This window comes from Flavobacterium sp. (assembly GCF_035299005.1).
Classification (GTDB): domain Bacteria; phylum Bacteroidota; class Bacteroidia; order Flavobacteriales; family Flavobacteriaceae; genus Flavobacterium.
Genome location: NZ_DATGXL010000014.1, coordinates 288358 through 346028 on the forward strand (window position 1 = coordinate 288358; position 57671 = coordinate 346028).

Below are 57671 nucleotides of genomic sequence, written 5' to 3' on the forward strand. Positions count from 1 at the left end.
CATAAAAATTATAAAATTAAAGATCAAGCCTACATCATCTCAACCGAAGATTATAAAATTGTTCAAATGAAGAAAAAATTTGAAGAATGGCTTCAGTTGAATAAATAATAACCTCAAAAAACGCCTCAAAAATGTTTGATAAAGTTAAAAACCAAGATCATTTATTGGGAAAAACCAATAGAATTGTTGAAGGAACTGCTATAACTGGAGATATTACTACAAAAGCTGATTTTAGACTTGACGGAAAATTGATAGGCAACTTTACTTCTGAAGGAAAAATTGTAATTGGTCCTACGGGTGAAGTTCAAGGAGATATTATTTGTAAAAGTATCGACATAGAAGGGAAATTTTCAGGTAAATTACAAGCGGAAGGTATGCTAAATATCAAATCTAAAGCTCACATAACTGGAGAGGTTATTGTTGGAAAATTAGCCGTTGAACCTGGCGCAAAATTTGAAGCTAGTTGCGAGATGCGTAACCTATGAAGCATCTAAGAAATTTTTAAAAATAATGCCAGAAAACAAAAATCAATTTAACAAGTGGCTAGCCTTAATTAATATTCCCATCCAAATGGGAATTGTGATTTTTGTTTTTTCTTATTTGGGTAAATGGCTGGATGAACAATATGGAAATTCTAGCAACACCTACACAAAAATAGTAACATTAACAGGAGTGTTTTTAGCTATTTACAACGTTATTAGACAGGTAAATCAATTAAATAAAAATGACAAATAATATTGAAATCTTAAAAGAGCTAATTATTATAGCTTTACCTGTATCTATTATACATTTATTGCTTTTTCATTTACCTGTAATGAATGGAAAAGATGCTGGATTTTATTATTCTATACTCTTACTCTATTTTATCTTTTTTATTCTTTCATTAGTAGTACTAATTACAGTCTCTAAGATTTCCGAGAAAAACTTTGACAACACAGGAATGGTATTTATGATTGCAACTAGTGTAAAAATGGTTATCGCTTTTTTTTTAGCGCGTCCTATTCTCCATCTTCAAGACAATAAGATAGAGAAAATCAACTTTTTTGCAGTTTTTATTATATTTCTACTTATCGAAACAATAATAGTTGCAAAAATATTGAATAAAAAATAGTCAAAAAAAAACATCAATATAATTGGAATATAAAGAAAAAATGTACCTTTGCACCAAATTTTATAAACCTCATAGTTTAAGTTTACAAAAGATATGGTGATTTCAAAAAAACCACTCCAGTTTATACTTGCAATGACAATGGCTTTAATGCCTATTGTAAATTTTGCAAATTCTACAAATGATTCTACTGTTGTTGTAGCACATGTGGCTCCAAAAACAGAGGAAGTTGCTCACGAAGAAGGACATGGACATGCTGAACCAACAGATATTAAATCTCAAGTAAAAGCATTTACTAAACACCACGTTTTAGATTCACACGATTTTACATTATACTCAGATTTTAAAGAAGGTAAACATGTTGGTTTTTCTCTTCCAATAATTTTATGGGATAATGGATTACACGTTTTTTCTTCATCAAAATTTCACCATGGAGAAAGTGTAGCAGAATCAAATGGAAATTATTATGTAATAAACCATCACGATGGTAAAATATACAAAACAGATGAAAAGGGTACTATTCATGAAGATGAAAAAACAGGTCACCCTTCAAATGCAAGACCAATAGATTTTTCGATAACAAAAAGCGTTCTGTTTATTTTAATTACTGCGTTTTTAATGTTCTTCATTTTTGTAAGGCTTGCAAAATCTTATGCTAAAAACGGAGGGATTGCAACAGGAATTGGAAGAATATTCGAGCCGTTAGTAGTTTATATTCGTGATGAAATTGCCATTCCAAATATCGGCGAAAAAAATTATAAGAAATATATGAGTTATTTGTTAACTATCTTTTTCTTTATTTTGTTTCTAAACATCTTTGGATTAACACCACTAGGCGTTAACGTAACTGGAAATTTAACCATTACTTTTTCATTAGCTATTTTAACGTTTTTAATCACAAACTTTACAGCTAATAAAAATTATTGGGGTCACATTTTTTGGATGCCAGGGGTGCCAAAATTAATGCGAATTGTTTTAGCTCCTATTGAATTATTAGGAGTTATAATTAAGCCGTTTTCATTAATGATACGTTTATATGCAAATATTTTTGCAGGACATATTGTATTAATGAGTATTATTGGTTTAATGTTTATTTTTAAAAGCTGGATAGGAAGTACATTATCATTTGGATTGTCATTTGTTCTTTCTATTCTTGAAATATTAGTTGCTTTTTTACAAGCGTATATCTTCACAATGCTATCTGCATTATATTTTGGATCGGCAAACGAAGAGCATCACCATGAAGAAGCACATCATTAATAAGAATGTTTAATTTTTAATATATATATTATGCAAATTCCAACTATTGTAGGAGCAGGATTAATTGTAATCGGAGCAGGTTTAGGTATTGGTAAAATTGGTGGTTCAGCAATGGACGCTATCGCTCGCCAACCAGAAGCTTCAGGAAAAATCCAAACAGCTATGCTTATTGCTGCTGCGTTAATTGAAGGTATTGGTTTCGCTGCATTATTTGCTGCTTAATTAAAAACTAAAAACAATAGTTGCAACGGTTGGTTGTAACTATTGTTTTATCATTACAAAAAAAGTTTAAAATCATATATAATGGATAAATTAATAAATCAGTTTGAATTTGGATTATTCTTTTGGCAAGTACTTATATTTGTTGGATTGATTCTATTATTAAGAAAGTTTGCTTGGAAACCTATTCTTGATGCAGTTAATGATAGAGAAGAAGGAATTAAAAACGCTTTATTAGCAGCAGAAAATGCTAAAAAAGACATGCAAAACCTAAAAGCTGACAATGAAAAATTATTAGCAGAAGCAAGAGCGGAAAGAGATTTAATGATTAAAGAAGCAAGAGAAATCAAAGAAAAAATGATTGCTGATGCTAAATCTGAAGCTCAAGCGCAAGGCGAAAAAATGATTGACCAAGCGAAAGCTTCAATCGAAAGTGAAAAAAATGCAGCTATGGCAGAATTGAAAAATCAAGTTTCTTCTTTGTCATTAGAAATTGCTGAGAAATTGTTAAAAGACGAATTATCTAACAAAGAAGCTCAAACTAAATTAGTTGAGAAAATGTTAGGTGATGCAAAATTAAACTAATATCATGGCAGGAACTAGAGCAGCAATACGATACGCTAAAGCCATTTTGGATATTGCAAAAGAAAACAATAATGCACCTGCTGTAAATGCAGATATGACTTCAATTGTAAACGCAATTAAAGACAGTGCTGAATTGAAAGAATTTTTGCAAAGCCCAGTTGTTAATGGAGAAATTAAATTTTCTTCAGTAACTGAAATTTTTGCTTCTGCTCAAAAAGAAACAAAAAGCTTGTTTCAATTGCTTTTAGTAAATAAAAGATTTGAGTTATTGCAAGATGTTGCATTACAATACAATGCTTTACATGATGAACTTAATGGAATAGAAACTGCATTAGTAACAACAGCATTTCCGATATCTCCTGAGTTAGAAGCGAAAGTATTAGCAAAAATTGCAACGTTTTCAAATAAAAATATTACCATCCAAAATATTGTAGATCCAACTATCATTGGTGGGTTTATCTTAAGAATGGGTGACAAACAATACAATGCATCTGTAGCAAACAGATTGCAAAATTTAAAAAGAGAGTTTAGTAATTAATATACCATTAAAGATATATCACAATGGCTGAAATTAAACCTGCTGAAATATCAGCAATATTAAAACAACAATTATCAGGTTTTGAATCTGGTGCATCGTTAGAAGAAGTTGGAACAGTACTTCAAGTAGGAGACGGTATCGCTCGTGTTTACGGATTATCAAACGCTCAATATGGAGAGTTAGTACAATTCGAAAATGGATTAGAAGCTATCGTATTGAACTTAGAAGAAGACAATGTTGGGGTGGTACTTTTAGGTCCATCAACAGGAATCAAAGAAGGTTCAACAGTAAAAAGAACACAACGTATTGCGTCTCTTAAAGTAGGAGAACAAATGGTAGGTCGTGTTGTAGATACTTTAGGAAACCCAATTGATGGAAAAGGACCAATCGGTGGTGATTTATACGAAATGCCATTAGAAAGAAAAGCTCCAGGAGTTATCTTTCGTCAACCAGTAACTGAACCATTACAAACAGGGGTAAAAGCAGTTGATGCAATGATTCCAGTTGGTCGTGGACAACGTGAGTTGGTTATTGGTGACCGTCAAACTGGTAAATCAACAGTTTGTATTGATACCATCTTAAATCAAAAAGAATTTTATGATGCAGGTCAGCCTGTATTCTGTATATATGTTGCAATTGGACAAAAAGCTTCAACTGTAGCAGGAATTGCAAAAATGTTAGAAGAAAAAGGCGCAATGGCATATACTGTTATTGTTGCTGCAAACGCTTCTGACCCAGCTCCTATGCAAGTATATGCTCCTATGGCAGGTGCTGCAATCGGAGAATATTTTAGAGATTCTGGACGTCCAGCTTTAATTGTTTATGATGATTTATCTAAACAAGCCGTAGCTTACCGTGAAGTATCTTTATTATTAAGAAGACCACCGGGACGTGAGGCATATCCTGGAGACGTTTTCTACTTACACTCTCGTTTATTAGAAAGAGCTTGTAAAGTTATCGCTAACGACGAAATCGCTAAAAACATGAATGACTTACCAGATTCTATCAAAGGAATTGTTAAAGGTGGTGGTTCATTAACAGCATTGCCAATTATCGAAACTCAAGCTGGTGACGTTTCTGCATATATCCCAACAAACGTAATTTCGATTACTGACGGACAAATCTTCTTAGATGGTGATTTATTCAACTCTGGAGTTCGTCCAGCAATTAACGTAGGTATTTCGGTATCTCGTGTTGGAGGTAATGCGCAAATCAAATCAATGAAAAAAGTTGCAGGTACTTTAAAATTAGACCAAGCGCAATTCCGTGAATTAGAAGCATTCGCGAAATTTGGTTCTGACTTAGATGCGGTAACTTTAAACGTTATTGAAAAAGGAAAAAGAAACGTTGAAATCTTAAAACAAGGTTTAAATTCTCCTTTTACAGTAGAAGATCAGGTAGCAATCATTTATGCAGGTTCTAAAAACTTGTTAAGAAATGTGCCTGTAGAAAAAGTAAAAGAATTTGAAAAAGATTTCTTAGAATACTTAAACGCTAAACACAGAGATACATTAAATGGACTTAAAGCAGGTAAATTTGATGATAACATCACTGACGTTTTAGAAAAAGTAGCAAAAGAAATTTCAGCAAAATATAATTAATTTTCAGTGAAAAGTGAATAGTGATTAGTGAAGAGCTAATTACTATTCACTAATTACTAATTACTATAAAAACATGGCAAACTTAAAGGAAATACGTAATAGGATTACTTCTGTTTCATCCACGATGCAAATTACATCGGCGATGAAAATGGTTTCTGCTGCAAAATTAAAAAAAGCGCAAGATGCTATTACAGCAATGCGTCCGTATGCAGAAAAACTTACTGAACTATTACAAAACTTAAGTGCAACTCTTGAAGGAGAAGTTGGTGGTGCTTTTACAGCTCAAAGAGAAGTTAAAAAAGTACTAATAGTAGCTGTAACTTCAAACAGAGGTTTGTGTGGTGCTTTTAATACAAACGTAATCAAACAAGTAAAAGTTGTTGCTGAAGCATATGAAGGTAAACAAGTAGATATTTTTGCAATCGGTAAAAAAGGAAACGACGTTTTACGCAAAACATACAATGTAATTGATGTACAAAACACCATTTTTGATCAATTAACATTCGAAAATGCTTCTGACATTGCACAAGAATTAATGAATAAATTTGTTGCTGGAGATTACGATAAAATCGAAATTGTTTACAACGAATTTAAAAATGCTGCTACTCAAATTGTAAGAACACAACAGTTTTTACCTCTAGCTCCTATTGTTGGTGGCGAAGTTGTAGCATCAGATTATATTTTTGAACCTTCTAAAGAAGAAATTGTGTTAACCTTGATTCCAAAATCATTAAAAACACAATTATACAAATCAATTAGAGATTCATTTGCAGCAGAACACGGAGCACGTATGACAGCAATGCATAAAGCAACCGATAATGCTACAGAATTAAGAGATCAATTAAAATTAACTTATAACAAAGCGCGTCAAGCAGCAATTACAAACGAGATTTTAGAAATCGTTGGTGGTGCAGAAGCTTTGAATAATTAATTTTAATAAAATTTATACCAATAAAAAGTCCTGATAAATCAGGACTTTTTTATTTTAAAACACTACTTATTCAAATATTCCCAAATAAAACTATAAAATTCGCTTTGTTGTTTTACTCTTTTCTCGTAGCTCGAAATGTTTCCAGAGTGACCCGCTACTTTATTTACTTTCAAATAAATTGGATTTTTCTGTGCGGTTCTATTTTGTAATTTAGCTACAAACTTGTACGATTGAAAAGGCGGAACTCTATCGTCGTTTTCAGAAGTAATAATTAAGCAAGTTGGGTAATTAACATCTTCTTTAATCGTGTGATAAGGCGAATAAGAAATTAAAGATTGAAATTCTTCTTTATTACTTGGATTTCCATATTCATCAAAATGATGTATTCCAGAAGTGTATTTATCAAGCGTAGCCATATCTAATCTTCCCATTTCTGAAACTACTACTTTGAATAAATCAGGACGTTGTGTCATGGCAGCACCAACGACCAATCCACCATGCGAACCACCATTAATGGCTAATTTGTTTGGATTGGTGTATTTTTCTCGAATTAAAAACTCAGCAGCATCCACAAAATCGTTAATCGAATTGATTTTTTTCAATCCTTTTCCTTCTTTGTGCCAGTTTTTCCCTTTTTCACCACCACCTCTAACTTTCGCAAATGCATAAACACCACCTTTTTCTAAAAAATGCAATAATCCAGTGTCATAATTTGGACTGCTAACACTTCCAAAACCGCCATAAGCTCTTAATAAAGTGGGATTATTTCCATTAAGCTCGATTCCTTTTTTGTGAATAATAACGATTGGAATATCTTTATTGTCTCTACTTTTATAAGTAATCGTTTTTGTTTCAAAATAGTTGAATGGGAATAAGGTTGGTTTTGGTTGAATAAAATCATTAAAATAAATATCGTTAGATCCAGTAGTAATATTTAACTTGTAATTTAATGAAGAAATTGTGTAAGAATAAAATGTAACGAAAAGTTCATTTGTTTTTTCGTCATAAAATCTAATTTGAAAGTCCATATTATGTGGTGCTTCAAATTTTCGAATAAATTTTCCGGTATAATCATATATAGACATGTAATATTTGCCCATATTGTCATACTTACAAATAATATAATTTTCTAAAAATGTGGCTCCAATAAGTAAATGAGAATAAACTTGAGGAATTAAAACAATATTTTCTGTTCTATTATTTATATCAAAATAACTGATATTTCCCCAAGAATATTTTTCATCCGAAAAGTAAAACTTATCGTTAATAATATTTAAAAGTTCAAGGTTACTTTTGTCGTCTTTTATGAAGTTTTTAAACTGAAATTGTTCGTTTTCAATTGTTGTGTAATAATAGTTTTTCGTGGTTTCATCTTCACTTGTTTCAATAACAAATAATTTATTTTGTTTAGTAAAAAAATTGAAATTAGCTTTTGAGTTTGAAGTATCAAAAACCAATTGGTCTTTACTTTGAATATCTCCAATTTTATGATAATACAGTTGATAAGTAGAATCTTTTTCAAAGAATTCCTTATTCGAATTTTTCTTATAGAAAATTCCTTTATCATTATTCCAAGCAACATTTGAAAATTTAATATCCGTTAGAACATCGTCAAGATATTTTTTGTTTGCAAAGTCTTTGAATTTAATTTCTTGTCTATCACTTCCGTTCGGACTAATTTTAAAAGCCAAATATTTAGCGCTTTTGGAAGGAAAATAACCAGATAAAACTACATTCGCATCTTTGTAAACATCAAACGGATCAACCAACGGTTTTCCTAAATCATTTAAACTTTCTCTATAATATAAAACGCTTGGTTTGTTTTTATCGATTCTATAAGTGTTGTAAAAATATTTTCCTTTTTTATTTGGCAATCCATTGGTAGATAAATAATCATAATCTTTTATTTTGAATAAAAAATTATAATTTTTCACCAATTCTTTTAGTTTTTCTTCACTAACATTATTTTGTAATGTTACCCAATCTGCAACTTCTTTGTCAGCCGTATTTTCTAACCAAGCATAATCGTCTTGTATCGTAATTCCGTGTTTTGAAAGGGTTGAGGAAACTTTTTTGGTTTCAATTTTTTGTTGTGAAAAGATGTTGGCAGTAACAAAAAGGAGTATAAATAAATATCGTGTCATAATCTTACAAATAGTCTTGCGAAAGTATTAAAATATTATACTAAACAATAGTTTTGGACTGTTTTTTGCAATAATAATTTCAGTAACTTTATCAAAACGAAATTTATCATGATTCAGTATATTTTATATCTATTCTTTGCTACAACATTAATCTCTTGCAGTTCAACAGAGACAATAGTACAAGAAAATAATTTATCGGTATCCTATGAAACTTGGGTTGCAGGTGTTCGTGGTGGTGGAAGCGGTATCAACTTTTATGTTGATTTAAAAACCGAATTAAGCGAAGAAATTGAGTTAAAAAAAGTAATTTTCAGAGGTTACGAAGTGCCCTTTGAAAAGCAAGATAATTTGCATTTCATCGCAAGAATAAAAACCGAGGGCAATCAACAAAAATTTGATGGTGACGATTCCCAAATTTACACCAGTCCAAAAAACGCTTTAACCTTAGCAGAAAACGAAGCCATTTTAATCTTCTTAAAAAAAGGAAAAGAAATTCGTCAAACCATTAAAGAAGTTAAAGAAAAACCAATGTTGCTTTATCCTTCGGCAAAACCAAAGAATTAATTACATTTGTTATTCTAAAACCAAAGGAAATTGAGTCTTTACAAAAGTCTTTTTAAACAAACGGCGATTTATGGCATAGCAACCGTTTTGCCAAGAATTATCAGCTTCATTCTGAATCCAATTTTTGTTTATTATCTTACCGATAAAGAAAAAATGGGAGAAGTTTCCGTTATTTTTTCCTATTTGGTTTTCTTCAACGTAATCTTATCTTACGGAATGGAAACGGCTTTTTTCCGATTTTATAATTCTGAAAACGATAAAAGTAAAGTAATTTCTACATCAACAATTTCGCTTTTTTGGTCAACGATAGGATTTTTAGCATTATTCCTTTTGTTTCGAAAAGATTTAGCGCTTTGGTCAGAAATCAATGTGGAATACATTGTTTTTACCATTTGGATTTTAGCTTTAGATGCTTTGGCTATTATTCCGTTTTCCAAAATTAGAGCTGAAGGTCGTCCTATAAAATATGCTGTGATTAAGATTTCAAACGTATTAATCAATTTGTTGTTAAACGTTTTCTTTTTAATTCTTTTACCCGATTTAGCAAATGAATCATCAAATCCGTTATTACAAACCATCTATCATGATGATTTTCAAATTGGATACATTTTTGTTGCAAATTTAATTGCAAGTTTGATTACATTACTTTTCGTTTTACCTGATTATTTCAAAATCAAATGGCAATTTGATGCTGATTTGTGGAAGAAAATGATGCAATACGGCTTACCTATTTTAGTGGCCGGAATTGCATTTGCCATCAATGAACATTTCGACAAAATTTTATTGGATTGGATGCAAGTCGACATGGCAGATATTGGAGCCTATTCTGCGTGTTATAAAATAGGAATGTTTATGGTGTTGTTCCGAACTGCTTATTCTTTAGGAATTGAACCGTTTTTCTTCAGTCATGCTAAGAATGAAAATGCGCCTCAAACCTACGCTACGATTACCAAATATTTTGTCATTTTTGGTTCGTTTATTTGCTTAGGTGTTATCGTTTTTGCGGATATTTTAAAATTAGTTTTAGTTCCAAAAGACATTTATTGGGATGCGATGGATGTTGTGCCATTAATAGTTTTAGCCAATTTCTTTTTAGGCATTTACACAAATTTATCTGTTTGGTACAAGTTAATTGATAAGACTAGAATTGGTGCTTATATTTCAATTGTTGGAGCAATAGTAACTTTAGTTTTAAACTTGCTTTTAATTCCAATCATAAGTTACATGGGTTCTGCAATTGCTACTATTTTGGCTTACGGAACCATGATGTTCATTTCGTACTACATGGGACAAAAAAAATATCCAATTCCATACGATAAGAAATCGATTTTTACTTATTTGGGATTAGCAATAGTGCTTTCGGGAATTTCATTTTATGTGCCAATTTTACGTGAAACTTACGTGTTCGGAATTGCATCTATCTTGTTTTTTGCTTACTTTGTATACCGAAACGAAAAAGAAACCATTTTAACGATTATCAGAAGAAAATAATATGCAAATCAAAATCATCAATAAATCCAATCACGATTTACCAAACTACGAAACTATAGCTTCGGCTGGAATGGATTTACGTGCAAATATTTCAGAACCTATTACTTTAAAATCCTTGGAAAGAACCATCGTAAAAACTGGACTCTTTATTGAATTGCCAATTGGTTATGAAGCGCAAGTACGCCCAAGAAGTGGTTTGGCTGCAAAAAAAGGAATCACTGTGTTAAATTCACCTGGAACAGTTGATGCAGATTATAGAGGAGAAATTGGTGTGATTTTAGTAAATTTATCCAATGAAGATTTTACAATCGAAAATGGAGAACGTATCGCCCAATTAATCATCGCCAAACACGAAAGAGCTGAATGGATTGAAGTAGAAGAATTATCAGAAACTTCAAGAGGAGAAGGCGGTTTTGGAAGCACAGGTGTGAAATAAATAAATTGAAATATGAAACGAATTTACCCGCTCTTTTTAATCATTTTCTTTTCAAATAATCTTTTTGCTCAAGAAAAAAACATCAATTCTGAAATATTGGAAGAATCTTGTAATTGTATTCGGAAAATTGATATTAACTTAGATAAATTGGCAAAAAATGATTCTATAAAATCATGTATAACAAGTTTTATTATAAAAGAACAAACAAAAGAACTTTTAATGGAAATGTCAAAAACAGTAGATACATTGTTAACTACTAATAAAGATACTACAATAACAGGAGGGAAAAACTATACTATCATAGTGGATAAAGATTATGATGAAATTCAAAAACAACTAATGCAAGACTGTCCATATTTAAAAGCCGTTTTGGATGTTAACAATGAAAAACATGAAAACTCTTTATCAGCAAAGAAAAAAGCAAATGAATTTTATGAAGTAGGTGAAAAATATTTTAATAAACAACAGTATGATTTAGCTTTAGTCGAATTTAATAAAGCTGTGAAAAATGACCCAAAGTTTGCTTTTGCTTGGGACAATTTAGGAATCTGTTATAGAAAATTAAATCGCTTCAAAGAAGCAATTAATTGTTACGAAAAATCTTTAGCATTAGATCCAAAAGGAAAAGTGCCTTTAATGAATATGGCTGTAGCATATAATCTTTTAAAAGATGATGAAAAAGCAATAGAAACATATAATAAATTTATACAAATTCATCCAGAAGATCCAGAAGGGTATTATGGGATTGCTAGACTCCAAAATTTTACTAAAGATTATAAAAATGGTCTAGAAAATGCTTTAAAAGCATATACAATTTATGACAACTCATCATCTCCATATAGTCAAGATGCTATTAGTGTGATTATAGAAATTGTAAATAATCTTAAAAAAGAAAACAAAGTAAATATATATAACGAATTTGCTGAAAAGCATGGTTTAGAAAAAATAAAATAATGAAAATAATAGTACCTATGGCAGGTCGTGGTTCACGACTTCGCCCACATACCTTAACTGTTCCAAAACCATTAATCCCTGTGGCAGGAAAACCAATTGTTCATCGACTAGTAGAAGATATTGCCACAGTTTTAAATCAGAAAATAGACGAAGTTGCATTTATTATTCATGAAAGTTTTGGCAAAAAAGTAGAAGAAGATTTAATTGCGATTGCTCAAAAATTAGGTGCTAAAGGAACCATTTATTATCAAAATGAAGCCTTAGGAACAGGTCACGCAATTATGTGTGCCAAAGATTCTTTGAGTGGGCCTGCGGTTATTGCTTATGCAGATACTCTAATTCGTGCCGATTTTGATTTAGACACTACTGCCGATAGCGTAATTTGGGTAAAACAAGTAGACCAACCAGAAGCTTTTGGAGTGGTAAACTTAAATGCTAATGGTGAAATCATCGAATTAGTAGAAAAACCAAAAGAGTTCGTCTCTGATTTAGCGGTTATTGGAATATACTATTTTAAAGACATTGCGGTGTTAAAAAACGAATTGCAATCAGTTTTAGACAACAACATTATTCATGGTGGCGAATACCAAATTAACGATGGTATCAAACAAATGATGGCAAAAGGCATGAAATTTGTACCAGGAAAAGTAGACGAATGGATGGATTGTGGGAACAAAGATGTAACCGTTGAAACCAATACCAGAATGTTAGGTTTTTTACATAATGATGGTGAACATTTAATCGATTATGATATAAAACAAGAAAACTCAACCATTATTCCCCCGTGTTATATTGGAGAAGATGTGGTGTTAATTAATACCACTGTAGGTCCGAATGTTTCTTTAGGTAAGGGATGTCATGTGATTGATTCAACCATAAAAAACAGCTTAATTCAAACTCACGCTCATATTAAAAATGCTAATCTAGACAACGCAATGGTTGGAAATCACGTGAACTTTGATGGTAATTTTAAAAGTATAAGTATTGGAGATTATTCAGTTTTAGAATAGATGATAAAAAGAAAACACATAATTTTATTTGCATTCCTGCTTTTCAGTTTGGGTAACTTTACTCATGCGCAAGAAAATCCGGATGACATTGCTCTAATTGATAACAAAGTTGAAGATGACTTCTACGAAGCTTTAAAACAGCGCAACATTGAAAATTATGATAAAGCCATTGTGGCCATTCAAAAGTGTTTAGAAAAAGAGCCAAACAACGCTGCCTTTTTATATGAATTAGGCAAAAATCAATTGGATTTAAAAAACTATGTTGATGCCGAAATTTCGTTCAAAAAAGCTATAGAAATAGACCCTAAACAGCGTTGGTATTGGAATGGCTTATATGATATCTATTATCAAACTAAAGATTATCAAAAATCTATTCCAATAGTTCAAAAGCTAGTCGAGTTTGACCCCAATATGAAAGAAGATTTAGTGTCGCTTTATATGAACACTAATCAGCATGACAAAGCGTTGGAATTGCTTAAAAACATGGAAGCATCTTCTCGCTTAACAAGCACAATGGAATATTATAAACTAAAAATTCAAGAAGCGAATGGTTTTGCAAAACCACAAAAAGAAACCTTAGAAGAATCCATCAAAAAAAACCCAAAAGTTGAACAAAATTATATTGACTTAATTGTTTTATATTCGACCTTAAACCAAGAAGATAAAGCGTTTGAAGTAGCTAAACAATTAGAAAAAGAAATTCCAAATTCGGATTGGGCACACGTGAGTTTAGTAAAATTTCATTTAAATAATAATGATGGAGCCAATGGTTCAAAATCGATGTTCAAAGTATTAGGAAACGACAAAATCGATTTAAAAATCAAACATCGAATTTTTAATGAATTTTTAATTTTTGCCGTAAGAAATCCTGAATATTTTACAGCTATTGATAATGCTATTCCCTATTTTGATAATGATAAACAAATCAATGTTGCTAAAGAAGTAGCAAAATTCTTTTGGAAAAAAAACAACCTAGACAAAACGGCATATTATTTTGAAAAAGCAATTAAAAAAGATGCTGAAGATATTGAAAGCATCGACTATTATTTAGAAGTACTCTCACAAAAACAAGATTTTCAATTATTAGTTAAAAAGGCTGAAGGGTTTTCCGAATTATATCCTACACAGGCAAGCTATTATTTTTATGCTGGTTCGGGTTATAATCAATTGAAAAATTTTAAAAAAGCAAAGGAAATTTTAGAAAACGGCTTAGATTTTGTGGTAGAAAACAAAACCTTAGAAACTAATTATTATAAACAATTGATTATTAGTTGCGAAAATTTGAACGACACTGCCAAAAAGCAATTGTATTCAAATAAATTAAAACAAATCAAATAATGAGATCAATCATAACGGCCTTTTTAGTCTTCTTTTTAATAGGATGTAAATCCAAGCAATCTGTAGCAACTGCTGCTGCTGATGACAATACCGAGGTTGCAAAAATTATCACTGGTCACTATGCCAATGAATTTAATTTCAAAACCTTAAATATTCGTGCCAATGCTAAATATGAAGATGATAAGCAATCACAGTCTATGAATGCCGACATCCGAATTAAAAAAGACGAAATCATTTGGATTAACATTAAAATTTTGGGGTTTCCAATGGCAAAAGCATTGATTACACCTACAAAAGTGAGCTATTACGAAAAAGTAAACAATACATACTTTGAAGGTGATTTCACCATGTTGAGCAATTGGCTTGGAACAGATTTAGACTTTCAAAAAGTGCAAAATTTATTTTTAGGAAGGGCAATTGATGACTTAACAAAAGATAAATGGGCAACTGAAATAAATGAAAAGTTATTCAAATTATCAAAACCTGCTAATTCTGATATTACTAAAGATTTTTACTTTGAAGCGGCCAATTATCTATTAAAAAAAGAAACTATTTCTCAAGCAAGTCAAAACAGAATGTTAGAAATAAAATATCCTTCACATAATGAAGTAGATAAAATGTTTTTGCCAAATGAAATCAATATCAAAGCAACTCAAAAAGATAACATTTCGATAGATATTGAATATAAGAGCACAACATTTAATGAAAATTTGAGTTATTCTTATTCAGTTCCTAGTGATTATAAGGCTATTGAAATAGATTAATTTTTTTTATTTTCGTAAAACAAAAACTACCTTTGTAAAAAACCAAAGTGCATGAATCAATTTTTAAAAACACTTCTTTTCTTTTTCATTACTTCACTAGCTTTTGCGCAACCTTCTGAACAGCAAAAATTAGAAGAGAAAAAAGCACAAATTTTAAAAGAAATTTCCGAAAATAAATCTCGTTTAGAATCTGAAAAGAAAAAAGAAAAGTCAGTTTTAAAACAAATTGATCAACAAAAAAACCTGATTGGTTTAAGACAAAAATTACTAAATACTACCGCTAAACAAACACGTTTATTAAGCGATGATATTTATTTAACACAACTCGAAATGAATAAATTAAACAGAGAGTTAAAAGTGTTAAAAGAAGATTACGAAAAAATGATTGTAAAGTCGTATAAAAGTCGTAACGAGCAAAGTAGAATTATGTTTATTCTTTCGTCTGAAAATTTTCTTCAAGCCTATAAACGCATACAATACATGAAACAATATGCTGGTTTTAGAAAAATGCAAGGTGAAGAAATTAGAATCAAACAACAAAAACTAAAACAAGCAGAAATCAATTTACAAAACAGTAAAAAAGAAAAAGTTAAGGTTTTAGAACAAACAGAAAAAGAAAAACAAGAATTAGAAAAAGAAAAAAAAGAACAAGAGCGCTTAGTTAAACTAATTCAAAAAGATAAAAAGAAAATTGCAGCTGAAATTGATAAAAAACAAAAAGAAGCAAAACAAATTGACAAACAAATTAAAAAAATAATTGCTGATGAAATTGCTGCAGCTAACAAAAGAAATGCTGCAAAATCTGGGACTACCGCTCCAAAAGCAGGAACAAAAGAAGCGTCAAAATTTGTTTTATCTGCGGAAGGAAAAGTAAATTCTGACAATTTTAAAGCAAACAAAGGAAAGCTTCCTTGGCCAGTTGTAAATGGAAATATTTCACAAAAATATGGCGATCAACCACACCCTGTTCACAAAAATCTAACCATTCATAATAGTGGCGTAGAAATTTCAACCACTGCGGGTTCATCTGCTAGAGCTGTTTTTGGTGGAGAAGTATTACAAGTTCAAGTAATTTCTGCAAATAATAAAGCTGTTTATATCCAACATGGAGATTTTATCACAGTATATTTGAATTTGTCTTCAGTAAGTGTAAGTAAAGGACAAAAAGTAACCATCAAACAAAATATTGGTAAAATTCATACCGATGCTTCAGGTAAAGCAGTTATCAAATTTTTAGTATTACAAAACACAACTACATTAAATCCAGAATCTTGGTTAAATATGTAAAATGGAATGAGGTCAAATGGCCTCATTTTTTTTGAAACTATTTTCTTGTATTTTTATTAAATAATTGAACAATATGAATTTGTCAAACATTAAAATACTTCATATAGACAGTAATCATCCCTTGCTATGGGAACAACTAGAACAAGCTGGTTTTTCTAATGAAGCTGATTTTACTTCGAGCAAACAAGAAGTAGAAACTAAAATTGAGAACTATCATGGTATTGTCATCAGAAGCCGATTTAAAATTGATAAAACATTTTTAGATAAAGCTTACAATTTACAATTTATAGCTCGTGTTGGAGCAGGTTTAGAAAGTATTGATTGCGATTATGCTACTGCAAAAGGAATCCACTTAATAGCTGCCCCTGAAGGAAATGCAAATGCGGTTGGCGAACACGCGCTTGGAATGTTATTATCGTTATTTAACAATCTAAACAAGGCAAATAATGAAGTTAAATCTGGACAATGGAAACGCGAGGCCAATCGCGGACACGAATTAGAAGGCAAAACTATCGGAATTATCGGTTATGGGAACATGGGAAAATCATTCGCAAAAAAATTACGCGGATTTGATGTAACCGTTTTATGTCATGATATTTTACCAAATATGGGTGATGCAAATGCAACTCAAGTCTCACTATCCGAGCTTCAAGAAAGAACCGATGTTTTGAGTTTACACACACCTTGGACACCGGAAACCGATAAAATGATAAATTCAGATTTTATCAAAAATTTCAAAAATTCATTTTGGTTCATTAATACTGCTCGAGGGAATTCGGTTGTAACTAATGATTTGGTGACTGCTTTACAATCGGGTAAAATTCTTGGTGCTGGATTAGATGTTTTAGAATATGAAAAATTATCATTTGAAACTTTGTTTGAAGGAGAAAAACCTGCCGCTTTTGAATATCTATTACATGCAGAAAATGTTATATTAACACCTCATATTGCTGGTTGGACTTTTGAAAGTCATCAAAAACTAGCACAAACCATTGTAAATAAAATAATAACATTATATTCAAAATAAAATGTAACAAAAACACACATGTTAGACTTATACAAAATAATTTCTTACATTCGTAAAAACTAACTAAAATTCAAAATCAAATGGAAGTAACTAACCAACAAGAAACTTGGAATCAACCAAACAACAATATTCCTGTGTTTAAAGTTGACCCAATTATGGTATTATTATTAAGCTTTATTACTTGTGGATTGTATTTAATTTATTGGAACATTAAAATCGCCGAAGTTGTAAATGCAGTTTCAAATAGAGAAGTAATTTCAACTCCAATTGCAGTATTCTCTGGCTGTTGTTTACCTGTAAATCTTTATTTTTACTATGTTTTAGGAAAAGAAGGGTTGCCAAATGTTTATAGAATAACAGGTGAATTAAGCAAAGATCAATCTACTTTATTAATTATTTTAGGTTTATTTTTCCCTTTTGCAGCAGCAATGATTGTTCAAGGCGATATTAACAGATTATACAAATAAAAAACTTTATACTAAATAGAATTCTAGGTATTGCAGGTGCTTTAACAACACTTGTAATACCTTTTATTTTATGGTTAAACAACACCAATCATAAATTAGACAAAGAACAATCTTTTTGTCCGTTAAAAGCAACTACGGGTTTTCCTTGCCCTTCTTGTGGTATTACAAAATCAATAGTTTATTTTTATGATGGGAATATACTCAAAAGCTTAAGCTATCATCTTTTTGGTCCTTTAGTAGTTGGGTTTTGCTTATTTATTATAGTCCTTTTCGCTGTAGAACTAAAAACCAAGCAAGTTTATTTTAGAAAATGGTTCTTCAATAGAAAATTAGCATATTATTTAGCTCTTTTTTTAATTGTATACCATATTATTAGATTGATTCTTTTTGTACAAGAAAACACGTGGAATGAAATAATTCAGCAAAGTATTTGGAAATGATAAATTGTTAAATTATTATTGTATAATTAACCAATTAAAATTATTACTTATGTTTCAATGGTACAAAAAAGTAGTTTTTGAGAATTATGCCAATTTCAGTGGAAGAGCAAGACGTTCGGAATATTGGTACTTTGTATTATTTAATATGATTTTTGCAATCTGTGCTTACTTATTAGACACATTATTAAATCTTAATTTTGAGCCTGGCGCAGGAGGTCCTTTTTATCTTATTTATATGTTAGGTGTTTTTATTCCAGGATTAGCAGTCGCTGTTAGAAGACTACATGATGTTAATAAAAGTGGATGGTTTTTCTTTATAGTATTAATACCATTAATTGGTTCTATATGGTTATTAGTATTATTCTTCTCAGAAGGAACAAAAGGAACAAACGATTATGGAGATGACCCAAAAGGAAATGGAAATGAAATTAACGAAATAGGAAATGAATAAAATAAAAAAGGCTAATCAAATTGATTAGCCTTTTTCTTTTCTTTCCAATTCCGCTTGAAATTCTTCCATTACGGGTTTGACAGTGCTTTCTGGTAAATCGGCAATTTTAATATACATTAATCCGTCTACCGAATTATTAAACAAAGGGTCAACGTTAAAAGCAACAACTCTTGCATTTTGTTTGATATATTTCTTAATCAGAACAGGTAATCGTAAATTTCCAGGTTCTACTTCATCAATAATTTTATCAAACTTATTTAAGTCAGCCTCAGTTTCATTGAATACAAAATCTTTATCAGCGTCTTTTAATTTTACTTTGTATTCTTTTTTCGGGTGAACATATTGTGCAATATATGGGTCATAATAGTGCGATTTCATAAATTCAATCATTAACGATTTAGAAAAATCGGAAAATTGATTACTGATACTCACTCCGCCTATCAAATATTTATGTTCAGGAAAACGCAATGTGGTATGAACAATTCCTTTCCAAAGTAAAAACAATGGCATAGGTTTCATTTGATATTCTTTAATAATAAAAGCTCTACCCATCTCGATAGATTTGCTCATCATATCATATAATTCGGGCTCAAAACGGAATAATTCATGCAAATAAAATCCATCGATTCCGTGTTTCGGATAGATTTGAGCGCCTAAGCCCATTCTATATGCCCCTGCAATTGATTGTGTTTCATCATCCCATAAAAACATATGATGATAATATTTATCGTATGCGTCTAAATCCAATGATTCATTAGTTCCTTCACCAACTGCTCTAAAAGTAATTTCTCTTAAACGACCAATTTCATGTAAAATATTCGGAATTTTATCTGCCGTAACAAAAAAAACTTCATAATTTTTACTTTGCAACAATCTATAATCCCCTTCTTTAAGAAAAGCAATTTCTTCCAAAATTTGACCGTGATTTGCTGGTTTTGCAATTTGTTTTGGAGGTTTCGTACCTGATAACTTCGGTAAATTTAATTTGTTGTCATCATTTTCAAAAGCATTAGAAAGCATATATGTTTTTTTTCGCAAAAATTCACCATATGCTTCAATGTCTTGGTGTTCATTTTGTTCAGCTACCGAAATTGGTTTACCAATTCTAACTTTAATTACTCTGTCTTTTTGAGTGTGCAATTCGCTTGGTAATTTAGCCGTTCTTAATGTGTCATTTATTTTTGACAAAAAGTAAAACAGCTTACTGTTTTTTGCATGAAAATATATTGGAACAACAGGAACTTGAGCTTTTCTAATTACTTTAATTGCTCCTTCCTCCCAAGGTTTATCTACCACTAATTTTCCGTCTTTGTAAGTGGAAACTTCTCCTGCAGGAAACATCCCTAATGGTTTTCCATCGCTCAAATGACGAAGTGTTTCCTTAATTCCAACCACACTCGACTTAGCATCTTTATGGTTTTCAAAAGGATTAACTGGCATGATGTAAGGTTTCATAGGTGCAATTCTATGCAATAAAAAATTGGCAATAATTTTGAAATTAGGCTCTCTTTCAAGCATTAATTTCAAAAGTAAAATACCATCTATTCCTCCCAATGGATGATTTGAAATAGTTATATAAGCACCATCTTTGGGTAAACGTTTTAAATCTTCTTCCGGAATTTCAAATTTAATTTGAAACTCGTCTAAAATAGCATTCAAAAATTCTAACTCGCTCAAATGCTTATTTCGATCATAAATCTTATTCAAACTCGAAATTCGTAGCACTTTCATCAATAGCCAGCCAGAAAAAGTTCCGAAAACTCCGTATTTATCAGCATTAATCGCTTTTGCAACTTCTTTAGCAGTAACTAAACCCATTTATTAATTGTTTTTTGAGCAAGAAACAAAGATAACAATTCTGTTGAATTGAGTGCTATTTGATTTTATAATAAAAACATCAATTTTGTTATATTTTTTATTCAACTGAAAATTAACAACTTATAAAATCTGGGTTTTTTAGCTTCATTTTTAAATTCATTTTTAGTACATTTGGTCAAAAGCTAAGAAATTCATGAAAATTATTTCCTACAATGTTAATGGTATAAGGGCAGCCATTACTAAAGGTTTTTTAGAATGGTTACAACAAGCCAATCCAGATGTTATTTGTTTGCAAGAAATAAAGGCAACTGAAGACCAAATTCCAAAAATTGAAATTGAAGCCGCTGGTTATCCATATCAATATTATTTTCCTGCAGAAAAAAAAGGCTATAGTGGCGTTGCTGTTTTGTCAAAAATAGAACCTAAAAAAGTAGTTTTCGGAACAGGAATTCCACACATGGATTTTGAAGGACGTAATTTACGTTTAGATTTTGATGAACTTTCTGTTATGAGTTTGTATTTGCCTTCTGGTACGAATATTGATAGACTAGAACATAAGTTTATGTACATGGACGACTTTCAAAATTATATAAATGATTTAAAGAAAGAAATTCCGAATTTAGTAATTTGTGGCGATTATAATATTTGTCATGAAGCTATAGACATTCATGACCCAATTCGAAATGCAAAAATTTCTGGTTTTTTGCCAGAAGAACGTGCGTGGTTAGATAATTTTATGAAAAGTGGATTTATAGACACATTTCGACATTTAAACAAAGAGCCACATAATTACAGTTGGTGGAGTTATAGAGCTAATGCTCGAAATAATAACAAAGGTTGGAGAATCGATTATTGTTTAGCCACAGAGCCTTTGAAAGAAAAAATTCAAAGAGCTTTAATATTGCCTGAAGCGAAACATTCAGACCATTGCCCTGTTTTAGTAGAAATAATATAAGAATCAATTAATCAAAAAATAAAAAGTAATGATTAGAAAAATTGCCCTTGCCTGCGTAGTATTAAGTTTAACTACTTCATGCGTTTCAAAAAAAATCTACCAAGATTTAGAAAATAAATATGCTGATTTAAAAAAAGAACACAACGCTCTATCTGACGAAAACGGATTATTGAAAACCGACAAAAACCAGTTAGAATTAGATAAAAATAAACTGCAAGCAGAACTTGATAAAATAAAAGCAGAACGCGACAAGCTTGCTTCTGATTATGCTTCAACAAAAAAGAGTTTAGACAATTTAAAAGCTTCTTATGCTGCGCTTGAAAAAGACAGCAATGATGCTTTAGAAGCAAATATTAATAAAAACAGACAATTGCTAGCCGAATTAGAAGCAAAACAAAAAGCATTAACTGCAGAACAAGATCGCTTAAATAAATTAAAAAAAGATTTAGAAGCATCATCTACTCGTTTAGCTGAATTAGAAAAAATGATGGCTGATAAAGATGCTGCAATGAAAAAATTAAAAGAAACTTTATCAAAATCATTAAAAGCATTTGAAGGAAAAGGATTAACCGTTACAGAAAAAGATGGGAAAGTATATGTTTCAATGGAAAATAAATTACTTTTCGAATCTGGAAGTTGGACTGTTGGTGCTGAAGGTAAAAAAGCAGTAGATTTAGTGGGTAAAGTTTTAGGTGATAACCCAGAAATTTCTGTTTTAATTGAAGGTCACACAGATAACGATAAAATCACAGGAACAATTGGTGGTGGCGTTGAAAACAACTGGGATTTATCTACAAAACGTGCAACAGCTATCGTAAATATTTTAACTGCTAATGCTAAAGTGAAAAAAGAAAATTTAACTGCAGCAGGTCGTGGTGAATATGCGCCTTTAATGAGCAATGATACAGCTGAAGGAAAAGCAAAAAACAGAAGAATTGAAATCATCTTAACACCTAAATTAGATGAAATTTCTAAAATGTTGAATGAACTATAACATTTTATAAAAGATTGCTAAAAAGGCTTGAGTTCTAAATTCAAGCCTTTTTCTTTGGACTAAACTTTGTAACTTTGAACTTTAATTTTTCAAACACTGAAATGAACTATACAACACTACCAAATACCCAACTAAAAGTCAGTAAAATCTGCTTAGGAACAATGACTTTTGGGAATCAAAATACCGAAAGTGAATCACACAACCAACTTGATTACGCTGTTGAAAAAGGAATTAATTTTATTGATACTGCCGAGATGTATCCTATTGGCGGAAATGCTCAAATCTTTGGAAGTACTGAGCGTTACATCGGAACTTGGATTAAGAAAATTGGTGCTTCAGAAAGAGAAAAATTGGTTTTAGCTACCAAAATTGCTGGGCCAAATCGTGGAATGGAATACATTCGTCAGCCGTTAGATTTTTCAAAGAAAAGCATTCATGAAGCGGTAGAATTGAGTTTAAAATACCTTCAAACCGATTATATCGATTTATATCAAATGCATTGGCCAGAGCGCGTGATGAACATGTTTCAAAAACGAGGCGTTCAAGAATTAGACCCAAAATGGCAAGATAATATTTTTGATGTTTTAACGGTTTATGATGGATTGATTAAAGAAGGAAAAATCAAACATATTGGTCTTTCAAATGAGAATCCGTGGGGCGTAATGCGTTTTTTAATGGAAAGCGAAAAACACGGCTTGCCAAGAATTGCAACGATACAAAATCCATTTTCTCTATTAAATCGCTTATATGAAGTTGGTTTATCAGAAATTGGAATGCGAGAAAATGTTGGATTATTAGCCTATTCTCCGTTAGGTTTCGGGTTTTTATCTGGGAAATATTTGAACGGTTATCCCGAAAATTCGCGCATGAAATTGTTTCCTAATTTTGTTCGTTATACCAATGAAAATTGCTTCAAAGCAACCCTATTATACAAAGAATTAGCTGAAGCCAACGGTTTAACGTTAACGCAGATGGCAATTGCATTTGTACATCGTCAACAATTTGTGACTTCAACGATAATTGGAGCTACAACTATGGAACAATTGCAAGAAAACATTCAAGCTTTCGATACTGTTTTATCAGACGAAATCATTGCTGAAATTGAAAAAATTCAGGAATTAATTCCAAATCCAGCACCATAAATGGTTTTAAATTAGTTATTCAATAATTAATTTTGTTGTATAATTGGTTCCATTAGTGGTTTCAACAGAAACCAAGTAGATTCCTTTTGACAAGGATGCTGTGGTAATGGTGTTTTCAGGATTTGTACTTACTTGTTTGGTAAAAAGTAATTTTCCGGTTAAATCAATTATATCAATTTTTGTTGCCAAATTAACGGTCGAACCTTTTATGGTAAACGATTCTTTGGCTGGATTTGGGAATAACGAAAACCCATTAGTTTCAAAATCAGAACTACTTAAAGACGAATCGATTATTTTATAAATTGTTCCCGATGAAATTCCTGCGATATATAATTCTCCATTCACATCTTCTCCAAAAGTTACAAAGTTATTTCCCGAAAATGAAGTAGTAGTTGTTATGACTCCAGCACTGTTAACCATTCTAATTTTGTCATCGCAATAATCTGTAAAAAAATATTTGTTTTGAAAATTTGGATAGGTTGAACCTGTATAAAAATAGCCACCAGTTACTGAACAAGCTCCGCCAGAGCGTGCATATTGAGCAAATGGAAATGTCATAGTGCTTGAAGGCGCACAACCTGAAGTATTGTAAGTTGAATTTCCTTCGTAACATCTCCAACCAAAATTAATTCCAGTATTTGGTAAAGGGTTTGCAACTTTATTAATTTCTTCAACAGAGCTTTGCCCCACATCAGCAATCCATAAATCACCATTTAATCTGTTGAATGAAAATTTCCAGGGGTTTCTTAATCCTGTAGCCAAAATTTCTCCTAAACCAGATTGTCCAAAATAAGGATTTGTTGCTGGAATTGTATAAAAAGGTGCAATTGTTGAGTTTACATCAATACGCAACATTTTACCAAGAAATACTCTTGTAGGAAATGATGCATTTATAGTTAAGTTTTGAGCGTATCCTTCTGGATCGCCACCGCTACCACCATCACCCATAGCAATGTATAAATAGCCATCGGAGCCAAATTTTATGCTACCACCATTGTGATTGGAATAAGGTTGAGATATTGTCATTAAAATTGTTGCTGTGGTGTTGGCAATATCTGGGTTTCCAGAATTTACAGAATATCTTGCAATAACTGTATTCCCAGAAATGTTTGTATAGTTGACAAAGAAATAGCCATTTGTAGTATAGTTAGGATGAAAAGCTAAACCTAATAATCCACGTTCTCCATCTGAAGAAATTAGGGTAGAAATGTTTAAAAATGGAGTTGTATTTACCGTTCCGTTTGTATTTAATATTCTAATTAATCCACCTTTTTGAACAACAAATAAGCGTGAATCTCCAGCGTTTGTAATTTCAACTGGGCTATCAAAACCAGTTGCAAATGACTGTAAAGTGATGGTTTGAGACTGTCCAAAAAATGACATCATCATTAAACTGAAAAGTAGAATTATTTTCATAATGGGTAGTTTTGAATTCATAAATTTAAGAAATATTATTCAAACTAATTCATTTTCAGCAATTTACATTCATAAAATAAAAAGCGTAAAGAATTTTCACACTCTTTACGCTTTTATTCACTAGGGTTAGTGATTATAAATTATCTATAAATTTATCCTTTGGATATTTGACTTTATAACTGATTCTGAATTTCTTAGTTTCTCCAGCACTCAGTTTTACATCCCACGTTAGAATTCCTGTTTCTGCATTTACTTTTGCTTTTCCGCTTTCTAACAATTCTATTGTAATTTCTTTATCAGTGCTAATTGGATATTGGTCTTTTAACAACATTTCGATCGCTTCTTTTTTGTTGTTTTTTACCGTAATATCATAAGTAAACGTTTGTTCTTTATAACCTGATAAGAATTTTGTTCCTGATTTATCAGCTATTTTTTCACGTTTGATAGCGATTTTTTTATCTCTTCCCATACTCAAATTCAATGTGTCTGAAGTTTGATTTGGATTGATTATGGTTTTACCCACATACATTCCTTCGAAGATTATATTCGCTTCTCCAAGCAATAAATTGAATTTAGAATAGTCACTAATTTCTGCTAATAAGAAGGCTTCTTTTTCTGCTTTTGGAACCGCATAATATTTGTAAGTTGCTGGTAACTTCAAATCTTTCAAGGCTACACTATGTGCTTTTCCATTTGATAAAATGTCATATGGAATATCAATGTCAAAAGATACATTTAATTGGTTTTCATTAATTGTGGTGTAGTTTGATATTGAAGCTTGTGGTGCAGCATCTTTTCTTTTAATTCCATAAGCTGTAACTACAACTTCATTCATTTTAGCATCATCATTCTCATATCCATAATTTGGATATCCATATCGTAAAAACCAAGCTTGTAAAATAGGAGCCGTGTTATTTTGATTTGGATTACCGCTTGAAAGTGTTAGTTTCACTTTTTTCCAATCAATTCCAGTGTTTTGCACTACTTTTGCTTTATACATTAAGTTGATTGGTGCATTTACGTTATCGGCGCGTAGATCATAAAAAGGTGACCAAGAAGCATTTGCTGTAATGTAGTTAATGTCCAAATTTATTGAGCTCGCCACATCGGTCATTACTTGTAAAACCAATTTACCTTGTGAAGTTTTTTCTTCTTTCTGTGTATTCAATTCTAGTTTAGCATTTAGCTTGGCTAGCTTTTCATTGAGTTGTGTTTCTTTTTCATACAGAGCGTTTACTAAATTGCTCAATTGATTTCTTTTTGAACTATAATAATCTACAAGTTTCATCAATTCTGCAACACTTAAACCCGTGTCTTGACCGGCAACATTTTGGTTCTTATCTAATAAATCAATAGTTTTAGAATACGATACTTTTTCATTTGCTATTTTTCCCATTTCTTTTTGTAGCAGTAGTATACTATCGCGAACTTTTTTTATCATCGGATTACTTTCGTCGATTTCATATTCTGAAATAAAATTTCTGGTAAATTGAACCGAAAGTACGGTAACATTTGCTGGCGCACCAATTTGTATGGTGTTTTCGTTTACATAATCTGCCACATTTTTAATTACAATTTCGCTAGTCCCAGAAGGAATTGTAGCTGAGGCTGTGTGGTTTAATTCAGCCGAATTACTATAAATTGTGGCGCTTTTAATTTTAGCGGAAGTAAAAATAGGTTTTTGGGCAAATGTTATTGCAGAAACCAGAACGATTAATACTGAAAATATTTTTTTCATTTGATATAGTTTTTAATTAATTCTTTTTAAATAATAATTGGTTTTTCTGAACCAACTCGATTGATTTCCGTTAGGATAACTGTGAATGTATTGTAAAGTAATATGATTGTTTTTTAGAAATATAATTGTGAATTTTCCGTTTAAAGGAGCGCCTCTATTCATATAAGACAATTCGGACGGAATTTGATTAAATAGAATTTCTTTTTGACCAATTGTTTGAAAAAAGTCTTTTAAATCTTTACCAGTAACTATATTGTTCCGTTTTCCAATGTACAAGTTATTTATGTTATGAGGATTATTTGGCATTGATTCTTGCCATCCTGTTTGGTGCAAATATAAAAGTTCCCATTTTGAATCAGTAGATATGGAATCAATATCTGCAGGAATCGAAATTTCTTCAATAATTTTTATGTGTTTGGAAATAGAATCATTTTTTGTAGCCAGATTTAGTTTTTTTTCAAATAAGAAACGCTCTTCTGTCACTTCTTGTGAAAATGATGTTATTGAGGTTAACAAAAAGAAAGTTAAAATTGTTTTTTTCATCTCTATAAACTTTATTGTTTCTTATATAGAGTGAAATAAAATTAAAAAGGTTGGAATGAAAAGAAAATTATTTTTTACAATTCAAAAAAGTTTCTATTTCTCTTAATGATGTTTTAGAGACCGGAATCATCTCATCAATAAATTTAACCTTTATAGTTGCTTTTCTGTTTCGCATTTCAAGGTTTATTACTTTATCAATATTAACGATATAAGAGCGATGAATTCTTTTCATTTTTTCAATCGTCTCCAATTGTTCTCCGATTATTGAAAAACTATTTCTAATAATATTCTTCTCAATATGGTTTTCATGATTTAAATAATAAACAAGAACATAATTACCAAAAGCTTCTATTAACACTAAATCATCAATATCTAAAATAATTTTTTCGTACTTATTTTTTCCTTCTAAAATAATTTTTTGGGTTTTTTCAACACTGCCTTTTATTGCTTTTTGCTTATGATATTGATAAAAATCTAAAAAAATGATGATTAAAAAATTTACAATTCCCACAAAACACATATAATAGTACAATCTTCCGTCATGAACAAAATTATCGTTATAATTACTATCAATTGTTTCTATGTAGAATATATTAAAAAGAAGTATGAATACTGTTACTAACACTAAGATTAGTAAAAAAGCTGAAATATCTTTCCATAAATTCCAATTTTTACTATTAATAATTGTAGAAAATAGCGCATAATAAATAAAAAAAGAAATGCCAGCAATTAATGAATAGGCTAAAATAAAATGATGTTTCCAAGCTATGGTTCTAACTGGATTTCCAAAAGCTTCAAAATGTAATAAAACAAAAGTAATTGTAAATATAATTAACGAAGTTAAAACAGGCTTTCGATAAGAAAATTCAACAGAAGTTTTCATCAATTAATTTTTATAAATACAAAAATAGCAGAAAGATAGAAATGACTTCAAACTTTCTGCTATTTTAACTATATAAAAGTTATCTTATTCGTTTTATTACTATGCTAGATGTGCCTAATGCATCAAAAGTTATAGTGGCACTACTTCCATCTCTATATGAGCGTAATCGTAAAACATCATTGGAATTTATTATCATATACTGAGTAAAATGAACTGAAAAAGTGCCATTACTTCCTGAATCTTCTGGCGCTAATCCTCGGATATTTTCTCCCGTATCGACTCCATTAATATTTAATCGCAAATTCAAATAACGTTCAATTGAAGAACAATCCAAAGACAAATTACATGTTACTTCATACAAACCTGTTTCAGTGATTCTTAAATCGGTATTGTTGATTTTTTGAAACAATGTTGTTTCTTCGTTCCAATCCATAGTATTAAAAATGTCAACATAAACTCCGCCAGAAGTGGAAAAATTTGTTGTAGTTGAATTATTTCTAAACTTAACTGTTTTATTAATTTTGGTATCCGCAATTGCTCGCCATTCGATACCATCCCAATAATAAAAACCAGGAACAACATTATAAGGAAATGTTCCAGAAGTACTTGTATTAAAAACTAAAGTTCCTGTTGGTGGGGTTGCAGAAACAGGAGTCACAACATTTCTAGACGTCAGTGCAATTCTGGGTATTAATACTCCTGAATTAGTGCTTTCAACTTTAAATTGTACGCCATTTTCAATAGTTGTTGTTCCAATAGCTACTTGAGAAAAAACAATATTATTTACCAATAAAGTACTTAGAAAAAGAGTTGTAGAGAGAATTTTTTTCATAATATATGTATTTTATGCAAAAATACTATACAGAAAACTGACAGCAGGAAAATCAAGATATTTTACACGAAATTGCCAATATTTTACACGAAATTGTAAATTTTTTAAATAAAAAAACGGCCTTTAATTACTCTTAAAAGCCGTATTAAGTATATGTAAATTTAACTATACAATTCCTTGAGATAACATCGCGTCAGCTACTTTTACAAATCCAGCAATATTAGCTCCTTTTACATAATCTATGTAACCATCTGGATTTTTACCATATTTTACACATGACTCGTGAATATTGCTCATGATTTTATGCAAACGCTCATCTACTTCTTCGGTTGTCCAACTTAATCGTAATGAGTTTTGCGACATTTCTAGACCAGATGTGGCAACACCTCCCGCATTTGATGCTTTTCCTGGAGCAAATAATATTTTTGCTTTTTGAAATACTTCAATTGCTTCTGGAGTTGATGGCATATTTGCTCCTTCTGCAACACACATACATCCATTTTCAATTAACTTTTGAGCTTCCTCTCCATTCAATTCATTTTGAGTTGCACAAGGCAAAGCAATATCACATTTTACCTCCCATGGATCTTTTCCTGCAAAAAAATGTGCATTAGGATATTTGTTCAAATAAGCAGAGATTCTACCGTAATTTACATTTTTAATTTCCATAATGTAAGCTAATTTTTCAGCGTCAATTCCATCTGCATCATATATATATCCTGAAGAATCTGAAGCGGTAACCACTTTTGCGCCCAATTGTGTAGCTTTTTCAATTGCATACTGAGCCACATTTCCCGAACCAGAAACCAAAACAGTTTTACCTGTTATAGATTCATTTCTAGTTGCTAACATGTTTTGTGCAAAATAAACCGTTCCATATCCAGTAGCTTCAGGACGAATAAGTGATCCTCCAAATGAAATTCCTTTACCTGTTAAAACCCCCGTAAACTCATTTCTTAATTTTTTATATTGTCCAAACAAATAACCTACTTCTCTACCTCCAACACCAATATCTCCCGCAGGAACATCAGTATCTGAACCAATATGTCTATATAATTCTGCCATAAAAGCTTGGCAAAAACTCATGATTTCCGTATCTGATTTCCCTTTTGGATCAAAATCTGAACCTCCTTTTCCTCCACCCATTGGAAGTGTTGTCAAACTATTTTTAAAAACTTGCTCAAAAGCTAAAAATTTCAAAATACTTAAGTTTACCGATGGGTGAAACCGTAATCCCCCTTTATAAGGCCCAATTGCTGAATTCATTTGAATACGGTAACCTTTGTTTAATCTGGTTTTTCTAGCATCATCTAACCATGCTACCCTAAACATTACAACCCTTTCTGGCTCGACCATTCGCTCTAAAAGCATCTTATCTTGATACTTTTTGTTGTTTTCAATAAAAGGGATTACTGTTTCTGCAACTTCTTTAACAGCTTGCAAAAATTCTGGTTCGTTTGGATTTCTTTCTGCAACTGCAGCGACAAAATCATGAATTTGTTGTGACATCTTGGAAACTAGTTTTGTGTTGATTTATTATAAAATTATCATTAATAGATAACTGTCATTCAAAATTACGCAATTAAATTAATTTTATTTGTGAATTTCATAAATTTATTCGCTCCAAGATTCTATTTTAAGACAAAAAAACCAGAACTAAATTCTGGTTTAAATTTTTAAAGTATTACTTTTAAAAGCTGCTTTTTCTTTCCTTTTCGACCAATAAAGAAAATAGAATTTTTAGAAATAGCACCGTTAGAAACCATGAAAGGAACTTCATTATCCTTATCATCTAAAATTTCTTGAAAATCAAAATTTCCATCGGGAGTAATTCTAATTACATTAAGGTTTGATTTTTTTGTACTTGTTTGTCCAAATTGAATTCTATCATTGCTTAATTTTTTTACTTTTTCACCTGTATTAATAAAAAAGTAAGTGTCATTTCCTTTAATTGTTGAAGTATATGAAATATATGAATCGTCACCACCTGTTGATTGGCGCTTGTTGATATTTCTAGCCCAAATAATACTTCCATCATTTGCTATTTTAGCGCTTACAATATCGTCATAGTGGTATACATATGTCCAATAACCACCGCCTCCATTTGGATTCATGTGATAATGTGATGTAATATAATATTCTTCAGCATTAAAAACAATTTCATTATGTTCTGTTATCAAAACACCTCTAAATGATAAATTTTTCAATTCTTTATCTTTACTTTTTCCATATTTATCAATTATAAATTGTTCGGTAAACGGATTAAATTTTGATTTACGAATTGCTAAAGTAATAGGGTCTAATTCAAAATAACTGATTCCTTTATAACGATAATCTTTTTTATCTGAATAAAATCCAATACATGTAAGTTTGTCTTCAAAAACAATCGTTTTCAAGGAACCCGAAAAATGTTCATCTGTGTCAAAAACCTGAGTTGCTTGACCTTCTTTACTTATTCTGGTCAATTCATATTGGTATTTTCCGCCTTCTTTTTTCTTCTTTTTTTCTTCAGTAAATACTTTTCCTAAAAGATAAAGATTGTTTCCGTCTTTAGAAACATCAATATTTTCATATTTGAATTTTTTATCTTTAATATCTCTTTTGAATTGGTGATCAATTCTTTTATTCAACTTATTATCAAATAAATAGACTTTATGTGTTTCTACATCTTTATTCTTAATATCAATTGTGATTGCAAAAGCGGTTTTGTCTTCATTCATTATAAAATTAGTTCCTGAATCACTATCAAATTGACTCGTTCCAAACCATTGCGATTTCACTACATCCTCACTAGCAATTCTAAAAAGTTCTTTTTTTGAGAAATTAAACTCATTAATACTTGAAGATAAAGCAGAACAAACAAACGCTTTTTCATTTGAATTATAAACAATATCAATTAGGTTAACTTCGGTTCCATTCATAATCACACCTATAATTGTTCCGTATTTTTCAACATCAGAGCGTTTCATTTCATACTCATATTCTTTAATTAATTTCAGATTTGAGTCATAATGTTCAAAGTAATATCCTGCCCCAGAAGAAAAAATACCACCAGCATAACTTCTTACAATAAAAACACCTCCATTTCCATCGTCTTCTACTAAGGAAATATAAGAATGCTTGTATTCGTCTTTAAAAACGTCGCTTTTAATAATGCTATTAGGAATTTCTTGCGCATAAAACATTGTAAATGATAGGCATATATATAAAATCGTAATAATTTTTTTCATCTTTATAGATTCGTTTTAAATGTTTACGTAATTATTTCCCAGAAAAATTTGCTTTCCTTTTTTCTAAAAATGCTGTAGTTCCTTCTTTAAAATCTTCTGTTCCAAAAGAAAGACCAAAGTTTTTAATTTCTACTTCATAACCATTTGTTCCGTCTTCAAAATTAGCATTAATTGCTTCAATTGCTTTTGCGATAGCCACGCTCGAATTGCTTGCGATTTTTGATGCAATACCTTTTGTGAAATCTAATAATTCTTCTTGTGCAACAACATGATTCACTAATCCGTAATTTTTAGCGGTTTCTGCATCAATCATTGTTGCTGTCATGATTAGTTCCATAGCACGTCCTTTTCCTACCAACTGCGCTAAACGTTGTGTTCCTCCATAACCTGGAATTACACCTAAAGTAACTTCTGGTAATCCCATTTTTGCATTTGTTGAAGCTGTTCTAAAATGACAAGCCATTGCTAATTCTAATCCGCCACCAAGAGCAAACCCATTAACAGCAGCAATAACTGGTGTGCTTAAATTTTGTACAAAGTCAAACAATAATTCTTGTCCTTGAGCAGCTAATTTTCCACCTTCTTCAACAGAAAAATTAGCAAATTCTGAAATGTCAGCTCCTGCAACAAATGCTTTTTCACCACTTCCAGTAATTATAATTGCTTTTACTGATTTGTCTTCATTTAATGTTTTAAATGCATCGTGTAACTCATGAATTGTAGCTTTGTTTAATGCGTTCAATTTTGTGGGTCTATTAATGGTAATAACCGCAATATTGTCTTGTTTTTCAATTAAAATGTTTTCCATTATTGTATTTTTTATTGTTTATTTATTGGGAATGAAACTAAAAATTCAGTTCCTATATTTAATTCAGATTCAAAAGTAATTGTTCCGTTGTAATTCTCGATAATGTTTTTAATAATTGCCAACCCTAGTCCCATTCCACTAGATTTTGTGGTAAATTTTGGTTCAAAAATTCGAGCGGCATTTTCTTCTGAAATTCCTTTTCCGTTATCTTTTACAGCGATTTTTACTTGATTGTCTTCTCTAAAAACGGTGACAAATACCGATTTCTTTTCTTGTTCTTCAGGAATCGCTTGAATTGCATTTTTTACCAAATTAGTTATTACACGAATTAGTTGGGTTTTATCTAATTTGGCGATAATTTCATCCTCCAAAGCAGAAAACTGAATGCAATCCTCGTTAAAAATTTCCAATGCCATTTGTACTACATTTACAACATTTAGTGTTTCATTTTGTTGAGCTGGCATACTTGCAAAATTAGAAAACGCATTTGCAACCGAACTCATAGTATCAATTTGCTGTAGAATAGTTTTGGTGTAATCATCTAGTTTTTTAGTAATATTTTCATCGTTTGCATCAAATTTTCGCTGAAAACTTTGTACAGTCAAACGCATTGGCGTAAGTGGATTCTTAATTTCATGTGCTACTTGCTTAGCCATTTCGCGCCAAGCTTGTTCTCTTTCGCTTTGTGCTAAAATGGTGGCACTTTCTTCTAACTTATCCACCATGTTATTGTACGATTTAATCAAAAGATTTATTTCTCTACTTCCATCTTCAATAACAATTTTTTCATTGCGTTGGTCTAGTTGTGTCTCTTGCATTTTATCGCTAATAATTTTAAGCGATTTAGTAATATAGCTCGATAAAAAATAAGATAAAACAATAGAAATCAAAAACATAAAAGCATATACTTGACCAAAACGAATCAAGAAATTTTGTACTTCATTATCATAAAAAGCAGTATCTTCTTCATAAGGTAAATTCAAAATTCCAAGAGGCTTGAATTTGGTGTCTTTCAAATAAGTGTAAGAAGATCGAAAAGGTTGTCCGTCAATAGTTGAAAATTCGATATATCTTTTTTCTAATGAAGCTTGCAAAATTTTAAGTGTAGCTTCATTAATTTTAGGTTTGTCTTTGTCAATTTTAAAAATTGCTTTTGATGAAATTAATAGTTTCCCTTTTAAATCAAAAATATTAATTTCCATGCTGTGAATATCTGCTAATTCAAAGATTTTTTCTTTAAAAATTAATGGAACATTTTCTGTGGTTAAAGGATAAGTTGTGGTTTGTAAAACATAATTTATATGCTCAGCAATTGCTGTTTCTTTGCGCTCTAATCGGTCTTGGTGATACTCTCTAGCTTCTTTTCGAAATTGATAGATAGACACCGTTGCAATTAACACCGACGCAATTAACGTTAAGAATATCATGGATAGAAATATTCTTACTCGAAGTGAAAGGTTTTTTATATTAAAAATTCTATCCATTTTATGATTTTAGTTCAAAACAAAGTTATTGTTTTTCTCTAATTCGCTTATATAATTTATAACCAAGCATTAAAAGCATTGAAAAAATAATAATTCCAATTACTCCAAAAAACCAGTTGATTGCATTTTTTAAAATTACTAAAAAAACAACTGCAAAAAGAATAATTGTTGCGCCTTCATTCCAAATTCTAAAAAACCCTGAAGAGTGTTTGACCTCATCTTTTTGTAATTGTTTAAATATTTGATGACATTTTAAATGATACAAATACAATAATAATACAAAAACTAATTTTACATGCATCCAAGGCATTTGCAACCAAGATTGTCCTAATGGTGTAAAAAATAACATCCAAAAAGCAAAAATACTCGCCAAAACTGCACTTGGCCAGGTAATAATATACCACAATCGGTATTGCATTAATTGGTATTGCTTGATTAAAACATCTTGCTCCGATTGCGGTTTTTGTTTGGCTTCTGCATGATATACAAATAAACGAACAATGTAGAATAATCCCGCAAACCAAGTGATTACAAAGATTAAATGTAGTGATTTTAAGTAGTTGTAAAGTTCCATGTTATTATTTAATTTAGTTAACATCAGGAAAACAATCTAATGTAAATTTTACTATTCTGTTTTGGAGTTTTGTAGAGCTGTTTTTTATCATTTCAGCTTGCATCTTTTTTCTAATTAGTTTTGGCTTTTTATAATCGTCGGTTTCATAGAATCCACTATAAGAAATAATATCTGTCCAATTTGAATATCTAGTTTTACTGGTGTCAGAATCCAAGAAATTAAATAATTCTCCTGGAAACTTTTCAGCATATTTTCTTGCAGGAATTCCGGAATATTCGGCTAGAGCACCATCAGATATTTCAATGGTTTTATCCAAAATCCATCGATAAAAAGGTCTTAATTTTTTATCATTTGTAGAGGATAAGTCTAAAAGATTTTCTGTTAAATAGTCATCTGTTGGTCGGTATTTTCCATAATAAAATGCAATTGCCAAGGAGTCACAATTTTTGTTTTCAATATAAAATTTTACTGGCTTTCCTTCTATAGAATCAACTTCAATATTATGTGTTAAATGAAATCCTACTTGATAATTATCATTAGTTGAAGGTTTTTGTTCAGGTCTTATTTTTATTGTTGAATCCAAAATTTTACTTTCTAATGCTTTAATATCAGAATCTTTTTTCTGAGAACAAGAAAAAAGAATAAAACTCAAAAGAATCAAAAAGTAATTTTTCATGTTATTTCTATTTTCTTTTAAAATCCTCAATCCAATTTGCAACCACACCACACCATTCATCTTCATCATTTAAACATGGAATTGCCATAAATTCCTCACCACCATGATGTAAAAATTGTTCATTGGCTTCCATTGCAATTTCTTCTAAAGTTTCTAAACAATCGGCAACAAAAGCTGGCGTTACAACCGCTAATTTCTTAATGCCTTGTTCTGGCATTTTGTTGATTTCTACATCAGTATAAGGTGTTAACCATTTATCACCTGCCAAACGAGATTGAAAGGTCTGACTGTATTTTCCATCCGGTATTCCTAATAATTTTACGACTTGTTTTGTGGTTTCGTAACATTGATGACGGTAACAAAATTCGTGTGCTGGCGAAGGCGTGCTACAACACGATCCGTCTATTGCACAATGTGATTTTGTTACATCTGTTTTACGAATATGACGTTTTGGAATTCCGTGATATGAAAATAATAAATGATCATAATCAAATCCTTCCAAGTGTTTCTTAATTGAATTTGCAAGTGCCTGAATAAAATCGGGTTTGTTATAAAATGCTGGCACATTGGTAAATGTCATTTCTGGAAAATGCTTCTGGCGTAATTCCTCAGCTAAAACAACAATTGTAGTGGTTGAAGCCATCGCATGTTGTGGATATAAAGGTAAAAGCATTACTTCGGTCACTCCTTTGTCTTTTAATTCTTGTAATCCTTTTTGAATGGTCATAGTTCCATAGCGCATGGCTAAAGCAACTGGAACATCAACCAATTTTTGAACTTTTTCGTGCATTTTTTTAGAAATCACAATTAAAGGAGAACCTTCGCTGGTCCAAATTCTAGCATAAGCTTCTGCTGATTTTTTTGGACGCGTTTGCAAAATAATTCCTCTAACTAACAAAGCTCGTAGTAAAAATGGAACATCTATGACATATTTATCCATTAAAAATTCATCTAAATACGGCTTTACATCTTTTGCTGTTGGACTTTCTGGTGAACCTAAATTTACTAATAATACTCCTTTCATATGGCAATTTATTTTTTTATAAAAGTATATAATCTACTTTTTTTACTTTTTAATATTGTTATTTTTTATTGATGGTATGATATACGAAATTGATACTAATTGGTTTTACACATTAGTATTCAAATTCATCAAATATTTCTTTGGAGTCGTGCCAAATTTTTTCTTAAACGCTGCAATAAAATGACTTCCTGTGCTATAACCAATTTTTAATCCTACTTCATTTACATTATATGAACCACTATCAAGTAATTGACGGGCATAATCCATTTTGTAATCAAACAAAAAACCATAGACTGTATCTCCGTAAATTTGTTTGAAACCCATTTTTAACTTTTTAAGGCTTAGCCCTACTTGCTCTGAAAGTTCTTCTAATCCTGGAGGTTCGGCCATGTTTTGAATGATAATTTCTTTGGCCTTTTTGATTTTTAACACATTTTCTTCATCAATTAAAAACGGACATTGTTCTGCATTAGGATCTTCGGAACGATTGAAATACAAACTCAATAATTCATACCCTTTTCCTTTGTAGTATAAATTTTTAATAGATGGATTCAAATTATAATGAAACAATTGACTTAACACAATAGCCATTGACGGGCTAATATCTGTTTCTTTATAATATTTTTTATCTTTATTGTCATCACTTAAAAACGGAATATTCTCTGCTTCGGAAGAAAACAAACCATGAAACTTTTTAATGGAAATAATAACAGAAATCACCCAAGTATTTGGTGCTAATTCTAAATGTAGCGGCAATTCTTTTTGCGGATTATAAAATAAAAGTGCCTTTTCTTCTCTTAAATCCAAAGCATAATTTCCTTGATTAAATATAAATTTTCCCTTCCCTTTAATTCCAAAATGGAACTGAATAAGTCCTTGACTTACAGGTCGTTCAACTTTATAAACCGAAGTCCCATCGTTTTGAAAACGTAATAAGATAAAGTCATTTTCAATTTTTATTTCTTCTTGAGAACCCATAGCGATATTTTTTCGTATATAATTTCAAAACAAAATCAAATTATTATTTAGAATTATTCTACATAAGAAGATTCTAAACAGTTGATTTTGCTACAAATTTAAAAGAAATAACGCGAAAAAGACAATTATTATACAAAATATCTTTGAGCGACATAAAAAGTCCTTTAAGCGTTACTTTTATAAATTGTTTACTAATAATTTTGTTAAACTTTTAGGGAAGAGTATAAAATATGGAAAACAACACATTTGCAAAGCATCCTACTTTCTATGCTGTTGGCTTGAGTTATAAAAAAGCCGACGCAGAAATGAGAGGTAAGTTTAGTTTAGATGAAAAATCTAAAATAAACTTATTACATCAAGCAAAAGAAGAAGGCTTAGAAAGTTTAGTGGTTACCTCAACATGTAATCGTACCGAAATATATGGCTTTGCACAACATCCATTTCAATTAATCAAATTACTTTGCGAAAATAGTCAAGGAACTGTTGAAGATTTTCAGAGAGTTGCATTTGTATATAAAAATCACGAAGCTATTTCACACATGTTTCGAGTAGGAACTGGTTTAGATAGTCAAATCTTAGGCGATTTTGAGATTATCAGCCAACTTAAAAATGCATTTGTTCAAAGTAAGGAACTTCAATTAGTAAATTCGTTTTTAGAGCGTTTAGTAAATGCAGTAATTCAAGCCAGTAAAAAAATAAAAACTGAAACCGAAATTTCTTCTGGTGCAACTTCTGTTTCTTTTGCATCGGTACAATATATTTTTAAAAATGTAGAAGACATTGCTTCAAAAAACATTTTACTTTTTGGTACAGGAAAAATAGGAAGAAATACTTGTGAAAACTTAGTAAAACACACCAAACACGAACAAATTACATTAATTAATAGAACCAAAGATAAAGCTGAAAAAATTGCAAAAAAATTAAATGTAATTGTAAAAGATTATGCAGATTTGCAATTAGAGCTTCAAAAAGCTGACGTTGTTGTTGTAGCTACAGGAGCACAAAACCCTACTGTTGATAAAGCTATTTTAAATCTAAAGAAACCACTTTTAATTCTTGATTTATCTATTCCAAAAAATGTACATGAAAATGTAAAAGATTTGGAAGATGTAACTTTAGTCCATATGGATCAACTGGCACAAATAACAGATGAAACATTAGAAAACAGAAAAAAACATATTCCTGCAGCAGAAGCTATTATCGAAGAAATAAAAGATGAATTTATTGCTTGGACGAAACAACGCAAATTTGCCCCAACAATTCACGCATTAAAAGCAAAATTAAATTCAATTAAAGACGGAGAATTAAATTTTCAACGAAAAAAAATAGCTAATTTTGACGAAGAACAAGCTGAATTAATTAGCGCTCGCATTATTCAAAAAATCACTAACCATTTTGCAAATCATCTAAAAGATGACGAAACAATGGTAGATGAAAGTATTGAATGGATTGAAAAAATTTTCCAAATTGAAACGCTTGCAAAATAATGAATAAAACAATTCGAATAGGAACTCGTGATAGCGAGCTAGCTCTTTGGCAAGCACACACTGTTCAAAAAAAACTAAATGATTTAGGCTATAAAACAGAAATTGTAGCTGTAAAATCACAAGGAGATATTATCCTTGACAAACCGCTATATGAACTTGGTATTACAGGAATTTTCACCAAAACATTAGACATTGCTATGCTGAATGGACAAGTAGATATTGCGGTTCATTCAATGAAAGACGTTCCTACAGCATTACCTATTGGAATTATTCAAGCAGCCGTTTTAGAAAGGGCCAACACACTTGATATTTTAGTTCACAAAGGCAATTTAGATTTTTTACAATCAAATGGAACGATTGCTACAGGGAGTCTTCGCAGACAAGCACAATGGCTGAATAAATATTCCAATCATAAAGTGGTTGATTTACGTGGTAATGTAAACACCCGCATGCAAAAACTAAACGAAAGCGATTGGAACGGAGCTGTTTTTGCAGCTGCTGGTTTAGAAAGAATAAACTTAAAACCAGATAGTTTTATCAATTTAGATTGGATGATTCCTGCTCCTGCACAAGGCGCAATGGTAGTGGTTGCCATGGCAAACGACAATTACACTATAGAAGCCGTTTCTCAATTAAATCACATAGAAACTGAAATTTGTACTTATATCGAAAGACAATTTTTAAAAACACTCGAAGGAGGTTGTACCGCGCCTATTGGAGCTATCGCAATTTATAATGAGGAGGATGATATGATTGATTTCAAAGGTGTATTACTCTCTATTGATGGGAAAGAAAAATTAGCAATTGAAACAAAAGTTGATGTTTCTGAATGGAAAAAACTAGGATTTAATTCAGCGCAAGAGATTTTAGATAATGGTGGTACTCAATTAATGGAAAAAATTAGAACCGTCTTAAAAAAATAGTTCGTGTCAAACTCCATCAATATACTATCTACTAAAACACTTTTGCAAAGTCAGAAGCAACTATTTTTTGATAAAAAGTTTTGCGTCACTGAAAAAGATTTTATTCAAATTAAAAATAAAGATTTTGAAGTAAAACAAATTAACGATAATCTAATTTTTAGTAGTCAAAATGCTGTAGAAAGTGTTTTAAAATATCCTGAATTAAAATCAAAAAGTGTTTTTTGTGTAGGATTGAAAACAAAAAAGATTTTAGAGAAAAACAGTTTTAAAGTCTTAGTTTACAACGAATATGCAGCAGATTTAGCGGAAATTATTACATCAATTTATAACGACGAAAGTTTTACTTTTTTTTGCGGCAATATTAGAAGAGACGAATTACCAAATGTGTTAACCAAAAACAATATTACATTTAATGAAATCACTGTTTATGAAACCAATTTAAAACCATATAAAGTTGAGCATAAAATAGATGCATTATTGTTTTTTAGTCCATCAGCAGTAAATAGCTTTTTAGAAAGTAATATAATAACGAACGAAATTTGCTTTTGCATTGGAACAACCACAGCAAAAGCATTAGAAAATAAAGCAAAAAACATTGTAATTGCGTCACAACCTTCTGTTGAAAATGTAATTACTGAAGTAATAAAATATTATAAATAAAATAATCCCTGACAGGTTTCGAAAACCTGTCAGGTCTGAAAAACAAAAACCATGTTAAAGAACGATTTATTTTTAAGAGCATTAAAAGGAGAAACTGTTGAACGTCCACCCGTTTGGATGATGCGTCAAGCAGGAAGATATTTACCAGAATTTAGAGCCTTGCGCGACAAATATGCTTTTTTTACCCGTTGCGAAACTCCAGAATTAGCAGCTGAGATTACGGTTCAACCCATACGAATTGTAAAACCAGATGCGGCCATTTTATTTTCAGATATTTTGGTAGTTCCAAGAGCTATGGGCATTCATGTGGAATTAAAAGACAATTTAGGTCCGATAATTCCAAATCCTATTCGTACTGCTGAACAAGTAAATCAGGTTTTTGTGCCGAATATTCACGAAACTTTAGGTTATGTGATGGATGCGGTAAAATTAACCAAAGAAATGTTGAACGACGAAGTGCCATTAATTGGTTTCGCAGGTTCGCCATGGACGATTTTCTGTTATGCTGTTGAAGGAAAAGGCTCTAAAAGTTTTGATACCGCAAAAGGATTTTGTTTTTCAAATCCGGTAGCGGCACACTTATTATTGCAAAAAATTACAGATACAACCATTTTATACTTAAAAGAAAAAGTAAAAGCAGGTTGTAACGCCATTCAAATTTTTGACTCTTGGGGCGGAATGCTTTCTCCAGTAGATTATCAAGAATTTTCATGGCAATACATCAACCAAATTGTTGAAGCTTTAGCCGAAGAAACGGAAGTTATCGTATTTGGAAAAGGATGTTGGTTTGCTTTAAACGAAATGTCTAAATCAAAAGCATCAGCTTTAGGAGTAGATTGGACTTGTTCGCCAAGAAACGCACGTTATTTAACAGGTGGTGACATTACCTTACAGGGGAATTTCGACCCAAGTCGTTTACTTTCTCCTATTCCAACCATCAAAAAAATGGTACACGAAATGATTGATGAATTCGGAAAAGACAAATACATCGTCAACTTAGGTCACGGGATTTTACCAAATATTCCTGTTGATCATGCTAAGGCGTTTGTTGAGGCAGTGAAGGAGTATAAGAAATAGTTTGATTTATAAACTAATGATAAAAACCGATTCATTTTATATAATCACTTTACGAGCAGATAACGCAAAAAGTCTATCTGAAATGATGGTTTTGAATTTTGATAACTTTAAACGTTACTTTCCAATTACACTATCAAAAAATCAATCCTTTGATGATAGTTTAAAATATATTGAAGAAAAAAGAAAAGAAAACGATTCAAAATCTGAATTTACATTTGGAATTAAAGATATTTCAAATTCAAAAATTGCTGGTTTAATTATCATCAAAGAAATAAATTGGGATACGAAACAAGGAGAATTTGCCTATTGTATTAGTTCAGAATACGAAAACAAAGGTTGGATGTCAAAAGCTATTGCTCTAACCACAAAATACGGTTTTGAAGTTTTAGGATTCGATAAATTTCAAATTATTGCTCATAAAACAAATATTGGAAGTTGTAAAGTTGCAGAAAAATGTGATTTCGAATGGAAAAGAACACTTTTAAATGAATACACACCGCCAAATGAAAATCCATTGGACATGGAATTATATGAATTAGAACATGAAAAATAAATTCTACACCTACATACAAACCCTGCAAGATCAAATCTGTAAAGGATTAGAAGCTATTGATGGTGGCACCAAATTTCGAGAAGATTTATGGGAACGACCAGAAGGCGGTGGCGGTCGCACACGTGTTATTGAAAACGGAAATGTTTTTGAAAAAGGTGGTGTAAATATTTCAGCCGTTCATGGTAAATTACCCGATACGATGCAAAAAATGTTTGGTGTTGGAGAAGCCGATTTTTTCGCTTGCGGATTGAGTTTGGTGATTCATCCAAAAAATCCAATGGTACCAACGGTTCATGCGAATTGGCGTTATTTTGAGATGTATGATGAAAACGGCGACATCATTAACCAATGGTTTGGCGGTGGACAAGATTTAACACCTTATTATTTGTTTGAAGAAGATGCCAAACATTTTCATCAAACCTGTAAAAATGCTTGCGACAAACATAACCCTGAATTTTATCCGAACTATAAAAAGAAATGCGACGAATACTTTTGGAACGCACATCGATTTGAAGCTCGTGGAATTGGTGGTTTATTTTTTGATTATTTAAAAGCAACCGAGCAAATGTCGATGGAAGATTGGTTTAATTTCGTGTCAGAAGTTGGTAATTCTTTCTTGCAAGCGTATATTCCCATTGTGGAGAGAAGAAAAGATTTACCTTATTTGGATGCTCAAAGAACTTGGCAAGAAATTCGCCGTGGTCGTTATGTGGAATTTAATCTAGTACATGATAAAGGAACGCTTTTCGGACTAAAAACCAACGGAAGAATTGAAAGTATTTTGATGAGTTTGCCACCACATGTGCAATGGGTGTACGATCATCATCCTGAACCAGGAAGCGAAGAAGAAAAATTACTAAAAATATTAACAAAACCTGTTGATTGGGTATAAAAAAACTCCGCTATTAAAAATAGCGGAGTTTTTATTTTTTCCCTTTGTTTAGTTTAAATAATCAACTAAATCCAAAGTTTGTAAAATAATGTTTTTGTCAGAAAAATTAGAATTCATTTCCATTTCAACTTTCATTTTATTGTCATTTATTTTGTTTGAGGATTTGAATTCAATATTTTTAAATTGGTTACTCACTTTCAACATTTTTTCGGTTTCTCTTCCAAAATCTTCACTCAACAAAAGGCTTTTCATAAAACGTTGTACGTCAAAATTTCCATACATATAATTTTTACCCAAATCTTTTTTTACTTGCTTAGAAAAATCTGACTTTGAACCATTATTCAAGTAATTTAATCCGTTTGTAATTACAAAAACATCTCCATCTTTTAGTAATACTATTTTTCCGACTTCTGTAAATTCTTTAATTACATAATAATTGTTTTCTTTTACTAAAACATTCTTTCTTACACCCAAGTTCAATAATTTATCCCCCATTGTTGGATGAGTTGATGTCATAATCATAGTAAAAACAGGTCTTGTCTTTGTAATCGTTTTTTCCTCTTTAACTTGTTCATAATTTTCATCATAAGAATATCCTGTGTACTTATATTCATATGGCTCCATACTGTGTAAAAACATAGAAATGTCTCCGTCAAAAAGTGTTGCTGTTGCTTCTTCATCAACAATTGTGCTTACCAAATCCGTAATGATTTCAGTGTCTTGTTTGTCAAATGGTAAGTTTGCTAGAATTTGTTCAGTAATTTCTGGATAGCTTTTCAAAACTTCCTCTGTGCTTGAATGATAAGTCATGTAAGCCAAAGGAGTTTCTTTTGGAAAATAATTATAAATGCTTTTATTTGGTTTTCTAGCAATAATTTTCTGCATAACTTTTGCTAAAGATGAAGAATATTCCACCGTTTGTTCAACCCTAGCTTTATCATTTTTAAAATAAAAATCAACATTCATTCCTTTTACGATGTTTTCATATGATTTAGCATTTGTATTTGGAGAAAATGTTCTGAATAAATAATTAAACGAACTCATTTTTCCATAAACTGACTGATAGTCTATCCATGATGATATATCTGCTTTTGTATTAATTTTATTTGAAGTTGGAAATTGAAACTCGTTTTCAAACAAAAGTGCAATTTGTTCTTCTTGTTTTTCTTGTTTTTCTCTTCGAGCTTGTTCTTGTTCTCTTCTACTCTCTTCTAACCATTTGTTATAATATGAATCATCATATGCCTCAACTGCAACTGGTGCATCTTCTTCCCATTCCTCATCTTGCTCATCGTCACCTTTAACATCTCCATAAATTTTAACAGCTGTATCGTCTGCTAATCTTTTTTCTAAAACCACTTCTTCAATTGCGGGTGGTGCTTCTTCTACAACAATTTCTGCAGGTCCTAATTCTTCATCATAATCGCCCTGATATTCCTCAACCACTGCTGCCACTGTATCGGCAACCATAATATCTTCACTATAGTCAGTATAAGCGTACGAGCTTCCCATATTGCTTTCTACAAGTCCATAGATAATGAAATTATTATTATTCCAAGCTAATGAATAATCTTCATTTTTTGGTGAATAAACAGTATATTTTGAATGCGATTGTATTGTGTTTGGAATTGAATCAGAGTTGTCAAAATTGTTATTATCTATTCTTTTTTGAATAAAATTTTTCAACCCTTTTGCGTCTTTCAATGGAAACGTTATTTGATAATACGCAATACTATCTGTAAAGTTACCATGAATAACAACAGGTTTTGTTTTATCAATAAACGAAATAAAATCGTTCAATTTAAAATCTGAACTTTCTCGGTTGAAACTTTTAAATGATTTATGATTAAATAATTCATCAATGTTTACTTTTCTAGCAAATTGAGGTGTATTGAACTGCACAAAATAATCATATTTTTCTTGATTTTTTTGACTAAAAAGTACCGTTGGAAGAACTAATAATAAATAAAAAAACTTTTTCATACTAAATTAAGGATTGAAACTAATGGCATTATTCATTAGGTTATTATTGTTTAAAACATTCCAAATGTTTTGTTTTAAAAAAACTGTTTTTTTGGATTTTGAAAGTTTACTGTTTGGGTTTTGAACTGTAGCCACATCTTTATCAAAAGTATATACGGCAGTAATATTTGCTTTCAGTAAATCTTCTTTTTTATCTTCGTTTTTGATTAAATTTTTTGGTAAAGGATAAGATGCAATGCGTTCAAATTTTCCATTATTGTTTTTAAAATGAACAAAATTATTCTTCTTATCAATAGTATTTAAAACTGCATTTAATGTCTCTAAAGAATTATAAGAAAAATTAATTTTAAAAACATAATTGCTAAAATCATACGAAGTAGAAATTTTAGAAGCACCTTTTATTTTGGAAGCATCTGCTCTAAATTGAGCCAACTTTGTTTTAATTTCTTCTTCACTTGGAATACTTACGCCATCCACTTCTTCTAATAGAATTGCAGATTTGGTTTTTAGCCACGAACTAGAAAAATCTACCACTAAACTATAATCACCACTTTGATTATTGTTGTGCTTAATTTTCTCTGTTACTTCAAAACAACCTGTTAGTAAAAGACAAATAATAAGAAAAATCATGTTCTTCATATTGCAAAAATAAGATTTAATTAACACATACACTGTTTTTGAAAGGAAAGAATTCAGTAAAAATAGTTAACTTTACCACTCCAAATTACATTTATATATATATCAAATTTCAAACCATAATGTTCCCACTTAGAAGAAACCGCAGATTAAGAACCAATGAAAGTATTCGTTCATTAGTTCGTGAAACTATATTATCACCAAACGACTTTTTAGTACCTCTTTTTGTAGTGGAAGGAAAAGGTGTAAAGAACGAAATTCCGTCAATGCCTAATTATTACCGATATAGTCTAGACTTGTTAGAAAAAGAAGTAAAAGAACTTTGGGCAATGGGTTTAAAATCGGTTTTAGTATTTGTAAAAGTACCCGACAATTTAAAAGACAATAAAGGTGTAGAAGCTTTAAATCCAAACGGATTAATGCAGCGCGCAATTAAAGTAATTAAAAATGCTGTTCCAGAAATGATTGTAATGACAGACGTAGCTCTTGACCCTTATTCTGTATATGGTCATGATGGAATTGTAGGAAACGGAATGGTTTTAAATGATGAAACTTCTGGATTTCTAGCTCAAATGGCATTATCTCACGCACAAGCAGGTGCCGATTTTGTAGCACCAAGCGATATGATGGACGGAAGAATTTTAGAAATGCGAGAATTATTAGAAAATAATGGGTTTATAAATACTGGTATTATGAGCTATAGCGCTAAATATGCTTCGGCTCATTATGGACCATTTCGTGATGCTTTAGATAGCGCACCAGTAGATTTAATTGATATTCCAAAAGATAAAAAAACTTACCAAATGGATTATCATAACCGTTTGGAAGCCATAAGAGAAACCAGAATGGATATTGAAGAAGGAGCTGATATTGTAATGGTTAAGCCGGGAATTTCTTACCTAGACATTGTTCGCGAGGTAAAAAACATGTCTGAAGTTCCAGTGGCTGTTTATCAAGTTTCCGGTGAATATGCAATGATAAAAGCCGCTTCTGAAAGAGGTTGGCTAGACCACGATGCAGTAATGTTAGAACAAACCACTGCTATTAAAAGAGCGGGTGCTGATATTATTGCCAGCTATTTTGCTAAGGATATTGTTAAATTGCTAAAATAGCTATTTTTCTTGTGTGACATTTATCACATTCTATATGCTTGTGATATTGTAATTTTATCGATATTTCTAAATTTTATCAAAATGAAACTCGTACTAAAATCCTTAGCTGTTTTTGCTTTAGCAATTTCAGTATCTAATTGTGGGGACAAAAAAGAAACCGACGCAATGGGTAACACCGTTGAAGAAACAACAGAAACTACTCCTGCTCAACCAGAAACTACCGCTGACCCATTGTTAGCAAAAGGGCAAGAACTTTTTGAAGGAAAAGGAACTTGCGCAACCTGTCATAAAGCTGATGCAAAAACTGTGGGCCCTGCAATTAAAGACATTGCAAAAGCTTATAAAGAAAAAAATGCTAGCATAGCTTCTTTTATTAATGGTGAAGGAGAACCATTAGTTGATCCTTCTCAATATGAAATTATGAAAGCTAATTTTGTAATTACAAAAGCCATGTCTGAAGAAGATCGAAAAGCCCTTGAAACGTATATGATGAGTATAGAATAATTTTTATTCTACTACTAGTTTAAAGCCCACGCGAGGAATATTTTCAATTCTTACGTGGGTTTCTTCTTTTATAATTTTTCGTAATCTCGAGATAAAAACATCTAAACTTCTGCCTAAAAAATAATCATCACTTCCCCAAAGTGCAATTAAAATTTTCTCCCTTTTTAAAACTGTATTAGGATTATCTAAAAATAATTGTAATAATGAAGCTTCACGTTCCGTAAGCGTGATTTTTTGAGTATCATTTTTTAATAAATAATTTTCCGGTTCAAAATGAAAGCTACCAAAAGTATAATTTTTTAAGGCTGGTTTATCTGTTGATTTTTGGCTTCGATTAAGGAAAATTTCAATTTTTAAAATCAATTCTTCTATAGAATATGGTTTTACTAAATAGTCATCTGCCCCCAATTTTAAGCCTTTTATTCTATCTTCTTTCATGGTTTTCGCCGAAAGAAAAATAATAGGAATCTCTTGATTTCGTTTTCTAATTTCTGTTGCAATTTCAAAACCGTCCATGTCGGGCAACATAATATCTAAGACACACAAATCAAATGATGTACTGCAAAATAGTTGAAACGCTTCCTTACCATTATTACAATGCGAAACTTCAAAATGTTGCTCTAAATTATCAGCTGTTAAAAACGCTAAAGTTTCATCGTCTTCTACATATAAAATTCGTTTTTTACTCATAATCGTTTTTGTTTATTTGAATTGAAACTGTAATTCCTTTGTCATCATTATTTTTAACTGAAACATTCCATTTATGCCATTCACAAACACGTTTTACATAAGATAGCCCTATTCCAAAACCTTCGATATCTTTATTGTCTTGACGGGCAACTCTATAAAATTTATCGAAAACAAATGGTAAATCTTTTTCTGGAATTCCAACTCCATTGTCTGAAAAATTTAAAAATAATCCTTTATTTGTTTCGTTCGATTTTATTTGAATTTTTGCTTCGTTTTCAGCATATTTAACCGAATTATCTATGATATTATAAATAAGATTATAAAAATGAAACTCATCTGCTATAACAAAATATTTTTTATCTAATAAAATATCTATTTGGATGTTTTTTTGATGCTTTAACAAAATATTTTCTTTAACTAACTCTAAAACTGAATTAATATCAACCTTTGTTTTTTCAAGTACAATTTGATTACTATCTGTTTTAGCCACATATAAAATCTTTTCAATATGCTGATTTAGTTTATTACTTTGATTGATAATAATTTGCATGTATTTTGACAGCTTTGGATTGTCTTTAATTTCATTTTGAGTGTTTGCGTAATTTGATGCAATTAATATTGATGCTAAAGGTGTCTTAAACTCATGCGTCATATTATTGATGAAATCTTTTTGCAATTCTGTATATCTTTTTTGTTGTAACATTAAAAAAACAGAATACACATAAATAATAAGCACTAAAAATAAAACAGCTGTAAACACCCAGTATTGGCTTAAACTTGTAAAATAACTTTGTTTTAAATGAGGGAAACGAATAGCAAAATAATAGGTTAAATCTGTGTTTTTAGAAAAACAATCTTCACACACCTTTGAAGGCGTTCCATCGATTGATATATAATTTCCATATACCATTGATTCTGAGCTACAATCATAAATAGCATATTCAAAATCTAATTCTAATTTTACTTTATCAAATTCTGTTTTTAAATAGTGTTCTAATATTCTATTTTCAAAAACATCGTTAACATTTACAATAAAATAGTTCTCACTTACCTTTTTTATAGGATTAGCAACAGGTAATTCTGATTTATTATCCCTATAGATTTTTTCCACCACATCTTGCAAAGCAAAATGGATTTTGTCTTCCGTATCTCTTTTTTCAAAGATATAGGCCTGATTGAGTAAAAACAATTGCATGATAATAACACCTACAATTGCTAAAAACCCAATAAAGATCACTGTATTTAGTCTATTAAATTTCATATTGACTCCGATATTACAAAAATTGAATGGTAAAAAACAACCATTAACAACTTGTTAACAATCATTTGAATGTGATTAACAACTACTTTTTTTTGTTTGCATAGCTTTGTAACACAAAATTAAAATAACTAAAATATAATAAGGTATGAAATCAATTAAATTATCAATCGTAGCATTATTTCTTGCAAGCGCTTCATTTGCTCAAGTTAAAGATGCTAAAATCGAAACAGCAAAAGCTACTCAAGCTCCTGTTGCCGCAACTGTAACACCAGCTGCTGCGCCAAAACAATCTGCAATTAAATGGGATAAAGAAATTCATGATTTTGGAGATATTCCAAAAGGAATTCCTGCAACTTATGAATTTACTTTCACAAACAATACTAAAGAAACAATCTTAATTACAAATGTAAAACCAGCTTGTGGTTGTACAGCTGCAAACTATACAAAAACACCTATCAAACCAGGAGAAAAAGGTATGGTAGCTGCGACATTTAACGCTGCTTCTGTAGCTCCTTTTCAAAAATCAGTTACAGTAATGACAAACGAAGGTGGTGTTGAGAATGTTAAAACTTTATCTTTCAAAGGAAAAGTTATTGACACTGCTGCACCTGCAACTGATAAAAAAGCAGAAATTAAATCATAATTATAATTCAACTTTTTTACATCTTAAAAAAACCATCTGAATTTCAGGTGGTTTTTTTTATATTTACTACATGGAAACAGTAATTATAAAAACGCCCTTAGGTTTTACTGAAATTTGCGGTGATAAAAACGGCATTTCAAAAATTCATGTAATGGATGAAGAATTCGAAATTTCATCAAAAACTCCGAAAGCTTTAAAAGAAGCTGTTACACAACTACAAGAATATTTTGAAGGAAAAAGAACTGATTTTTCTTTTAAAATTAATCCCTCTGGAACAGATTTTCAGCAAAAAGTTTGGCAGGAATTATTAAATATTCCTTACGGAAAAACATGTTCTTATTTAGACCTTTCCAAAAAAATAGGTGATGTAAAAGCAATTCGTGCAGTTGCTTCTGCAAATGGTAAAAATCCACTTTGGATTGTAGTTCCATGCCATCGTATTATTGGTTCTGACGGTTCTTTAACTGGGTATGCTGGAGGCTTATGGCGCAAAAAATGGCTGTTGGAACATGAAAATCCAGTGAAACAAGAAAGTTTATTTTAGTTTTTTTAAAATCATTCTAACTTTTTCCTACTTTTATAACACAATCTTATAAAATTAGTAAATGAAATTCCTGCTAAAATTCCTAAAATGGTTCGCAATTGTTTTTGCTGCTATTATTATTTTAATGTATGTTTTTGATGTTGATTATTTGCTACGTGCTGTAAAAACAATTTATTTCAAAGGTTATACCACTGCTTTTTTAGAAGATTATAAAGAGTTCCCAAATCGCGAAATCAAAAAAGGAACAGCTCAACCATGGGCAATTGCTTCAGATTATAACTCTGTTCCAGCTACACAAAATTTACAAAAAACACACAAAGAACTTCAAACCATTGCCTATTTAATTATAAAAAATGATAGCATCTGGCATGAAAGTTATTTTGATGGTTTTGATAAAAACTCCAAAACCAATTCATTTTCAATGGCAAAAAGCGTGGTTACCATGGCACTAGGAAAAGCCATTATGGAAGGAAAAATAAAAAGTTTAGACCAAAAAGTAATTGATTTTTTTCCTGAATTAAAAGGGAAATTTGCAAAAGATGTAACTGTTGGTGATTTATCTTCAATGGCTTCAGGATTGAGTTGGGACGAAAAATATTACAGCCCGTTTTCAATTGTAACTCGTGCTTATTTTGACAATGATCTAGATAAAGTAATTCTTGGACTAAACATCAATGAAAAACCAGGGCAATCGTTTAAATATCTAAGCGGTGCTACCCAATTATTAGCCATGTGCATTGAAAAAGCTACTGGAGAATATTTATCAGATTATGTTTCAAAACACTTTTGGCAACCCATGGGAGCAGAAAACGAAGCGCTTTGGCAATTAGATGAAGCACCTGACGGAATTGAAAAAGCCTATTGTTGTATTGCAAGTAATGCTAGAGATTTTGCGCGTTTTGGGAAATTATATTTGAATAACGGAAAATGGAATGGTCAAAAATTATTAGATAGTGCTTTTGTGAAAAAATGCATCACACCTCGTTTTAAAGCAACACCGCATTATGGCTATGGTTGGTGGATGCACAACTTTTTGGACAAAGATTTATATTATATGCGCGGACATTTGGGTCAGTTTGTAATTGTAATTCCTGAAGACGACATAATAATTGTACGATTAGGTCATTTAAAAGGAGTACAAACTTCATATGATCCACATAGTGAAGATTTATATATTTATGTTGAAGAAGCATATGAAATGTTGAAAAAAAGAAATAAAACTATTAAATAATACCTCTATAAATTCTTGTAAAATGATTGAAAAAATTAACTTAAATAACATTTTATTTTTAGATATTGAAACCGTTCCTGAACATCAAAATTATGGCATTTTAGATGAAGAAACACGTTATTTATGGGAGCACAAAACGCAATATCAACGCAAAGACGAAGTTTCAGCAGAAGATTTTTATGAACGCGCTGGAATTTGGGCAGAGTTTGGAAAAATCATCACCATTTCTGTTGGTTATTTTGTAAATAAAGGCGATATTAGAAATTTTAGAGTAACTAGTTTTTGGGGTGAAGAGAAGAAAATTTTGAATGATTTTTCCAATCTATTAAATACTCATTTCAACGGAGCACAACACGTTTTATGCGGTCATAATGCCAAAGAATTTGATATTCCATTCATTGCCCGACGTATGATTATCAACGGAATTGCTTTGCCAAACAAACTAAATTTATTCGGTAAAAAACCATGGGAAGTACCGCATTTAGACACGTTAGAATTATGGAAGTTTGGCGATTATAAACATTTTACTTCATTAAAGCTTTTAACAAAAGTACTTGGAATTCCATCGCCAAAAGATGATATCGACGGTAGCGAAGTAGCACACGTTTTTTATGTTGAAAATAACATTGATAGAATTATCACGTATTGTGAAAAAGATGTCATTGCTGTGGCCCAAATATTCCTAAGATTAAGACGAGAGGATTTATTGGTAGATGATGAAATTATTCATGTTTAGAAATTCAGTTAAAATAATTTTTGTTTCTGTACATTTACAAAAAATATAACACATGGTTTTAAGCAGATTCTGGTTAGTAATATTTATATCGTCTATCTTTTTTATTGTTTTCGGATTGTTCTCTTCACAATACTATTCTATTGATTATGTGTTGAATGGCAAACAAGGTGAACCCCTTTTAATTGGTGAAAAATATTTAAAAGAAGTTCCTCAATTTGTTCAAGACAGTGTCCAAAAAGCGGAAGATAAAACATTCATTATTAATAAAAATGAAGCTGATGCAGACACTACTTATGTTTACAATAATCAAACTGTAAAAATCTACAGCGGAAAACAAAAAGCAGATGGTTTACTTCCTATGACCAAAAGCAGTTTGTTTGATTTGATTCTGCCCTTGATGGCTTATTTGTCATTTTTCTGTGGAATTATGGAATTACTAATTATTTCTGGAGCTTCTGAAAGATTAGCTAAAAAACTGAGTCCTCTATTTGCTAAAGTATTTCCTTCTATTCCAAAAAATCACGAATCAATTTCATACATGACATTGAATTTTGCGGCTAACTTTTTAGGATTGGATTCAGCAGCTACTCCGTTTGGATTAAAAGCCATGCAAAGTTTACAAGAATTAAACCCTGATAAAGACCGAGCGAGTGATGCCCAAATTATGTTTATGTGTTTGCATGCTGCGGGTTTAACTTTAATCCCAACATCAATTATTGGGTATCGAGCGGCAGAACATGCTGCCAATCCTGCCGATGTAATGTTACCTTGTATCATTACTTCTTTTGTAGGAACAATCGCTGCTTTTATTTTAGTTGGAATCAAACAACGAGTTAATTTTAAAAGTGCTTCTTTACTAGCGGCTTTAATGGGAGTTATTGGAGCCATTGTTGGATTATTATTCTATGTTAACAGTTTAGATTTAATTGGAAAAAATTACTTTACTTCTAATCTTTCAGGACTACTTTTGATATTAATCATTGGTGGTACTTTAATATTTTCCTTTATTCAAGAAAAGAAATTCGTGGAACAAAAAACAACTATTTTCGACACGTTTGTAACTGGTGCCAACAACGGATTAAAAACCGGAGTGACTATTTTCCCTTATGTAATGGGAATGTTAGTGGCGATATCGTTATTCAGAAATAGTGGTTTGTTTGAAATCATAGCCAACGGAATTTCCTTTTTATTTGCACATCTTGGTGTAGCTAAAGAAATTACCGATTCACTTCCTGTGGCGATGTTACGTCCTTTTAGTTCAGGTGGTTCTCGTGGTTTTATGATTGATGCAATGAAACAGTTTGGCCCTGATTCATTAACTGGAAGATTAAGTTGTATTTTCCAATGTAGTGCCGAAACGACTTTCTATGTAATTGCCGTTTATTTTGGAAGTGTCAACATTAAAAACACACGCTATACGTTAGGGATGATGCTTTTAGTAGATTTAATCTGTGTAATTACGGCGATTTTTGTGGCGAGCTGGTTTTTTTAAAGTATAGTAAATAACCAAAATTCATTTTTTCATTCCCATCAAAAATCCGTAACTTTACCTTTCAAAACATACACAAATGGACTTTTTATATCAAGACCCGTATCCAATTTTAAAAGACGATACACAATACAAAAAACTTACTTCTGATTACGTAAAAGTTGAGCAACTTGGCGATAGAGAAATCTTAGTGGTTGACCCAAAAGGATTAGAATTATTAGCACAAGAAGCTATGGACGACGTTTCATTTATGTTGCGTTCGGCACATTTACAAAAATTAAGAAACATTATCGAAGACCCAGAAGCAACAGACAACGATCGTTTTGTGGCTTATAACTTATTGCAAAATGCCGCAGTAGCGGTAGAAGGTCAATTGCCTTCTTGCCAAGATACTGGAACTGCAATTGTGGTTGCCAAAAAAGGTGAAAACGTTTACACAGGCGTGGAAGATGGCGAATGGTTATCAAAAGGAATTTACAACACATACCAAAATAAAAATCTTCGCTACTCGCAAATTGTTCCGATTTCGATGTTTGAAGAGAAAAACTCAGGTTCTAATTTACCAGCACAAATTGATATTTATGCAAAAAAAGGAAATTCATATGAGTTCTTATTTTTAACAAAAGGTGGTGGTTCGGCTAACAAAACGTTTTTATATCAAAAAACAAAATCGTTGTTGAATGAAAAATCGTTAGACGAATTTGTTCGTGAGCGTATTATGGATTTAGGAACAGCGGCTTGTCCTCCGTATCACTTGGCTATCGTTATTGGTGGTACTTCTGCAGAAGCGAATTTAGCAGCCGTGAAAAAAGCTTCGGCAGGATATTATGACAATCTTCCAACTTCTGGAAATATGTCGGGTCAAGCGTTTCGTGATTTAGAATGGGAAAAGAGAGTACAGATTATTTGTCAAGAAAGTCAAATTGGAGCACAATTTGGTGGAAAATATTTAACGCATGATGTTCGTGTAATTCGTTTACCTCGTCATGCTGCCTCTTGCCCTGTTGGAATGGGCGTTTCTTGTTCGGCTGATAGAAATATCAAAGGAAAAATCACGAAAGACGGTATTTTCTTAGAGCAATTAGAAACGAATCCAGCGCAATTTTTACCAACAACTGCTCCACATTTAGAGCCTGCTGTAGAAATTGATTTAAACAAACCAATGTCTGAAATTTTAGCAGAATTATCTAAATATCCTATCAAAACGCGTTTGAAATTAAACGGAACGTTGATTGTAGCTCGTGATATTGCACATGCAAAAATCAAAGAATTATTAGATGCTGGAAAACCAATGCCAGAATATTTTAAAAATCACCCAGTATATTACGCTGGACCAGCAAAAACTCCAGACGGAATGCCTTCTGGAAGTTTTGGACCCACAACCGCAGGAAGAATGGACGTTTATGTAGACGAATTCCAAGCCGCTGGCGGAAGCATGATTATGCTTGCAAAAGGAAATCGTTCGAAACAAGTAATGGACGCTTGTAAGAAATACGGTGGATTCTATTTAGGTTCGATTGGTGGTCCTGCAGCTATTTTAGCTAAAGAAAATATCTTAGCTGTAGAAGTAGTTGATTTTGAAGAATTAGGCATGGAAGCCGTTCGTAAAATTACGGTGAAAGATTTCCCAGCTTTTATTATTACTGATGATAAAGGAAATGATTTTTTTATGAATCTGTAAAGTATTAAGATAGCAGAATTAAGTATTAAGACGAACCTGTAAGTTGAAAGACTTGCAGGTTTTTCATTTGAAATATGATTCTAATAACGCTATTGATTTTTTTACTTTACTATCAAATATGAATTTCAGAATTAAGAGAAACCCAATCAAAAATGGAAAAAACAACAACACTTGTTTCTCTTGCATTTTCATATAGATAAACAAAATAAAAAGAGGTTCGACTAATATTATAAACCACAATACTTTTTTCATTATCGAACTTAAATCAAACACTAAGTCAACTTGATTGCCATGAATTTTTCCTGTAATTTCTGGACGAAATTGATTTCTTGGTCCATAATCAAAGGTTGGTTTTATATTAATTTCTCCACTTAAATTCACATTTCCTTCAAAATCAAATTTAGAATTGTCACGATGAAAATTTTCAACCTTAGTTTGAAGAATTGAAATAATTTCTTCTTTAGGAAGTAAAGTTTTTATGGTGTGTGATTTTTTTAACATGATTTATCTACTCAACAAACAATACCAATCCTTTCAAATAATGACCTTCTGGGTGGTAAATATTCGTTGGGTGATCTGGTCCTTGTTCTAATTTGTGCAAAACTCTGATGTTTCTTCCGGTTTCTATGGCTGCTGCGGCAACGGTATTGTAGAATAAAACATCATCAATAACTTGCGAGCAAGAAAAAGTGAATAAAATTCCGTTAGGCGCTAAGGCTTTTAAACCGGCAATATTTAGACGCTTGTAGGCTTGTGTTGCGGTGTGTTTACTTTTGATGCTTTTCGCGAAAGCGGGTGGATCTAATACGATGACATCATATTGTTGTGTGTGCTCTTTCATGAAGTTGAATACATCATCCGCAACTGCTTTATGATTGGCATTTGGAAAATTTAATTCCATATTACTCGCCGCCAAATCTACTGCTTTTTGAGAAATATCTACTGAAGTAACCAATTCTGCTCCTGCGCTCATCGCGTAAATTGAGAATCCGCCTGTATAACAAAAAGTGTTTAGTACTTTTTTGCCTTTTGAGAATTCGCCTAGTAATTTTCGGTTTTCTCGTTGGTCTAAGAAGAACCCTGTTTTTTGCCCTTCTACCCAATTTACTGAAAACAAAATGTTGTTCTCTTTAGCAACCGCTTCTGCTTTGTTTCCAAATAAGAAATAATCGGTTCCTGTATTCGGTAAAGTTCCTGAACTTTTACAATAAATAGTTTCGCAATAGCCTGGAAAATTCGATTTTATGGCTTCAGCGATTTTCTCGATTTGAAGAAAAACTCCCGTTGAATGCGCTTGAATTACCCAGTTTTTATCGTAATAATCAATAATTAATCCTGAAATTCCATCACCTTCGCCATGGATTACACGAAAAGCATTTGTAACTTCAAAATCCAATAATTGTTTACGTAAATACCAAGCCGATTGTAGTTTGGCTGCCCAAAAGTTCTCAGAGAAAGTTTCATCTCCAAACGTCAAAATACGAACTACGATACTTCCTTTATCACTGAAATATCCTGTTCCTAAATGATTGTTTTTCGAATCGACTACATCTACCATTTCACCATCGTTTATTTCACGACTTACGCCATAAACCGCACCACTGAAAATCCAAGGGTGACGACGTTGAATAGATTTTTCTTTACCTGATTTTAGAATTACTTTTGGGAACATATATTGATTTGAAAATGAAAAAATTTGAGAATTTGAAAATTACACTAGCGAATTAGTTCATTTTCAAATTCTCAAATTGATTAATTAATTTGCATTTCAGGAATATCTCCTTCAATGATTAAATCGGCTTCAGTTGCTTTGATAATATCTTCAACTGAAACGCCTGGCGCACGTTCTAACAATTTAA

The 57671-nt window shown here is 31.2% G+C and carries 61 protein-coding genes (2 of these 61 only partly in view); 39 read left to right on the forward strand and 22 right to left on the reverse strand.

Features of this window, described 5'->3' with window-relative positions; translation table 11 throughout:
- The 10 genes from VK164_RS10155 to atpG form a co-directional block, all read left to right on the forward strand.
- On the forward strand, positions 1–108 hold the end of the coding sequence (locus tag VK164_RS10155; RefSeq protein WP_324209229.1) for a gliding motility protein. 2526 nt of this gene lie to the left of the window's left edge; only the last 108 of its 2634 coding nucleotides appear in the window; the start codon falls outside the window, past its left edge; its stop codon occupies positions 106–108.
- A 23-nt stretch (positions 109–131) separates the two neighbouring features.
- Positions 132–485 (forward strand): polymer-forming cytoskeletal protein, encoded by a 354-nt coding sequence (locus tag VK164_RS10160; RefSeq protein WP_324209230.1) that lies wholly within the window; start codon positions 132–134, stop codon positions 483–485.
- A gap of 25 nt (positions 486–510) precedes the next feature.
- Entirely contained in the window at positions 511–735 is a 225-nt protein-coding gene (locus tag VK164_RS10165; RefSeq protein ID WP_324209231.1) for an AtpZ/AtpI family protein, read from the forward strand.
- Positions 725–1111 (forward strand): hypothetical protein, encoded by a 387-nt coding sequence (locus VK164_RS10170; RefSeq protein WP_324209232.1) that lies wholly within the window; start codon positions 725–727, stop codon positions 1109–1111. The genes VK164_RS10165 and VK164_RS10170 overlap by 11 nt, the downstream gene beginning before the upstream one ends.
- Positions 1112–1204: 93 nt before the next feature.
- Positions 1205–2368, forward strand: coding sequence for a F0F1 ATP synthase subunit A (gene atpB, locus VK164_RS10175; RefSeq protein ID WP_324209233.1), 1164 nt, complete (start codon positions 1205–1207; stop codon positions 2366–2368).
- Between the two features lie 30 nt (positions 2369–2398).
- Positions 2399–2590 carry an ATP synthase F0 subunit C gene (gene atpE, locus VK164_RS10180; RefSeq protein WP_008255642.1) on the forward strand — a complete coding sequence of 64 codons (192 nt, stop codon included), beginning with the start codon at positions 2399–2401 and terminating at the stop codon, positions 2588–2590.
- A gap of 81 nt (positions 2591–2671) precedes the next feature.
- The gene (locus VK164_RS10185) at positions 2672–3172 is read left to right on the forward strand and encodes a F0F1 ATP synthase subunit B (RefSeq protein ID WP_324209234.1); all 501 of its coding nucleotides are present in this window, start codon (positions 2672–2674) and stop codon (positions 3170–3172) included.
- A 4-nt stretch (positions 3173–3176) separates the two neighbouring features.
- Entirely contained in the window at positions 3177–3710 is a 534-nt protein-coding gene (gene atpH / locus VK164_RS10190; protein ID WP_324209235.1) for an ATP synthase F1 subunit delta, read from the forward strand.
- Between the two features lie 23 nt (positions 3711–3733).
- Positions 3734–5311, forward strand: a complete 1578-nt coding sequence (atpA, locus tag VK164_RS10195) for a F0F1 ATP synthase subunit alpha (protein ID WP_324209236.1) — start codon at positions 3734–3736, stop codon at positions 5309–5311.
- Between the two features lie 73 nt (positions 5312–5384).
- On the forward strand, positions 5385–6242 hold the full coding sequence (atpG, locus tag VK164_RS10200; protein WP_166235249.1) for an ATP synthase F1 subunit gamma: 858 nt from the start codon (positions 5385–5387) through the stop codon (positions 6240–6242).
- Between the two features lie 62 nt (positions 6243–6304).
- Here atpG and VK164_RS10205 read toward each other — a convergent pair whose 3' ends face one another.
- Positions 6305–8386, reverse strand: a complete 2082-nt coding sequence (locus tag VK164_RS10205; protein WP_324209237.1) for a prolyl oligopeptidase family serine peptidase — start codon at positions 8384–8386, stop codon at positions 6305–6307.
- Between the two features lie 108 nt (positions 8387–8494).
- On the opposite strand from VK164_RS10205, the gene VK164_RS10210 reads away from it, so the two are divergent.
- From VK164_RS10210 to VK164_RS10265, 12 genes are all read left to right on the forward strand, one after another.
- Positions 8495–8950, forward strand: a complete 456-nt coding sequence (locus VK164_RS10210; RefSeq protein ID WP_324209238.1) for a hypothetical protein — start codon at positions 8495–8497, stop codon at positions 8948–8950.
- A gap of 30 nt (positions 8951–8980) precedes the next feature.
- The gene (locus tag VK164_RS10215) at positions 8981–10441 is read left to right on the forward strand and encodes a lipopolysaccharide biosynthesis protein (protein WP_324209239.1); all 1461 of its coding nucleotides are present in this window, start codon (positions 8981–8983) and stop codon (positions 10439–10441) included.
- Position 10442: 1 nt separating this feature from the next.
- Entirely contained in the window at positions 10443–10877 is a 435-nt protein-coding gene (gene dut, locus VK164_RS10220) for a dUTP diphosphatase (RefSeq protein ID WP_324209240.1), read from the forward strand.
- Between the two features lie 12 nt (positions 10878–10889).
- Positions 10890–11831, forward strand: coding sequence for a tetratricopeptide repeat protein (locus tag VK164_RS10225; protein ID WP_324209241.1), 942 nt, complete (start codon positions 10890–10892; stop codon positions 11829–11831).
- Complete coding sequence (locus VK164_RS10230) at positions 11831–12841, forward strand: sugar phosphate nucleotidyltransferase (RefSeq protein ID WP_324209242.1); 1011 nt, start codon at positions 11831–11833, stop codon at positions 12839–12841. Before VK164_RS10225 ends, VK164_RS10230 begins: the two co-directional genes overlap by 1 nt.
- Positions 12842–14179: a tetratricopeptide repeat protein gene (locus tag VK164_RS10235; RefSeq protein ID WP_324209243.1), complete on the forward strand. Its 1338-nt coding sequence runs from the start codon at positions 12842–12844 to the stop codon at positions 14177–14179. It abuts the gene before it with no gap.
- Positions 14179–14943: a DUF4292 domain-containing protein gene (locus tag VK164_RS10240; protein WP_324209244.1), complete on the forward strand. Its 765-nt coding sequence runs from the start codon at positions 14179–14181 to the stop codon at positions 14941–14943. Before VK164_RS10235 ends, VK164_RS10240 begins: the two co-directional genes overlap by 1 nt.
- Before the next feature lie 51 nt (positions 14944–14994).
- The gene (locus tag VK164_RS10245) at positions 14995–16230 is read left to right on the forward strand and encodes a murein hydrolase activator EnvC family protein (protein ID WP_324209245.1); all 1236 of its coding nucleotides are present in this window, start codon (positions 14995–14997) and stop codon (positions 16228–16230) included.
- 73 nt (positions 16231–16303) lie between these two features.
- The gene (locus tag VK164_RS10250; protein ID WP_324209246.1) at positions 16304–17257 is read left to right on the forward strand and encodes a 2-hydroxyacid dehydrogenase; all 954 of its coding nucleotides are present in this window, start codon (positions 16304–16306) and stop codon (positions 17255–17257) included.
- An 80-nt stretch (positions 17258–17337) separates the two neighbouring features.
- A complete protein-coding gene (locus VK164_RS10255) occupies positions 17338–17724 on the forward strand; it encodes a DUF4234 domain-containing protein (protein WP_324209247.1) in 387 nt (128 codons plus the stop codon).
- Positions 17725–17897: 173 nt separating this feature from the next.
- The gene (locus VK164_RS10260; RefSeq protein ID WP_324209493.1) at positions 17898–18164 is read left to right on the forward strand and encodes a hypothetical protein; all 267 of its coding nucleotides are present in this window, start codon (positions 17898–17900) and stop codon (positions 18162–18164) included.
- A 49-nt stretch (positions 18165–18213) separates the two neighbouring features.
- Complete coding sequence (locus tag VK164_RS10265; RefSeq protein WP_324209248.1) at positions 18214–18615, forward strand: DUF805 domain-containing protein; 402 nt, start codon at positions 18214–18216, stop codon at positions 18613–18615.
- Positions 18616–18639: 24 nt separating this feature from the next.
- Here VK164_RS10265 and VK164_RS10270 read toward each other — a convergent pair whose 3' ends face one another.
- Positions 18640–20433, reverse strand: coding sequence for a lysophospholipid acyltransferase family protein (locus tag VK164_RS10270; RefSeq protein ID WP_324209249.1), 1794 nt, complete (start codon positions 20431–20433; stop codon positions 18640–18642).
- A gap of 193 nt (positions 20434–20626) precedes the next feature.
- On the opposite strand from VK164_RS10270, the gene VK164_RS10275 reads away from it, so the two are divergent.
- The 3 genes from VK164_RS10275 to VK164_RS10285 all read left to right on the forward strand — a co-directional run bounded on the left by VK164_RS10275 (position 20627) and on the right by VK164_RS10285 (position 23524).
- On the forward strand, positions 20627–21388 hold the full coding sequence (locus VK164_RS10275; RefSeq protein ID WP_324209250.1) for an exodeoxyribonuclease III: 762 nt from the start codon (positions 20627–20629) through the stop codon (positions 21386–21388).
- Positions 21389–21416: 28 nt separating this feature from the next.
- Positions 21417–22382, forward strand: a complete 966-nt coding sequence (locus VK164_RS10280; RefSeq protein WP_324209251.1) for an OmpA family protein — start codon at positions 21417–21419, stop codon at positions 22380–22382.
- Between the two features lie 101 nt (positions 22383–22483).
- Entirely contained in the window at positions 22484–23524 is a 1041-nt protein-coding gene (locus VK164_RS10285; protein ID WP_324209252.1) for an aldo/keto reductase, read from the forward strand.
- Between the two features lie 15 nt (positions 23525–23539).
- Here VK164_RS10285 and VK164_RS10290 read toward each other — a convergent pair whose 3' ends face one another.
- From VK164_RS10290 to VK164_RS10350, 13 genes are all read right to left on the reverse strand, one after another.
- Positions 23540–24940, reverse strand: coding sequence for a PQQ-dependent sugar dehydrogenase (locus VK164_RS10290; RefSeq protein ID WP_324209253.1), 1401 nt, complete (start codon positions 24938–24940; stop codon positions 23540–23542).
- Between the two features lie 133 nt (positions 24941–25073).
- Entirely contained in the window at positions 25074–26678 is a 1605-nt protein-coding gene (locus tag VK164_RS10295) for a DUF4139 domain-containing protein (RefSeq protein WP_324209254.1), read from the reverse strand.
- Between the two features lie 12 nt (positions 26679–26690).
- Positions 26691–27221 carry a hypothetical protein gene (locus VK164_RS10300; protein ID WP_324209255.1) on the reverse strand — a complete coding sequence of 177 codons (531 nt, stop codon included), beginning with the start codon at positions 27219–27221 and terminating at the stop codon, positions 26691–26693.
- Between the two features lie 67 nt (positions 27222–27288).
- On the reverse strand, positions 27289–28104 hold the full coding sequence (locus tag VK164_RS10305) for a LytTR family DNA-binding domain-containing protein (protein WP_324209256.1): 816 nt from the start codon (positions 28102–28104) through the stop codon (positions 27289–27291).
- Positions 28105–28183: 79 nt separating this feature from the next.
- Positions 28184–28936 carry a hypothetical protein gene (locus VK164_RS10310; RefSeq protein ID WP_324209257.1) on the reverse strand — a complete coding sequence of 251 codons (753 nt, stop codon included), beginning with the start codon at positions 28934–28936 and terminating at the stop codon, positions 28184–28186.
- Positions 28937–29101: 165 nt separating this feature from the next.
- The gene (gene gdhA / locus VK164_RS10315) at positions 29102–30445 is read right to left on the reverse strand and encodes an NADP-specific glutamate dehydrogenase (RefSeq protein ID WP_324209258.1); all 1344 of its coding nucleotides are present in this window, start codon (positions 30443–30445) and stop codon (positions 29102–29104) included.
- A gap of 167 nt (positions 30446–30612) precedes the next feature.
- Positions 30613–32166: a hypothetical protein gene (locus VK164_RS10320; protein WP_324209259.1), complete on the reverse strand. Its 1554-nt coding sequence runs from the start codon at positions 32164–32166 to the stop codon at positions 30613–30615.
- A gap of 31 nt (positions 32167–32197) precedes the next feature.
- Positions 32198–32974 (reverse strand): enoyl-CoA hydratase/isomerase family protein, encoded by a 777-nt coding sequence (locus VK164_RS10325; RefSeq protein ID WP_324209260.1) that lies wholly within the window; start codon positions 32972–32974, stop codon positions 32198–32200.
- A gap of 11 nt (positions 32975–32985) precedes the next feature.
- Entirely contained in the window at positions 32986–34401 is a 1416-nt protein-coding gene (locus VK164_RS10330; RefSeq protein WP_414655551.1) for a sensor histidine kinase, read from the reverse strand.
- A gap of 82 nt (positions 34402–34483) precedes the next feature.
- Positions 34484–35032, reverse strand: coding sequence for a CopD family protein (locus tag VK164_RS10335; protein WP_324209262.1), 549 nt, complete (start codon positions 35030–35032; stop codon positions 34484–34486).
- Between the two features lie 13 nt (positions 35033–35045).
- Positions 35046–35708 (reverse strand): hypothetical protein, encoded by a 663-nt coding sequence (locus tag VK164_RS10340; protein WP_324209263.1) that lies wholly within the window; start codon positions 35706–35708, stop codon positions 35046–35048.
- Positions 35709–35715: 7 nt separating this feature from the next.
- A complete protein-coding gene (hemH, locus tag VK164_RS10345) occupies positions 35716–36732 on the reverse strand; it encodes a ferrochelatase (RefSeq protein WP_324209264.1) in 1017 nt (338 codons plus the stop codon).
- A 105-nt stretch (positions 36733–36837) separates the two neighbouring features.
- Entirely contained in the window at positions 36838–37710 is an 873-nt protein-coding gene (locus VK164_RS10350; RefSeq protein ID WP_324209265.1) for an AraC family transcriptional regulator, read from the reverse strand.
- A gap of 230 nt (positions 37711–37940) precedes the next feature.
- Between VK164_RS10350 and hemA the strand changes: the two genes are divergently transcribed.
- The 6 genes from hemA to hemF are packed head-to-tail and all read left to right on the forward strand — an operon-like array spanning position 37941 to position 43302.
- A complete protein-coding gene (hemA, locus tag VK164_RS10355) occupies positions 37941–39197 on the forward strand; it encodes a glutamyl-tRNA reductase (protein WP_324209266.1) in 1257 nt (418 codons plus the stop codon).
- On the forward strand, positions 39197–40120 hold the full coding sequence (gene hemC / locus VK164_RS10360) for a hydroxymethylbilane synthase (RefSeq protein WP_324209267.1): 924 nt from the start codon (positions 39197–39199) through the stop codon (positions 40118–40120). Before hemA ends, hemC begins: the two co-directional genes overlap by 1 nt.
- A gap of 3 nt (positions 40121–40123) precedes the next feature.
- Positions 40124–40780: a uroporphyrinogen-III synthase gene (locus VK164_RS10365; RefSeq protein WP_324209268.1), complete on the forward strand. Its 657-nt coding sequence runs from the start codon at positions 40124–40126 to the stop codon at positions 40778–40780.
- A gap of 51 nt (positions 40781–40831) precedes the next feature.
- Positions 40832–41857 (forward strand): uroporphyrinogen decarboxylase, encoded by a 1026-nt coding sequence (gene hemE, locus VK164_RS10370; protein ID WP_324209269.1) that lies wholly within the window; start codon positions 40832–40834, stop codon positions 41855–41857.
- 16 nt (positions 41858–41873) lie between these two features.
- Positions 41874–42410, forward strand: coding sequence for a GNAT family N-acetyltransferase (locus VK164_RS10375; RefSeq protein ID WP_324209270.1), 537 nt, complete (start codon positions 41874–41876; stop codon positions 42408–42410).
- Positions 42400–43302 (forward strand): oxygen-dependent coproporphyrinogen oxidase, encoded by a 903-nt coding sequence (gene hemF, locus VK164_RS10380; protein WP_324209271.1) that lies wholly within the window; start codon positions 42400–42402, stop codon positions 43300–43302. The genes VK164_RS10375 and hemF overlap by 11 nt, the downstream gene beginning before the upstream one ends.
- A gap of 48 nt (positions 43303–43350) precedes the next feature.
- Here the strand turns inward: hemF and VK164_RS10385 are convergent, their stop codons facing one another.
- Together VK164_RS10385 and VK164_RS10390 are read right to left on the reverse strand one after the other, a co-directional pair.
- Positions 43351–45285, reverse strand: a complete 1935-nt coding sequence (locus VK164_RS10385; RefSeq protein WP_324209272.1) for a hypothetical protein — start codon at positions 45283–45285, stop codon at positions 43351–43353.
- Positions 45286–45291: 6 nt separating this feature from the next.
- Positions 45292–45915, reverse strand: coding sequence for a hypothetical protein (locus tag VK164_RS10390; protein ID WP_324209273.1), 624 nt, complete (start codon positions 45913–45915; stop codon positions 45292–45294).
- A 128-nt stretch (positions 45916–46043) separates the two neighbouring features.
- On the opposite strand from VK164_RS10390, the gene hemB reads away from it, so the two are divergent.
- Both hemB and VK164_RS10400 read left to right on the forward strand, forming a co-directional pair.
- Positions 46044–47033, forward strand: a complete 990-nt coding sequence (gene hemB / locus VK164_RS10395) for a porphobilinogen synthase (protein WP_324209274.1) — start codon at positions 46044–46046, stop codon at positions 47031–47033.
- An 81-nt stretch (positions 47034–47114) separates the two neighbouring features.
- A complete protein-coding gene (locus VK164_RS10400; RefSeq protein ID WP_324209275.1) occupies positions 47115–47537 on the forward strand; it encodes a c-type cytochrome in 423 nt (140 codons plus the stop codon).
- A gap of 3 nt (positions 47538–47540) precedes the next feature.
- On the opposite strand, the gene VK164_RS10405 is transcribed toward VK164_RS10400, so the two are convergent.
- Together VK164_RS10405 and VK164_RS10410 are read right to left on the reverse strand one after the other, a co-directional pair.
- On the reverse strand, positions 47541–48227 hold the full coding sequence (locus VK164_RS10405) for a response regulator transcription factor (protein ID WP_324209276.1): 687 nt from the start codon (positions 48225–48227) through the stop codon (positions 47541–47543).
- Complete coding sequence (locus VK164_RS10410) at positions 48220–49488, reverse strand: HAMP domain-containing sensor histidine kinase (protein ID WP_324209277.1); 1269 nt, start codon at positions 49486–49488, stop codon at positions 48220–48222. The genes VK164_RS10405 and VK164_RS10410 overlap by 8 nt, the downstream gene beginning before the upstream one ends.
- Before the next feature lie 145 nt (positions 49489–49633).
- Between VK164_RS10410 and VK164_RS10415 the strand changes: the two genes are divergently transcribed.
- The 6 genes from VK164_RS10415 (at position 49634) to VK164_RS10440 (ending at position 55812) form a co-directional block, all read left to right on the forward strand.
- A complete protein-coding gene (locus tag VK164_RS10415; RefSeq protein ID WP_324209278.1) occupies positions 49634–50131 on the forward strand; it encodes a DUF1573 domain-containing protein in 498 nt (165 codons plus the stop codon).
- 70 nt (positions 50132–50201) lie between these two features.
- Positions 50202–50675 carry a methylated-DNA--[protein]-cysteine S-methyltransferase gene (locus VK164_RS10420; protein ID WP_324209279.1) on the forward strand — a complete coding sequence of 158 codons (474 nt, stop codon included), beginning with the start codon at positions 50202–50204 and terminating at the stop codon, positions 50673–50675.
- A gap of 61 nt (positions 50676–50736) precedes the next feature.
- Positions 50737–51906 (forward strand): serine hydrolase, encoded by a 1170-nt coding sequence (locus VK164_RS10425; RefSeq protein ID WP_324209280.1) that lies wholly within the window; start codon positions 50737–50739, stop codon positions 51904–51906.
- A 22-nt stretch (positions 51907–51928) separates the two neighbouring features.
- Positions 51929–52642 carry a 3'-5' exonuclease gene (locus VK164_RS10430; protein WP_324209281.1) on the forward strand — a complete coding sequence of 238 codons (714 nt, stop codon included), beginning with the start codon at positions 51929–51931 and terminating at the stop codon, positions 52640–52642.
- Positions 52643–52694: 52 nt separating this feature from the next.
- Positions 52695–54134, forward strand: coding sequence for a nucleoside recognition domain-containing protein (locus tag VK164_RS10435; RefSeq protein ID WP_324209282.1), 1440 nt, complete (start codon positions 52695–52697; stop codon positions 54132–54134).
- Between the two features lie 76 nt (positions 54135–54210).
- Positions 54211–55812 carry a fumarate hydratase gene (locus VK164_RS10440; RefSeq protein WP_324209283.1) on the forward strand — a complete coding sequence of 534 codons (1602 nt, stop codon included), beginning with the start codon at positions 54211–54213 and terminating at the stop codon, positions 55810–55812.
- Between the two features lie 63 nt (positions 55813–55875).
- On the opposite strand, the gene VK164_RS10445 is transcribed toward VK164_RS10440, so the two are convergent.
- From VK164_RS10445 to VK164_RS10455, 3 genes are all read right to left on the reverse strand, one after another.
- Positions 55876–56313 carry a hypothetical protein gene (locus VK164_RS10445; RefSeq protein ID WP_324209284.1) on the reverse strand — a complete coding sequence of 146 codons (438 nt, stop codon included), beginning with the start codon at positions 56311–56313 and terminating at the stop codon, positions 55876–55878.
- A gap of 7 nt (positions 56314–56320) precedes the next feature.
- Positions 56321–57484 (reverse strand): class I SAM-dependent rRNA methyltransferase, encoded by a 1164-nt coding sequence (locus VK164_RS10450; RefSeq protein ID WP_324209285.1) that lies wholly within the window; start codon positions 57482–57484, stop codon positions 56321–56323.
- Between the two features lie 80 nt (positions 57485–57564).
- Positions 57565–57671: the end of a CoA transferase subunit B gene (locus VK164_RS10455; RefSeq protein ID WP_324209286.1), read on the reverse strand. The gene runs 553 nt beyond the window's last position; only the last 107 of its 660 coding nucleotides appear in the window; its start codon lies beyond the right edge, outside the window — the gene reads right to left on this strand; it ends in the stop codon at positions 57565–57567.

Excerpts from the sequence above, each read along its gene's own strand:
- VK164_RS10240 (WP_324209244.1), top strand. The coding sequence starts at position 14,179 with ATGAGATCAATCATAACGGCCTTTTTAGTCTTCTTTTTAATAGGATGT.
- VK164_RS10185 (WP_324209234.1), top strand. The coding sequence starts at position 2,672 with ATGGATAAATTAATAAATCAGTTTGAATTTGGATTATTCTTTTGGCAA.
- VK164_RS10270 (WP_324209249.1), bottom strand. The coding sequence starts at position 20,433 with ATGGGTTTAGTTACTGCTAAAGAAGTTGCAAAAGCGATTAATGCTGAT.
- VK164_RS10165 (WP_324209231.1), top strand. The coding sequence starts at position 511 with ATGCCAGAAAACAAAAATCAATTTAACAAGTGGCTAGCCTTAATTAAT.
- VK164_RS10235 (WP_324209243.1), top strand. The coding sequence starts at position 12,842 with ATGATAAAAAGAAAACACATAATTTTATTTGCATTCCTGCTTTTCAGT.
- VK164_RS10390 (WP_324209273.1), bottom strand. The coding sequence starts at position 45,915 with ATGATTTTTCTTATTATTTGTCTTTTACTAACAGGTTGTTTTGAAGTA.
- gdhA (WP_324209258.1), bottom strand. The coding sequence starts at position 30,445 with ATGTCACAACAAATTCATGATTTTGTCGCTGCAGTTGCAGAAAGAAAT.
- VK164_RS10440 (WP_324209283.1), top strand. The coding sequence starts at position 54,211 with ATGGACTTTTTATATCAAGACCCGTATCCAATTTTAAAAGACGATACA.
- VK164_RS10450 (WP_324209285.1), bottom strand. The coding sequence starts at position 57,484 with ATGTTCCCAAAAGTAATTCTAAAATCAGGTAAAGAAAAATCTATTCAA.
- VK164_RS10320 (WP_324209259.1), bottom strand. The coding sequence starts at position 32,166 with ATGAAAAAAATTATTACGATTTTATATATATGCCTATCATTTACAATG.
- VK164_RS10410 (WP_324209277.1), bottom strand. The coding sequence starts at position 49,488 with ATGAAATTTAATAGACTAAATACAGTGATCTTTATTGGGTTTTTAGCA.
- VK164_RS10375 (WP_324209270.1), top strand. The coding sequence starts at position 41,874 with ATGATAAAAACCGATTCATTTTATATAATCACTTTACGAGCAGATAAC.
- VK164_RS10445 (WP_324209284.1), bottom strand. The coding sequence starts at position 56,313 with ATGTTAAAAAAATCACACACCATAAAAACTTTACTTCCTAAAGAAGAA.
- VK164_RS10210 (WP_324209238.1), top strand. The coding sequence starts at position 8,495 with ATGATTCAGTATATTTTATATCTATTCTTTGCTACAACATTAATCTCT.
- VK164_RS10340 (WP_324209263.1), bottom strand. The coding sequence starts at position 35,708 with ATGAAAAATTACTTTTTGATTCTTTTGAGTTTTATTCTTTTTTCTTGT.
- VK164_RS10225 (WP_324209241.1), top strand. The coding sequence starts at position 10,890 with ATGAAACGAATTTACCCGCTCTTTTTAATCATTTTCTTTTCAAATAAT.
- hemE (WP_324209269.1), top strand. The coding sequence starts at position 40,832 with ATGTTAAAGAACGATTTATTTTTAAGAGCATTAAAAGGAGAAACTGTT.
- VK164_RS10295 (WP_324209254.1), bottom strand. The coding sequence starts at position 26,678 with ATGAAAAAAATATTTTCAGTATTAATCGTTCTGGTTTCTGCAATAACA.
- atpH (WP_324209235.1), top strand. The coding sequence starts at position 3,177 with ATGGCAGGAACTAGAGCAGCAATACGATACGCTAAAGCCATTTTGGAT.
- VK164_RS10245 (WP_324209245.1), top strand. The coding sequence starts at position 14,995 with ATGAATCAATTTTTAAAAACACTTCTTTTCTTTTTCATTACTTCACTA.
- VK164_RS10415 (WP_324209278.1), top strand. The coding sequence starts at position 49,634 with ATGAAATCAATTAAATTATCAATCGTAGCATTATTTCTTGCAAGCGCT.
- VK164_RS10325 (WP_324209260.1), bottom strand. The coding sequence starts at position 32,974 with ATGGAAAACATTTTAATTGAAAAACAAGACAATATTGCGGTTATTACC.
- VK164_RS10385 (WP_324209272.1), bottom strand. The coding sequence starts at position 45,285 with ATGAAAAAGTTTTTTTATTTATTATTAGTTCTTCCAACGGTACTTTTT.
- VK164_RS10255 (WP_324209247.1), top strand. The coding sequence starts at position 17,338 with ATGGAAGTAACTAACCAACAAGAAACTTGGAATCAACCAAACAACAAT.
- VK164_RS10285 (WP_324209252.1), top strand. The coding sequence starts at position 22,484 with ATGAACTATACAACACTACCAAATACCCAACTAAAAGTCAGTAAAATC.
- hemA (WP_324209266.1), top strand. The coding sequence starts at position 37,941 with ATGGAAAACAACACATTTGCAAAGCATCCTACTTTCTATGCTGTTGGC.
- VK164_RS10305 (WP_324209256.1), bottom strand. The coding sequence starts at position 28,104 with ATGAAAACTTCTGTTGAATTTTCTTATCGAAAGCCTGTTTTAACTTCG.
- VK164_RS10435 (WP_324209282.1), top strand. The coding sequence starts at position 52,695 with ATGGTTTTAAGCAGATTCTGGTTAGTAATATTTATATCGTCTATCTTT.
- atpG (WP_166235249.1), top strand. The coding sequence starts at position 5,385 with ATGGCAAACTTAAAGGAAATACGTAATAGGATTACTTCTGTTTCATCC.
- VK164_RS10160 (WP_324209230.1), top strand. The coding sequence starts at position 132 with ATGTTTGATAAAGTTAAAAACCAAGATCATTTATTGGGAAAAACCAAT.
- atpB (WP_324209233.1), top strand. The coding sequence starts at position 1,205 with ATGGTGATTTCAAAAAAACCACTCCAGTTTATACTTGCAATGACAATG.
- VK164_RS10350 (WP_324209265.1), bottom strand. The coding sequence starts at position 37,710 with ATGGGTTCTCAAGAAGAAATAAAAATTGAAAATGACTTTATCTTATTA.
- VK164_RS10405 (WP_324209276.1), bottom strand. The coding sequence starts at position 48,227 with ATGAGTAAAAAACGAATTTTATATGTAGAAGACGATGAAACTTTAGCG.
- VK164_RS10170 (WP_324209232.1), top strand. The coding sequence starts at position 725 with ATGACAAATAATATTGAAATCTTAAAAGAGCTAATTATTATAGCTTTA.
- VK164_RS10310 (WP_324209257.1), bottom strand. The coding sequence starts at position 28,936 with ATGAAAAAAATTCTCTCTACAACTCTTTTTCTAAGTACTTTATTGGTA.
- VK164_RS10205 (WP_324209237.1), bottom strand. The coding sequence starts at position 8,386 with ATGACACGATATTTATTTATACTCCTTTTTGTTACTGCCAACATCTTT.
- VK164_RS10420 (WP_324209279.1), top strand. The coding sequence starts at position 50,202 with ATGGAAACAGTAATTATAAAAACGCCCTTAGGTTTTACTGAAATTTGC.
- VK164_RS10265 (WP_324209248.1), top strand. The coding sequence starts at position 18,214 with ATGTTTCAATGGTACAAAAAAGTAGTTTTTGAGAATTATGCCAATTTC.
- hemF (WP_324209271.1), top strand. The coding sequence starts at position 42,400 with ATGAAAAATAAATTCTACACCTACATACAAACCCTGCAAGATCAAATC.
- VK164_RS10300 (WP_324209255.1), bottom strand. The coding sequence starts at position 27,221 with ATGAAAAAAACAATTTTAACTTTCTTTTTGTTAACCTCAATAACATCA.
- VK164_RS10250 (WP_324209246.1), top strand. The coding sequence starts at position 16,304 with ATGAATTTGTCAAACATTAAAATACTTCATATAGACAGTAATCATCCC.
- VK164_RS10335 (WP_324209262.1), bottom strand. The coding sequence starts at position 35,032 with ATGGAACTTTACAACTACTTAAAATCACTACATTTAATCTTTGTAATC.
- VK164_RS10425 (WP_324209280.1), top strand. The coding sequence starts at position 50,737 with ATGAAATTCCTGCTAAAATTCCTAAAATGGTTCGCAATTGTTTTTGCT.
- atpA (WP_324209236.1), top strand. The coding sequence starts at position 3,734 with ATGGCTGAAATTAAACCTGCTGAAATATCAGCAATATTAAAACAACAA.
- VK164_RS10400 (WP_324209275.1), top strand. The coding sequence starts at position 47,115 with ATGAAACTCGTACTAAAATCCTTAGCTGTTTTTGCTTTAGCAATTTCA.
- dut (WP_324209240.1), top strand. The coding sequence starts at position 10,443 with ATGCAAATCAAAATCATCAATAAATCCAATCACGATTTACCAAACTAC.
- VK164_RS10230 (WP_324209242.1), top strand. The coding sequence starts at position 11,831 with ATGAAAATAATAGTACCTATGGCAGGTCGTGGTTCACGACTTCGCCCA.
- hemH (WP_324209264.1), bottom strand. The coding sequence starts at position 36,732 with ATGAAAGGAGTATTATTAGTAAATTTAGGTTCACCAGAAAGTCCAACA.
- atpE (WP_008255642.1), top strand. The coding sequence starts at position 2,399 with ATGCAAATTCCAACTATTGTAGGAGCAGGATTAATTGTAATCGGAGCA.
- VK164_RS10430 (WP_324209281.1), top strand. The coding sequence starts at position 51,929 with ATGATTGAAAAAATTAACTTAAATAACATTTTATTTTTAGATATTGAA.
- VK164_RS10275 (WP_324209250.1), top strand. The coding sequence starts at position 20,627 with ATGAAAATTATTTCCTACAATGTTAATGGTATAAGGGCAGCCATTACT.
- hemB (WP_324209274.1), top strand. The coding sequence starts at position 46,044 with ATGTTCCCACTTAGAAGAAACCGCAGATTAAGAACCAATGAAAGTATT.
- VK164_RS10290 (WP_324209253.1), bottom strand. The coding sequence starts at position 24,940 with ATGAAAATAATTCTACTTTTCAGTTTAATGATGATGTCATTTTTTGGA.
- hemC (WP_324209267.1), top strand. The coding sequence starts at position 39,197 with ATGAATAAAACAATTCGAATAGGAACTCGTGATAGCGAGCTAGCTCTT.
- VK164_RS10330 (WP_414655551.1), bottom strand. The coding sequence starts at position 34,401 with ATGATATTCTTAACGTTAATTGCGTCGGTGTTAATTGCAACGGTGTCT.
- VK164_RS10280 (WP_324209251.1), top strand. The coding sequence starts at position 21,417 with ATGATTAGAAAAATTGCCCTTGCCTGCGTAGTATTAAGTTTAACTACT.